This window comes from Halobacillus sp. A5, from assembly GCF_024189315.1.
Taxonomy (GTDB): domain Bacteria; phylum Bacillota; class Bacilli; order Bacillales; family Halobacillaceae; genus Halobacillus_A.
Genome location: NZ_JAIZEO010000003.1, coordinates 633,711 through 689,356, shown reverse-complemented (window position 1 = coordinate 689,356; position 55,646 = coordinate 633,711). Strand labels below are relative to the sequence as shown.

General features: G+C 40.0%; 67 protein-coding genes and 3 riboswitches (2 of these 70 cut by a window edge). Of the genes, 20 read left to right on the top strand and 47 right to left on the bottom strand.

What is annotated here, in order from left to right:
* The 7 genes from LF822_RS15250 to LF822_RS15220 all read right to left on the bottom strand — a co-directional run.
* Positions 1–733: the 5' portion of a hypothetical protein gene (locus LF822_RS15250; protein ID WP_253924917.1), read on the bottom strand. The gene continues 20 nt to the left of window position 1, outside the view; the window shows 733 of its 753 coding nt (coding positions 1–733); it begins with the start codon at positions 731–733; its stop codon lies beyond the left edge, outside the window.
* Positions 734–742: 9 nt separating this feature from the next.
* The gene (gene menC / locus LF822_RS15245) at positions 743–1,858 is read right to left on the bottom strand and encodes an o-succinylbenzoate synthase (RefSeq protein ID WP_253924916.1); all 1,116 of its coding nucleotides are present in this window, start codon (positions 1,856–1,858) and stop codon (positions 743–745) included.
* Positions 1,845–3,326, bottom strand: coding sequence for an o-succinylbenzoate--CoA ligase (locus LF822_RS15240; RefSeq protein ID WP_253924915.1), 1,482 nt, complete (start codon positions 3,324–3,326; stop codon positions 1,845–1,847). Before LF822_RS15240 ends, menC begins: the two co-directional genes overlap by 14 nt.
* An 81-nt stretch (positions 3,327–3,407) precedes the next feature.
* Complete coding sequence (menB, locus tag LF822_RS15235; protein WP_371925929.1) at positions 3,408–4,211, bottom strand: 1,4-dihydroxy-2-naphthoyl-CoA synthase; 804 nt, start codon at positions 4,209–4,211, stop codon at positions 3,408–3,410.
* 72 nt (positions 4,212–4,283) lie between these two features.
* Positions 4,284–5,078, bottom strand: a complete 795-nt coding sequence (gene menH, locus LF822_RS15230) for a 2-succinyl-6-hydroxy-2,4-cyclohexadiene-1-carboxylate synthase (protein WP_253924913.1) — start codon at positions 5,076–5,078, stop codon at positions 4,284–4,286.
* Positions 5,079–5,081: 3 nt separating this feature from the next.
* Positions 5,082–6,818 (bottom strand): 2-succinyl-5-enolpyruvyl-6-hydroxy-3-cyclohexene-1-carboxylic-acid synthase, encoded by a 1,737-nt coding sequence (gene menD, locus LF822_RS15225; protein WP_253924912.1) that lies wholly within the window; start codon positions 6,816–6,818, stop codon positions 5,082–5,084.
* Positions 6,818–8,209 (bottom strand): isochorismate synthase, encoded by a 1,392-nt coding sequence (locus LF822_RS15220; protein WP_253924911.1) that lies wholly within the window; start codon positions 8,207–8,209, stop codon positions 6,818–6,820. The genes menD and LF822_RS15220 overlap by 1 nt, the downstream gene beginning before the upstream one ends.
* A gap of 204 nt (positions 8,210–8,413) precedes the next feature.
* Between LF822_RS15220 and LF822_RS15215 the strand changes: the two genes are divergently transcribed.
* The 4 genes from LF822_RS15215 (at position 8,414) to LF822_RS15200 (ending at position 10,754) form a co-directional block, all read left to right on the top strand.
* Positions 8,414–9,361 (top strand): 1,4-dihydroxy-2-naphthoate polyprenyltransferase, encoded by a 948-nt coding sequence (locus LF822_RS15215; protein ID WP_253924910.1) that lies wholly within the window; start codon positions 8,414–8,416, stop codon positions 9,359–9,361.
* 73 nt (positions 9,362–9,434) lie between these two features.
* A complete protein-coding gene (locus tag LF822_RS15210) occupies positions 9,435–9,839 on the top strand; it encodes a PaaI family thioesterase (protein WP_253924909.1) in 405 nt (134 codons plus the stop codon).
* A 26-nt stretch (positions 9,840–9,865) separates the two neighbouring features.
* Positions 9,866–10,234 carry a TraR/DksA C4-type zinc finger protein gene (locus LF822_RS15205; RefSeq protein WP_253924908.1) on the top strand — a complete coding sequence of 123 codons (369 nt, stop codon included), beginning with the start codon at positions 9,866–9,868 and terminating at the stop codon, positions 10,232–10,234.
* Between the two features lie 31 nt (positions 10,235–10,265).
* Positions 10,266–10,754: a TspO/MBR family protein gene (locus LF822_RS15200; protein WP_253924907.1), complete on the top strand. Its 489-nt coding sequence runs from the start codon at positions 10,266–10,268 to the stop codon at positions 10,752–10,754.
* Positions 10,755–10,906: 152 nt separating this feature from the next.
* On the opposite strand, the gene LF822_RS15195 is transcribed toward LF822_RS15200, so the two are convergent.
* A complete protein-coding gene (locus tag LF822_RS15195; protein ID WP_253924906.1) occupies positions 10,907–11,965 on the bottom strand; it encodes a M20/M25/M40 family metallo-hydrolase in 1,059 nt (352 codons plus the stop codon).
* A 125-nt stretch (positions 11,966–12,090) separates the two neighbouring features.
* Here LF822_RS15195 and LF822_RS15190 point away from each other — a divergent pair, with 125 nt between their 5' ends.
* The gene (locus LF822_RS15190) at positions 12,091–12,654 is read left to right on the top strand and encodes a thioredoxin family protein (protein ID WP_253924905.1); all 564 of its coding nucleotides are present in this window, start codon (positions 12,091–12,093) and stop codon (positions 12,652–12,654) included.
* 83 nt (positions 12,655–12,737) lie between these two features.
* Positions 12,738–13,736: a potassium channel family protein gene (locus tag LF822_RS15185; RefSeq protein WP_253924904.1), complete on the top strand. Its 999-nt coding sequence runs from the start codon at positions 12,738–12,740 to the stop codon at positions 13,734–13,736.
* Here LF822_RS15185 and LF822_RS15180 read toward each other — a convergent pair.
* From LF822_RS15180 to LF822_RS15170, 3 genes are all read right to left on the bottom strand, one after another.
* A complete protein-coding gene (locus tag LF822_RS15180; protein ID WP_253924903.1) occupies positions 13,713–14,135 on the bottom strand; it encodes a YugN family protein in 423 nt (140 codons plus the stop codon). The genes LF822_RS15185 and LF822_RS15180 overlap by 24 nt on opposite strands.
* A gap of 87 nt (positions 14,136–14,222) precedes the next feature.
* Positions 14,223–15,569 (bottom strand): glucose-6-phosphate isomerase, encoded by a 1,347-nt coding sequence (locus tag LF822_RS15175; RefSeq protein ID WP_253924902.1) that lies wholly within the window; start codon positions 15,567–15,569, stop codon positions 14,223–14,225.
* A gap of 129 nt (positions 15,570–15,698) precedes the next feature.
* Positions 15,699–16,865 carry an iron-containing alcohol dehydrogenase gene (locus LF822_RS15170; protein WP_253924901.1) on the bottom strand — a complete coding sequence of 389 codons (1,167 nt, stop codon included), beginning with the start codon at positions 16,863–16,865 and terminating at the stop codon, positions 15,699–15,701.
* 148 nt (positions 16,866–17,013) lie between these two features.
* On the opposite strand from LF822_RS15170, the gene LF822_RS15165 reads away from it, so the two are divergent.
* Entirely contained in the window at positions 17,014–17,253 is a 240-nt protein-coding gene (locus LF822_RS15165; RefSeq protein ID WP_253924960.1) for a DUF378 domain-containing protein, read from the top strand.
* A gap of 29 nt (positions 17,254–17,282) precedes the next feature.
* Here LF822_RS15165 and yugI read toward each other — a convergent pair whose 3' ends face one another.
* Positions 17,283–17,675, bottom strand: a complete 393-nt coding sequence (yugI, locus tag LF822_RS15160) for a S1 domain-containing post-transcriptional regulator GSP13 (RefSeq protein ID WP_253924900.1) — start codon at positions 17,673–17,675, stop codon at positions 17,283–17,285.
* A gap of 151 nt (positions 17,676–17,826) precedes the next feature.
* On the opposite strand from yugI, the gene LF822_RS15155 reads away from it, so the two are divergent.
* Positions 17,827–18,201, top strand: coding sequence for a helix-turn-helix domain-containing protein (locus LF822_RS15155; RefSeq protein ID WP_253924899.1), 375 nt, complete (start codon positions 17,827–17,829; stop codon positions 18,199–18,201).
* Between the two features lie 165 nt (positions 18,202–18,366).
* The gene (locus LF822_RS15150) at positions 18,367–19,548 is read left to right on the top strand and encodes a MalY/PatB family protein (protein WP_253924898.1); all 1,182 of its coding nucleotides are present in this window, start codon (positions 18,367–18,369) and stop codon (positions 19,546–19,548) included.
* A gap of 22 nt (positions 19,549–19,570) precedes the next feature.
* Here the strand turns inward: LF822_RS15150 and LF822_RS15145 are convergent, their stop codons facing one another.
* Complete coding sequence (locus LF822_RS15145; protein ID WP_253924897.1) at positions 19,571–20,140, bottom strand: superoxide dismutase family protein; 570 nt, start codon at positions 20,138–20,140, stop codon at positions 19,571–19,573.
* 418 nt (positions 20,141–20,558) lie between these two features.
* Between LF822_RS15145 and kapB the strand changes: the two genes are divergently transcribed.
* Complete coding sequence (gene kapB / locus LF822_RS15135; RefSeq protein ID WP_253924895.1) at positions 20,559–20,942, top strand: kinase-associated lipoprotein KapB; 384 nt, start codon at positions 20,559–20,561, stop codon at positions 20,940–20,942.
* Positions 20,943–21,228: 286 nt separating this feature from the next.
* Here the strand turns inward: kapB and LF822_RS15130 are convergent, their stop codons facing one another.
* Positions 21,229–22,407, bottom strand: coding sequence for a cation:proton antiporter (locus tag LF822_RS15130; RefSeq protein WP_253924894.1), 1,179 nt, complete (start codon positions 22,405–22,407; stop codon positions 21,229–21,231).
* Between the two features lie 6 nt (positions 22,408–22,413).
* Positions 22,414–22,902: a cation:proton antiporter regulatory subunit gene (locus LF822_RS15125; RefSeq protein ID WP_253924893.1), complete on the bottom strand. Its 489-nt coding sequence runs from the start codon at positions 22,900–22,902 to the stop codon at positions 22,414–22,416.
* 189 nt (positions 22,903–23,091) lie between these two features.
* Between LF822_RS15125 and deoD the strand changes: the two genes are divergently transcribed.
* Positions 23,092–23,802, top strand: coding sequence for a purine-nucleoside phosphorylase (gene deoD / locus LF822_RS15120; RefSeq protein WP_253924892.1), 711 nt, complete (start codon positions 23,092–23,094; stop codon positions 23,800–23,802).
* A gap of 155 nt (positions 23,803–23,957) precedes the next feature.
* Complete coding sequence (locus LF822_RS15115) at positions 23,958–24,434, top strand: divergent PAP2 family protein (protein WP_253924891.1); 477 nt, start codon at positions 23,958–23,960, stop codon at positions 24,432–24,434.
* 35 nt (positions 24,435–24,469) lie between these two features.
* Here the strand turns inward: LF822_RS15115 and LF822_RS15110 are convergent, their stop codons facing one another.
* The 3 genes from LF822_RS15110 to LF822_RS15100 form a co-directional block, all read right to left on the bottom strand.
* Positions 24,470–25,099, bottom strand: coding sequence for a 3D domain-containing protein (locus LF822_RS15110; protein ID WP_256522104.1), 630 nt, complete (start codon positions 25,097–25,099; stop codon positions 24,470–24,472).
* Between the two features lie 68 nt (positions 25,100–25,167).
* Complete coding sequence (locus LF822_RS15105) at positions 25,168–25,485, bottom strand: YuiB family protein (RefSeq protein WP_253924890.1); 318 nt, start codon at positions 25,483–25,485, stop codon at positions 25,168–25,170.
* Between the two features lie 66 nt (positions 25,486–25,551).
* Complete coding sequence (locus tag LF822_RS15100) at positions 25,552–26,772, bottom strand: NAD(P)/FAD-dependent oxidoreductase (protein ID WP_253924889.1); 1,221 nt, start codon at positions 26,770–26,772, stop codon at positions 25,552–25,554.
* A gap of 290 nt (positions 26,773–27,062) precedes the next feature.
* Here LF822_RS15100 and LF822_RS15095 point away from each other — a divergent pair, with 290 nt between their 5' ends.
* Positions 27,063–28,055, top strand: a complete 993-nt coding sequence (locus tag LF822_RS15095) for an NAD(P)/FAD-dependent oxidoreductase (RefSeq protein WP_371925916.1) — start codon at positions 27,063–27,065, stop codon at positions 28,053–28,055.
* A gap of 46 nt (positions 28,056–28,101) precedes the next feature.
* Here LF822_RS15095 and LF822_RS15090 read toward each other — a convergent pair whose 3' ends face one another.
* From LF822_RS15090 to LF822_RS15080, 3 genes are all read right to left on the bottom strand, one after another.
* A complete protein-coding gene (locus LF822_RS15090) occupies positions 28,102–28,464 on the bottom strand; it encodes a HesB/IscA family protein (protein WP_253924887.1) in 363 nt (120 codons plus the stop codon).
* Between the two features lie 124 nt (positions 28,465–28,588).
* A complete protein-coding gene (locus tag LF822_RS15085; protein WP_253924886.1) occupies positions 28,589–28,825 on the bottom strand; it encodes a YuzB family protein in 237 nt (78 codons plus the stop codon).
* A gap of 88 nt (positions 28,826–28,913) precedes the next feature.
* Positions 28,914–29,240, bottom strand: coding sequence for a YuzD family protein (locus LF822_RS15080; RefSeq protein ID WP_253924885.1), 327 nt, complete (start codon positions 29,238–29,240; stop codon positions 28,914–28,916).
* A gap of 162 nt (positions 29,241–29,402) precedes the next feature.
* Between LF822_RS15080 and LF822_RS15075 the strand changes: the two genes are divergently transcribed.
* Complete coding sequence (locus tag LF822_RS15075) at positions 29,403–29,624, top strand: NifU family protein (protein ID WP_101843185.1); 222 nt, start codon at positions 29,403–29,405, stop codon at positions 29,622–29,624.
* A gap of 47 nt (positions 29,625–29,671) precedes the next feature.
* On the opposite strand, the gene LF822_RS15070 is transcribed toward LF822_RS15075, so the two are convergent.
* Complete coding sequence (locus LF822_RS15070; protein WP_253924884.1) at positions 29,672–30,640, bottom strand: 2-hydroxyacid dehydrogenase; 969 nt, start codon at positions 30,638–30,640, stop codon at positions 29,672–29,674.
* A 233-nt stretch (positions 30,641–30,873) separates the two neighbouring features.
* On the opposite strand from LF822_RS15070, the gene LF822_RS15065 reads away from it, so the two are divergent.
* Positions 30,874–31,380: a phosphatidylglycerophosphatase A family protein gene (locus LF822_RS15065; protein WP_253924883.1), complete on the top strand. Its 507-nt coding sequence runs from the start codon at positions 30,874–30,876 to the stop codon at positions 31,378–31,380.
* 529 nt (positions 31,381–31,909) lie between these two features.
* Here the strand turns inward: LF822_RS15065 and LF822_RS15060 are convergent.
* Positions 31,910–32,686 (bottom strand): TIGR01457 family HAD-type hydrolase, encoded by a 777-nt coding sequence (locus LF822_RS15060; protein WP_253924882.1) that lies wholly within the window; start codon positions 32,684–32,686, stop codon positions 31,910–31,912.
* Positions 32,673–33,140, bottom strand: a complete 468-nt coding sequence (locus LF822_RS15055) for a DUF86 domain-containing protein (protein ID WP_253924881.1) — start codon at positions 33,138–33,140, stop codon at positions 32,673–32,675. Before LF822_RS15055 ends, LF822_RS15060 begins: the two co-directional genes overlap by 14 nt.
* Before the next feature lie 53 nt (positions 33,141–33,193).
* Between LF822_RS15055 and LF822_RS15050 the strand changes: the two genes are divergently transcribed.
* On the top strand, positions 33,194–33,460 hold the full coding sequence (locus LF822_RS15050; protein ID WP_253924880.1) for an SAV0927 family protein: 267 nt from the start codon (positions 33,194–33,196) through the stop codon (positions 33,458–33,460).
* A gap of 76 nt (positions 33,461–33,536) precedes the next feature.
* Positions 33,537–33,827, top strand: a complete 291-nt coding sequence (locus LF822_RS15045; RefSeq protein WP_253924879.1) for a cytosolic protein — start codon at positions 33,537–33,539, stop codon at positions 33,825–33,827.
* Between the two features lie 34 nt (positions 33,828–33,861).
* On the opposite strand, the gene LF822_RS15040 is transcribed toward LF822_RS15045, so the two are convergent.
* The gene (locus LF822_RS15040; RefSeq protein WP_253924878.1) at positions 33,862–34,134 is read right to left on the bottom strand and encodes a YutD family protein; all 273 of its coding nucleotides are present in this window, start codon (positions 34,132–34,134) and stop codon (positions 33,862–33,864) included.
* Between the two features lie 130 nt (positions 34,135–34,264).
* Between LF822_RS15040 and LF822_RS15035 the strand changes: the two genes are divergently transcribed.
* Together LF822_RS15035 and LF822_RS15030 are read left to right on the top strand one after the other, a co-directional pair.
* Positions 34,265–34,852 (top strand): YhcN/YlaJ family sporulation lipoprotein, encoded by a 588-nt coding sequence (locus tag LF822_RS15035; protein WP_253924877.1) that lies wholly within the window; start codon positions 34,265–34,267, stop codon positions 34,850–34,852.
* A gap of 25 nt (positions 34,853–34,877) precedes the next feature.
* Positions 34,878–35,819 (top strand): M23 family metallopeptidase, encoded by a 942-nt coding sequence (locus LF822_RS15030; protein ID WP_253924876.1) that lies wholly within the window; start codon positions 34,878–34,880, stop codon positions 35,817–35,819.
* Positions 35,820–35,851: 32 nt separating this feature from the next.
* On the opposite strand, the gene LF822_RS15025 is transcribed toward LF822_RS15030, so the two are convergent.
* The 16 genes from LF822_RS15025 to LF822_RS14955 all read right to left on the bottom strand — a co-directional run bounded on the left by LF822_RS15025 (position 35,852) and on the right by LF822_RS14955 (position 51,773).
* On the bottom strand, positions 35,852–35,956 hold the full coding sequence (locus LF822_RS15025; protein ID WP_253924875.1) for a methionine/alanine import family NSS transporter small subunit: 105 nt from the start codon (positions 35,954–35,956) through the stop codon (positions 35,852–35,854).
* Between the two features lies 1 nt (position 35,957).
* On the bottom strand, positions 35,958–37,484 hold the full coding sequence (locus tag LF822_RS15020) for a sodium-dependent transporter (protein WP_253924874.1): 1,527 nt from the start codon (positions 37,482–37,484) through the stop codon (positions 35,958–35,960).
* 230 nt (positions 37,485–37,714) lie between these two features.
* Complete coding sequence (locus LF822_RS15015) at positions 37,715–39,262, bottom strand: Na+/H+ antiporter NhaC family protein (protein WP_253924873.1); 1,548 nt, start codon at positions 39,260–39,262, stop codon at positions 37,715–37,717.
* Positions 39,263–39,456: 194 nt separating this feature from the next.
* Positions 39,457–39,638, bottom strand: a riboswitch (Lysine riboswitch).
* 54 nt (positions 39,639–39,692) lie between these two features.
* Positions 39,693–40,466 (bottom strand): sporulation protein YunB, encoded by a 774-nt coding sequence (gene yunB, locus LF822_RS15010; RefSeq protein WP_253924872.1) that lies wholly within the window; start codon positions 40,464–40,466, stop codon positions 39,693–39,695.
* Between the two features lie 176 nt (positions 40,467–40,642).
* Entirely contained in the window at positions 40,643–42,031 is a 1,389-nt protein-coding gene (locus tag LF822_RS15005; RefSeq protein WP_253924871.1) for a bifunctional metallophosphatase/5'-nucleotidase, read from the bottom strand.
* Positions 42,032–42,042: 11 nt separating this feature from the next.
* Positions 42,043–42,855 (bottom strand): sulfite exporter TauE/SafE family protein, encoded by an 813-nt coding sequence (locus tag LF822_RS15000; protein ID WP_253924870.1) that lies wholly within the window; start codon positions 42,853–42,855, stop codon positions 42,043–42,045.
* Between the two features lie 129 nt (positions 42,856–42,984).
* On the bottom strand, positions 42,985–44,382 hold the full coding sequence (gene sufB, locus LF822_RS14995) for a Fe-S cluster assembly protein SufB (protein ID WP_253924869.1): 1,398 nt from the start codon (positions 44,380–44,382) through the stop codon (positions 42,985–42,987).
* Positions 44,383–44,414: 32 nt separating this feature from the next.
* The gene (gene sufU, locus LF822_RS14990; RefSeq protein WP_253924868.1) at positions 44,415–44,852 is read right to left on the bottom strand and encodes a Fe-S cluster assembly sulfur transfer protein SufU; all 438 of its coding nucleotides are present in this window, start codon (positions 44,850–44,852) and stop codon (positions 44,415–44,417) included.
* Positions 44,842–46,062: a cysteine desulfurase gene (locus tag LF822_RS14985; protein WP_253924867.1), complete on the bottom strand. Its 1,221-nt coding sequence runs from the start codon at positions 46,060–46,062 to the stop codon at positions 44,842–44,844. The genes sufU and LF822_RS14985 overlap by 11 nt, the downstream gene beginning before the upstream one ends.
* On the bottom strand, positions 46,062–47,369 hold the full coding sequence (gene sufD, locus LF822_RS14980) for a Fe-S cluster assembly protein SufD (protein WP_253924866.1): 1,308 nt from the start codon (positions 47,367–47,369) through the stop codon (positions 46,062–46,064). Before sufD ends, LF822_RS14985 begins: the two co-directional genes overlap by 1 nt.
* A gap of 19 nt (positions 47,370–47,388) precedes the next feature.
* A complete protein-coding gene (gene sufC, locus LF822_RS14975) occupies positions 47,389–48,174 on the bottom strand; it encodes a Fe-S cluster assembly ATPase SufC (RefSeq protein ID WP_253924865.1) in 786 nt (261 codons plus the stop codon).
* Between the two features lie 252 nt (positions 48,175–48,426).
* Positions 48,427–48,567 carry a YuzK family famiily protein gene (locus LF822_RS23250; RefSeq protein WP_483867092.1) on the bottom strand — a complete coding sequence of 47 codons (141 nt, stop codon included), beginning with the start codon at positions 48,565–48,567 and terminating at the stop codon, positions 48,427–48,429.
* A gap of 226 nt (positions 48,568–48,793) precedes the next feature.
* Positions 48,794–49,159, bottom strand: a complete 366-nt coding sequence (locus tag LF822_RS14970) for a carboxymuconolactone decarboxylase family protein (protein ID WP_253924864.1) — start codon at positions 49,157–49,159, stop codon at positions 48,794–48,796.
* A 68-nt stretch (positions 49,160–49,227) separates the two neighbouring features.
* Positions 49,228–50,061: a MetQ/NlpA family ABC transporter substrate-binding protein gene (locus LF822_RS14965; RefSeq protein ID WP_253924863.1), complete on the bottom strand. Its 834-nt coding sequence runs from the start codon at positions 50,059–50,061 to the stop codon at positions 49,228–49,230.
* Between the two features lie 25 nt (positions 50,062–50,086).
* Entirely contained in the window at positions 50,087–50,755 is a 669-nt protein-coding gene (locus LF822_RS14960; RefSeq protein WP_253924862.1) for a methionine ABC transporter permease, read from the bottom strand.
* Positions 50,748–51,773, bottom strand: coding sequence for a methionine ABC transporter ATP-binding protein (locus LF822_RS14955; RefSeq protein WP_253924861.1), 1,026 nt, complete (start codon positions 51,771–51,773; stop codon positions 50,748–50,750). The genes LF822_RS14960 and LF822_RS14955 overlap by 8 nt, the downstream gene beginning before the upstream one ends.
* A gap of 72 nt (positions 51,774–51,845) precedes the next feature.
* Positions 51,846–51,958, bottom strand: a riboswitch (SAM riboswitch).
* 150 nt (positions 51,959–52,108) lie between these two features.
* A riboswitch (SAM riboswitch) is annotated at positions 52,109–52,216 on the bottom strand.
* A 78-nt stretch (positions 52,217–52,294) separates the two neighbouring features.
* On the opposite strand from LF822_RS14955, the gene LF822_RS14950 reads away from it, so the two are divergent.
* On the top strand, positions 52,295–52,711 hold the full coding sequence (locus LF822_RS14950) for a TlpA family protein disulfide reductase (RefSeq protein WP_253924860.1): 417 nt from the start codon (positions 52,295–52,297) through the stop codon (positions 52,709–52,711).
* On the opposite strand, the gene LF822_RS14945 is transcribed toward LF822_RS14950, so the two are convergent.
* From LF822_RS14945 to LF822_RS14920, 6 genes are all read right to left on the bottom strand, one after another.
* The gene (locus LF822_RS14945; protein ID WP_253924859.1) at positions 52,704–53,021 is read right to left on the bottom strand and encodes a hypothetical protein; all 318 of its coding nucleotides are present in this window, start codon (positions 53,019–53,021) and stop codon (positions 52,704–52,706) included. The two genes, LF822_RS14950 and LF822_RS14945, sit on opposite strands and share 8 nt — an antisense overlap.
* 101 nt (positions 53,022–53,122) lie before the next feature.
* A complete protein-coding gene (locus LF822_RS14940; protein WP_253924858.1) occupies positions 53,123–53,434 on the bottom strand; it encodes a thioredoxin family protein in 312 nt (103 codons plus the stop codon).
* Positions 53,435–53,449: 15 nt separating this feature from the next.
* Positions 53,450–53,794 carry a toprim domain-containing protein gene (locus LF822_RS14935; protein ID WP_253924857.1) on the bottom strand — a complete coding sequence of 115 codons (345 nt, stop codon included), beginning with the start codon at positions 53,792–53,794 and terminating at the stop codon, positions 53,450–53,452.
* 120 nt (positions 53,795–53,914) lie between these two features.
* On the bottom strand, positions 53,915–54,298 hold the full coding sequence (gene gcvH / locus LF822_RS14930; RefSeq protein WP_253924856.1) for a glycine cleavage system protein GcvH: 384 nt from the start codon (positions 54,296–54,298) through the stop codon (positions 53,915–53,917).
* Positions 54,299–54,378: 80 nt separating this feature from the next.
* Positions 54,379–54,738: an arsenate reductase family protein gene (locus LF822_RS14925; RefSeq protein WP_253924958.1), complete on the bottom strand. Its 360-nt coding sequence runs from the start codon at positions 54,736–54,738 to the stop codon at positions 54,379–54,381.
* Positions 54,739–54,858: 120 nt separating this feature from the next.
* Positions 54,859–55,646: the 3' portion of an acyl-CoA dehydrogenase family protein gene (locus tag LF822_RS14920; protein ID WP_253924855.1), read on the bottom strand. It continues 994 nt past the right edge of the window; only the last 788 of its 1,782 coding nucleotides appear in the window; its start codon lies beyond the right edge, outside the window — the gene reads right to left on this strand; its stop codon occupies positions 54,859–54,861.

Genomic DNA, 55,646 nt, shown 5'->3' with positions numbered 1-55,646 from the left:
GGCAAACTTTACAGAAATTACTGTCACAATGAAGCTTATACGATAAGCAGCAGCACTTCCTTTGTCTCGCTCCAGTGTTCATAATGGGCTGATTTATGAAATACCCAAAAGGATTTTCTTTCGTACCAAATGCGCTTCCCGGCAGGTGTCCTATAATATATAGAAGGTCTTTCTGCATGCGTCTGGCTGTCACTGAATCATACCATTGAGGAAGCTCCCTTTCGTAAAAGCGAAACATATAAATGGCGATATTTTCCCACATCACATTCATTGAAAGCCGGGTTAACTGGTTAATATGCAGAAATAAAGGTCTGACCTGATTAGAAAAAAGTTTGCTAAGTTCAGCATTCATCCAGTCCTGCCGGTTGAATTTGCCAGGTTCACTTACTTTCTTTGATTTTAACTTTAACTTTGGAAACCATTTTTGTTCATCAGTAGTTTGCATCAACTCAATATTTTCTAAGTCCATCTGAGGCAGTTTATCAAATAAAGTCATAGCAGCCAGCGGGACATTAGCTATATAATAGCCATAGCGTTTAGAAAGAATGGAAGCTGACGTTATAAGGAAATTAGATTCCATATAAGCATAGATGCAGTCAATCGTCTGCTGGACGCCGGACTTCGTTTTTAAACGAGTCCCTTTAATTATTTCGTAAACCTCATCTTCATCGTCTAAAAAATATCTAAAGCGTTCGTGGAGAAAAAGTTCTTCCTCTTTACTTAGAAAACGCAACGCGTCACCTCAAATCAATGATTCATTAACCCTATACTGATAAAAATGAGTAGTAAAAGTCTTTAAAGCTTTGTTGTCCACATTAACACCAATCCCTGCTTCAACAGGGACCGTTACTTTTCCTTCGATGACCTCTAAATAAGGACTTATAATATCCTGCTCTAAATATCGGGTAGAGTGCGAAATGTCTCCTGGAATCGTAAAATTGCTCATAGATGCTAAAGCTAAATTGTGTGCTTTAGATATTCCGGTTTCAACCATTCCTCCACACCACACTGGAATATTATATTCTTTACAATAATCATGAATGCGTACTGCTTCCGTTAAACCGCCTACTCTGCTGATTTTTATATTGACTGTCCGGCAGCTTCCCATCGCTAAAGCCTGCACGGTATCCTGAAAGCTTGCAATTGATTCATCTAAGCATATAGGTGTCTGCATTTCTTGTTGAAGCTGTTGATGCGTATAAAAATCTCCAGCTCTAAATGGCTGTTCGATCATTATCAGCCCGTATTTGTCGAGCCGTTTAAGAGTTGGTAAATCTTCGGCCACATACATACCATTAGCATCAATCATAATCGGCAGTTCAGGGTAAAAGTCTCTAACTTTAGAAATCGTTTGCTCTTCCCTGCCTTTATCAATCTTCAGCTTAAACCGTTCATAACCCATTTCCAATAGCTGCTCAACTTCTGAAACTAGATCGCTTGATAAACTTAAGACAGCTCCAGCTTTAACGGTCTTTCTCCGGCCGCCGATTAATGTGGAGAGACTTACATTTAACTGTTTAGAATATAAGTCCCATAAAGCCCCTTCTACTCCAGCCTTCGCCATTTGATGCCCTCTAATAAATTCTGACGCGGCTGGAAAATCAGCAGGGTGGGAAAGCTTCTTGAAATCAATATAAGGGAGACAGATGTCTTTAATTATGTGCCAGGCTGTATGAATGGTTTCAGAAGTATAAAAGGGTAGAGAAAATGCAGTTACTTCTCCATAGCCTATGCGACCTTCAGCATCCTCTGCAGCTACAATAATCACTGTTCGATTCGTCAGCTTCCCACTATGGGTCTGAAATGGTAATTTTAAAGGAATAGTAACCTCGTACAACTTTATTTTATTTATCTCCATTGCGCCCTTCCTTATCAATTAAAGAATGTAAATTTCTTCTAACTATTTTATTTGAAGCATTTCTTGGTAGTTCTTCAATAAAATAAAATTCAACAGGGACTTTATATCCTGCTAAACGAGTCATACAATAAATTCTCAGCTCTTCAATGGTTACACTCCAATTATCTTTTCTCACTACAAATGCAGCAGGTACCTCTCCCCACTCAGAATGTTTCATTCCAGTTACAGCAGCTTCCTGGATGCCTTCCACTTCTTGAAGGACACTTTCAATTTCTGCTGGATACACGTTCTCTCCGCCAGTAATTATCATATCCTTTAGGCGATCGACTACAAATAAAAATCCGTCCTGATCCACATAACCCAGATCTCCTGTAGATAAATAGTCTTCTCTATGGGGCTCGTGGTGATAATATCCAATCGATACCATCGGGCCTTTCACGTGTATTTCTCCGATATCATAAGGGCTGCATTCTTTACCATCAGATACTATTTTAACGGACGCTGAAGAGAGAGCCTTGCCGGCAGAACCTAACTTACGCCAAGCATCCTGTGGGCGCAGCGTTGATATCTGCGAGCTTGTTTCGGTCATCCCGTATGTTTGAATTACAGGAATATTGAATTGAAAAGCCTTGTTAAGAAGTGGTTCAGGTGCTGGCCCACCCCCGAGCAATGCTCCTCTAAACGATACTGGGTATTCCCCTTTTTTATGCTCCAATATTCTCTGCAGCATTACTGTAACCACCGATATTAAGGAGATGTTTCGCTCTACAATTAAACGGTTCACTTTACTGGGGTCAAACTTCTCAAGTAAAACTACGGGCATCCCATAGATCACATTTTTCATTAAAAGGGAAAATCCCCCAACATGAAAAAGCGGCAAGCATACCAGCCACTTATCACTTTCAGATAAACCGAGATTCAACGCGGAAGCAACCGCACTGAACCAGTGATTGCCATACGTGTGAATTACTGCTTTAGGACTGCCGGTAGTTCCTGAGGTATACATCATAGTAAAACGGTCATTAAAATTTATAGTTTCCTTTAAATCATTGTTCTTTTCTGTTTGAGGCAATGCTTCTAAGGATACTATTTGCAGGTCCAAATCGCTCGAGTCAACGGTTTGTTTTCCTAGTTGAGCATAATGGTGATCGACTACAAAATAATCAGCCTCAGCATCCACAACTTGATAAGCCAGTTCACTTGGGGTCAACCTTGTGTTTAAACACACCACAATACCACCGACATAGCTGACGGCATGAATAAACACAGCGTAATTAAAGTGATTGTCTGCTAAAAAAGCAATGTGATCCCCTTTAGAAACACCTCTGTTTATAAGTCCTGAGGCCATCATCCGACTTTGACTCCTTAATTCCTCATAAGTTATCTTTTGGTCCTCTGAGGTTTCAACAGCAACTGCAGAAGGCTGCAGTTCATATTGTTTCTCTAACCAATGTGGAATCTCTGTCATACGTATTCCTTCTTTCCATAGCTTAATCGTTTCTTCTCAAAGAAAAGGCTCTCCCTCAGCGGGAAAGCCTTTCTAGTCGTATTATGGGAAACGAGGAAACTGTTTAAAGTCCGGCTTTCGTTTTTCTTTAAACGAGTCACGGCCTTCCTTCGCTTCATCAGTAGTATAATAAAGTAACGTCGCGTCTCCGCCCATTTGCTGAAGACCAGCCAGGCCATCCGTATCTGCATTAAAGGATGCCTTAAGAAAACGAAGTGCGGTTGGAGATTTTTCAAGCATTTCTCTTCCCCACTGAACCACCTCATCTTCAAGCTGTTCCAATGGAACCACTGTGTTAACAAGCCCCATGTCCTGCGCTTCTTTAGCACTGTACTGGCGGCACAAGTACCAAATTTCACGTGCTTTTTTGTGACCGACAATACGTGCCAGCAGACCAGCGCCATATCCCGCATCAAAGCTGCCTACCTTAGGTCCTGTTTGACCAAAGACAGCATTATCTGCGGCAATTGTTAAATCACAAACAATATGTAGCACGTGGCCGCCGCCAATTGCGTAACCTGAAACTTCAGCCACTACTGGTTTCGGGATTACACGGATTAAACGCTGTAAATCAAGGACATTCAATCGAGGAATATGGTCATCTCCTACATAGCCTCCATGACCTCTGACACTTTGGTCTCCACCTGAACAAAATGCATCATCTCCTGCACCGGCTAAGACAATGACTCCAATATTAGAATCATCACGAGCATAAGCGAAAGCATCGATCAGCTCCTGAACCGTCTTCGGTCTGAATGCATTACGAACTTCCGGACGGTTGATTGTAATTCTAGCGATTCCTTCATAAGTTTCATAAAGAATATCTTCATAGTTACGTTCTGAAATCCAATTATATTTCACAATAAAGCCTCCTAGATCAGTAAATTAGCACTCCTGCTTATTACATTACCAAAGTAATTATAGCATGAAATCTTCTACAATTTCATTGAAAGTTCCTGGATCCTCGACATGAATAGTGTGCCCAGCCCCTTTTACAACGAACAGCTCGCAAATTGGAAGAAGTTCACTCATCCTATTATTAATTTTAACAAACTTCTCATCATTTTCTCCAGTAATTAACAATACCCTCTTTTTTAAACTCGAAAGTTGCTGCCACCAGGAAGGCTGCTGTCCGGTTCCCATTCCTTCAAGTGATTGGGCAAGTCCGCGGACATTATGCCGGAGCCGTTCGTCTCTTAATATTAGGCGGTCATGTTCGGGCAGTTTCTTATGGGAGTCAAATAAAGGAATCCTTTCCCAATACTCTACAAATGTTTCAATCCCCTGATAGAGCAGCATCTCTATAAGTTTCTGGTCTGCAGACTTTCTGGCTGCTCTTTCTTGCTGAAGCTCCAAACCAGGCGATGAACTTTCAAGCACCAGTTTGTTTACATATTGGGGCTGCAGCATTGCAAATGAAAGAGCGGCTCTCCCCCCCATTGAATAGCCAAGTAGATTGACCTTCGAATAGGAAAAATGTTCAATCAGCTGCTTTAAATCCTGTGAGAATTCTTCCATGGAGATAACTCCTACCTCCCCGGTCCTTCCGTGCCCAGGCATTTCTATGGAAATAAGTCTGAAAGAGGACGAGAGGTCTGTTATAAGACGGTCGAAAGATTTAGTACTCCCTGTAAAACCGTGCAATAAAAATATTGGATCCCCTGTACCTGTATCTTCTACCCAATATTTTCTATGATCTGTTTTTAAAAACATGAATTAGTTTGACCACCCTTCTGCGAGGGCAGCCACTTCGTTCCACCTTTCCCGGTGAAAATCCACATGGTTCTCCCGATCTGTCATTACCTCTACCACCGAAAGTCCCAGTTCTTCATAGCTGGAGGCTAGTGCCTCTTTATATCCTTCCCAATCGATCACTCTACGGTGAGTTCCCCCATACATAGTAATTACTTTTTGGAAGTCCAGCCCCATCGGCGTCCCAAACAATTCTTCAAAATATTCGCTTTGTGAAGATTGAGGCAAGTAAGAAAAAATGCCGCCGCCATCATTGTTAATAACGACGATCGTAATATTAATGTTCTTCTGTTTAGCGATCAATAATCCATTTAAGTCATGAAAAAAAGATAGATCGCCAAGCATTAATGTGGTTTTTCTTCCGCTTGCAGCCGCTCCCAGAGCAGTGGATACAACTCCATCAATACCGTTCGCTCCCCGGTTTGCCATAATCGTAATATTTTTAGGCGAAGCCGCAAAGAAACTGTCAACTTCTCGAATCGGCATGCTGTTCCCCGCAAATAGAATTGATTCTTCAGGAATAGCTTCTGACAAATAGACAACTGCATGCCCTTCATTCAACGCTGCACCAGGCTGAGACAGCATAATTTTTTTAGTTTCAATGTTTAGGCTCTGCCAATTCGCTAACCACGGAGTATCACTGCCCTTATCCTCTAGTTCAGCGGCCAATTGCCTCACAAACTGTACGTTATCGGCAGCAACAAAAGTCGAAGGGACACCTGAAGGCTCCCGGTGACTTGCATATTCATCTATTACATAATGCTCGATGGCTTCTCCGTGTGTTTGAATCCATTGTAAGTATGCCTTGGAAACCGGCATAGCCCCTAATCTAATAATATAGTCCGGCTTCAGCTCATTTTTAAAAGCTTCAGAGCGCAGAAATGAATCATAGCTTTCAATGACATTCATTTTATCGTGTGCACCAGACCTTAATTGAGAGAGCGGGTCAGCCAGAACAGGCAGGGCCCCTTTTGAAGATAGTTCAGCAAGGTGTTGCGGGAGTTCTTTGTCAGTTTGAGGTCCACAAACAATTAAACCTTTACGATTGCTTAGAATTAGTTCTTTGAAATGGTCTGTTTGCTCTTTACTTAATACAAAAGACCCTTCTATTAAGTTAGGAAAAGGCCTATTATAATCGTCCCTCCATAACCCTTCTGTTGTAAAATCCGGAGTTAACGGCTCTCTTAAAGGGACATTAACATGAACCGGTCCCTGAAGCCCTGATATGCTTTCATTTACTGCCCTTAAAGCTTGTTTTCTGACATAAGGAACGAGTCGTTCTTCGGGCAGGGCTAAATCATGAAACCATTTTACATATCCTCCGAACATTTGAATTTGTTCAATGGACTGAGGAGCCCCTACGTCTCTCAGCTCATGAGGCCGATCGGCAGTAAGAACCAGCAAAGGAACCCTGCTATAGTATGCTTCCACTATAGCAGGGTAATAGTTGGCAGCAGCTGTTCCGGATGTACAAACTAATGCGACTGGCTGCTGCTTGTCTTTAGCTATTCCTAAAGCAAAGAAACCTGCAGATCGTTCGTCCAGGTTAACCCAGTGGTTAATTTCATTATGCTCTCGGAAAGTAACAGCCAGAGGTGTAGATCTTGAGCCGGGAGAAATCACTACGTCTTCGACTCCAGCATAGCTTAACTGGTCTACAAAGTGTGTTATATACTTAGTAAGCGTTGCAGTGTGTTCCATTAGTATCCTCCTAAAGCTGAAAGCATCGGTTTCAGTTTGACACCTGTCTCTTCAAATTCGGCTTCAGGATCAGAATCTTCTACAACACCACAGCCCGCAAACAACGATGCTTCATTTTTTTGAATTAAAGCAGATCGAATGGCTACCGCAAATTCTCCATTATTTTTTCCGTCAAACCACCCTAATGGACCAGCATACCAGCCGCGATTCAAAACTTCATGATCCCTGATATAGTCCACTGAAGTTTTCTGAGGAAGCCCCCCAAGTGCAGGAGTGGGATGCAGACGGGCGACTACATCTAATAAAGTATATCCTTTTTCCAGGGTAGCCGTAACAGGGGTATACAAGTGCTGTAAGTTTCTTAAAGGATATACCACCGGCTCCTGTGGAATTGAAACATTATAACAGCAGGCTTCCACAGCCTCGCGAATCATTTGAACAACAAAGTCATGCTCTTGTCTGTTCTTAGGATCATTCAGTAACGCTTCTCCGAGCTGCTCATCTTGTTCAGGGTAATGTCCTCTAGGAACCGTACCTGCCAGGCATGTAGAGATCAATTCCTGGTTATCAACTTTAGCGAGTCTTTCAGGTGTAGCCCCTACAAAGTAATCCCCACCGCTTTCAATGGCAAAAACATAGCTGTTTATTTGAGTTTCGCAAAGCTTTTCAATTACTGCAGCGAGTTGTACGTCATGACTAAATTTCACTCTCACCTCTCTGGCCAATACTACCTTTTCCAGTTTGTTATTTTTAATGTCGTCGGTAGCTTGTTTTACAATCTCCTTCCATTCTTCCGGTGCAACATCTAAACGGCCGATACGATCGGGAAGATTCAATTCTTCTCTCTCAGCTGTCAACAATTGTTCATGATCCGTTAAAATTTGATGCACAATCTGCTGCTTGTGATCTTCTTCCATTATAAGGATATTAGTGGTAAGAAAAGACTGGTTACCTTTATTTGTTAATAGATACATCGGGATCGTCATTTGGTTGTGGGGAAAATTAGCCCACGGGGCATTGTTATCCTGTTTTGTGTCGAAACTGAAGCCGCCAATTGAAACAAGACCCGTCCCTTTCTCATGTAGAATGTCGTACACGCTTGCCTTCTGCTGAACTTCATTCCAGACTGCCTCTATTTCATTAAAACGGTGGGAGTTAGAGGATAAGATTTTTTTGGTTGAGCCAACTCCAACCAGCGTAAACTCTTCGTCCGCACTCTGCCAGAATAAACGATGCTTGTCTACTTTATTTGCACGATCTAAAAAAGCAATACTATCTGTATAATCAATTTGGTTTACAATACTAATAAACTGCGGCTCTTTACTCAAATAAGCCTGTTTTATTGCTCCCTCTATGATCTCTTCGATCTGAGGTATTTTTGTATGAAGCATGAAAATTCCTCCCATCCCAATCAGGGACGCTGCATTTAATCGGTCTTAGCTAAGATTAAACAGACCCTACTCTATTTTATTCTCTTTCTCTTCAGGACTCAAGGAATCCCCATTTTTTCTAACATACTCTTACAATCATTGACACTTTAATACCGTTTCCCTAAACTTAAGTTGATATTATTTAATCCAAGGGAGATGACCCCCATGAACACGGTACCTAATCAAGATGTAAAAGCTTCCTTAAACGAGCGGGACGGCTTTCAAATATGGTGGCGGTTATTACGCCCCCATACATTGACTGCCGCTTTTGTACCTGTATTTATCGGTTCCATGCTGGCCGCTTTAGACGGAGCACTGCATATTGGATTATTTACGGCCATGCTGCTGGCCTCAATTTTAATACAAGCAGCTACTAATATGTTTAATGAATATTTCGACTATGTTCACGGACTTGATAATGAAAAGTCAGTCGGGATTGGAGGTGCCATAGTACGGGACGGGATTAGCCCCACTACTGTTAAGGTCTTAGCTTATAGTTTCCTTGGAGCGGCAACATTATTAGGTGTATATATATGCGCTTCTTCAAGCTGGTGGATCGCAGCAATCGGCATTATAAGTATGCTGTTTGGATATCTTTATACCGGCGGACCTTACCCTATTGCTTATACCCCTTATGGAGAAGTGACAGCCGGCATCTTCATGGGCACGATTATTATTGGCATAAGCTATTATATACAAACCCTGACTCTTGAATTAAATGTGTTAATTATTTCCTTACCTGTTGCCATATTTATCGGAGCGATTTTGCTGGCAAATAACATAAGGGACCGGGTGGGTGATGCCGAAAACGGTCGGAGAACCCTCGCTATTTTGTTTGGTCATGAGGGGGCAATCCATTTCTTAACTTCTATTTATGGGTTGGCCTATGGATTGACGGTGGTTCTTATCTCAATAGGAGTCTTACCCATTTGGTCGATTATTGCATTGCTGAGTTTAATAAAAGCAAAAGCTTCCGTAATGGGATTTAAAAACAAAAATACACCTTTAGAAATGATGCCTGCCATGAAAGCTACTGCACAAACAAACACGTTTTACGGGCTTCTTTTAGGTCTTTCTTTACTGCTGCATTTGTATATACCTCTAACGCTTTAAACAACTGGATGGTTATTAGACCATCCTTTTTCAATAGGTTTGACCTATCCTATGAGGGGAATAATAGAAAGGAATGATAAGTTTGAAACTATCTATGGAAAACACATTAATGGAAACGTTAGGTATAGAGGTAGTTGAAGCTGCCCCCGATCAAGTTACTTTAAAAATGCCGGTCGATAAACGTACGCAGCAGCCTATGGGCTATTTACATGGTGGAGCAACTGTGGCTTTGGCGGAATCCGCTGCAAGTATAGCGGGTTTTTTAAATATTGATCCGAATACTCATCAGGTCTTCGGAATAGAAATTAACGCCAACCATATTAAAAGTACGCGAACCGGATCTGTGTACGGCACAGCCAGACCATTTCACATTGGTAAGCGAACCATGGTCTGGGAAATTAAAGTTACAGATGAAGATAATGAACTTATTTCAATATCCCGCTGTACGGTGGGGGTAGTGCCTCTAAAAACCTCCTAACATATTGAAAGGAGTTTAATAATATTATGCTTAATGAAAAACAACTCGCTCATTTTAAACAACAGTTAGAGAAAATGAAGGAAGAAGCAGAAGATAACATTAATCAATATTTAAAAAAACAGGACCAATCCTCCAGTGACTACGAAGGAGAATTATCCAGCGTATCAGATCATCCTGGCGACCTAGGAACTGTTCAGCATGAACGCGAAAAGGAACAAACCTTATACGAACAGTCAAAAGAGAGGTTAATGGACATTAACGATGCCTTAGACAGGATTGAGAACGGAACCTATGGTATAAGTGAAAAATCAGGCGACCCTATTCCGTTAGAACGTTTGGAAGCCATGCCTGCTGCTAGATTTAATGTTAATGAGGCGGAAGAAGAACGGAAGTAATTCCGTTCTTCTTTTAGTATAGTTATATAGTATGAGAAAACTTTTTACAGCCGCTTTAAGCTTTATATTAATTTATATTTCTTTTTCTGTTGCAGGATTTTTGTTTCCAATAGACCAAAGCTGGTACAACCAATTAGATAAGCCCTGTTGGACACCAGCAGGGGGTTCAATCGGAATCATTTGGGGCGTTTTATTTGGGTTAATCTCACTTGCTCTTTCCATTATTGTATATAGATATGGATACAAGGAGATCCCCAAAAGCGTTTGGTTTGTTCTACTTATGAACTACGTATTTAATCAATTGTTCAGCTACTTTCAATTTATACAGAAAGACTTATTGCTGGCTTCTATAGATTGCGTGTTAGTTGCTGTAACCTCACTGTGGCTGACAATCCTTTTATTTAAAAAGAACCGGATAAGCGGTAGTCTGCTTATCCCCTATGTGGTTTGGAGCAGCTTTGCAACGGTACTGGCTTTTACAATTTATTCACTTAACCCTGGAATGACCGCTTTATTCTAAAGGCTGCTGGTGCTCTTTAGAGATGATGGGAAGGAACTATATAATTGAAATTCGAGTATAAATCCACAAAGGATTTATACTCTTTAATTAAAAATTATTTTAGTAATTTATTTAGTTAGTTTAGAAATCCAATATGAAATAGAGAATTATTTTTACTCGTCCAGAGGATTCAAGCTTTCATTCCCCGTCATATTTTCAATCATATTTACAAGCAAGTCGATTTCTTGATTGATATCAGAGAGACTCGCCGTTTCTACAGGTGAGTGCATATATCGTAAGGGAAGGGATACAAGACTGACAGGCACTCCTTCTCCTGTTAATCTCATACGATCTGCATCAGTGCCGGTCGCTCTTGATGTCAATTCAAATTGCACTTTCATATTCAGTTTTTGAGCACTGGACTCGAGCAGCTGATTAATTTTACGGTTAATAGGAGCACCTTTCGCCAGTACAGGACCGCCTTCAAGTTTAATATCGCCATACTTATTTTTGTTCACTCCAGGATAATCGGTGGCAAACGTCACATCACACGCAATCGCCATACTCGGCTTTACACCCGCAGCAGCAAAATAAGCTCCACCCATATTCGTTTCTTCGTTTACTGTACTGGCAGCATACACCCCTACGTTTAAGTTCTTTTGAGAAAGCCGGCGGAGCACTTCTCCAACGATAAACTGCCCTGTTCTGTTATCCAATCCTCTACCTGTAACATAGCGATTCATCAATATTTCAGGCTCACGATTATAGACAGCGAGATCGCCAATACGAACAAAAGCTTCTATCTCATCCTTAGACTTAGCTCCACAATCAATAAACAGCTCATCTAAATCAAAATCCCCTTTCAGCCCGCCGTGGTGCTGAGCATTTACACCAATTACACCATGGAGTGTTTTATTACTGCCCAGCACAGAAACCTTCATTCCTACGGCTGCTTTCGGGTTAATCCCTCCCATCTTATCGATGTATAAATAACCATCCTCATCAATACGGTTTATGACCAGTGCGATTTCGTCACAATGCCCTGCCAATAAAACCTTAAATTCTGCTTCGGGGTTTAATACGGCTATTGCATTTCCTGCGTGATCGGTTCGTATCTCATCTGCGTACGAATTCATTTCTTTAATCCAGCGTTTCTGGATTTCCATTTCCATACTTGAAGGGGACGGAGTGTTTAAAAGCTCCATTAACAAGTCTTGATTTTGCAATTTCATATGTATACCTCCAATCAGTTTCTCACTAAATTATAACACTTGGACTTATAAAATATAAAAGTGCGCTTAATTAATTCTTAAATAGGGAACAAGTATAAGGATGTCGTGATGAAGGAGGAATGACAATGGAATTAAATGATTGGTATGCTAAAGGTAAAAGTGCCCAAGAATATGTAGATTCTATGAAGCAGCATCAGGAGGGCTTTATTTATATTTATGAAAACTTTAGAATCCCAACAGAAGATGAGCCGCTTTTATCAAGTTTAAGAGGAAATAATTGGAGAGCAATCATATTAACAGAAGACTGGTGTGGAGACGCCATGCTCAATATACCTGTTTTTTTAAGAATTGCCGAAGCGGGAAGAATTCACACACATTTTCTCTCAAGAGATGAGAACCTTGAATTAATGGATCACTATCTGACCAATCAGCAGTCCCGGTCAATCCCCAAAATTATTATAATTGATCGAGAAGGAAAAGAAGTACTTCACTGGGGCCCCCGCGCGCCGGAGCTTCAGCAGTTTATTGATAACGCAACTTCATCCTTACCCGGAGAGGACCATCCTCAATTTAAAGAAAAACAGAAAGAGATGTTCCAATTCGTAACAAAAGCTTTTAGAGATAATGAAGATTTTAGAGATTATGTATTTAAAGATATGAAAAATAAACTGACGAGCTTCTCTCATTAATTGAGCCTCCCTCATTGGGAGGCTTTTTGAATGTTTGAATTTGTATCAATGCAGACATACTAGATAAAAAAGAGGTGCTTATCGTGCAGCACTGGATCCGTTATTATTTTCAACTTCCATTATTTTTAAGACTGCTTAGTACTGTGTTCGTATTTATGATTTTCTTTGGAATGCTCATTCATGCAATAGAGCCGAATAATTTCCCTACTGTATTTGACGGTATTTGGTGGGCATTTGTGACCGGAGCTACCGTTGGCTATGGTGATTATGTCCCCTTAAGTACACCGGGAAAGATTACAGCAATCTTTCTCATTCTAACGGGAGGTGGATTAGTAACTTTTTACATGGCCACCTTGTCAGCAGCGACCGTTAAACACGAACGTGATTTATCCAGTGGAAAAGTAGACTATAAGGGCAGCGGGCATATCGTATTAATCGGGTGGAATGAACGAACCCGGCAGCTGATTGAAATGATGACTGAAAATCATTGTCATGAATATATCGTACTTCTGGATCGTACCATGAAACGCCTTTATGAGAATCACTCATACGTTCATTTTATTAATGGGGACGCAACAACGGAGGAGACTCTCGAGAAGGCAAATGTAAAGGAAGCCAAACTGGCAGTGATCACAGCTGATCCCTCTAAAGCAGAACATGCCGCTGATCAATCAGTTATCCATCAAATCGTTTCCTTAAAAGGGCATAATTCGCAATTATTTATTATTGCAGAAGTATTGACTGAGCAGCAAAAAATTAATGCAGAGCGAGCAGGAGCAAACCGTGTCATCCGTTCTAATGATTTTATGAGCACCTTATTTTATCATGAACTCTACCATAATGATCCGATCGAGCCTTTTGAATTGTTATTAGCCTTATTAACATCCCGGCAGTTCCATGAAGAGCCTATCCCTGAAGGCTATAATCACAAGACAATGGAGGATGCAGTTCAATTTCACTTAAATAAAGGCTCAATTGTCATAGGCTACAGATATAATAAAGATGTACACTTTACATTGAAACCTTCCTTACCGCTCGAAAACGTACAAACTTTAATCTTATTGGTTACGCTGAGATCGTAATGCTTGTTCAGCATCCTTTAAAGCCTTTCTTCCCGCTTCAATGTATTCTTTAGGAAACTCCGCATCTCTGTCTTTAGGTTCCTGGAACTGATCAAAGGACGCTCTAATATTCCCTTCCCTTACATGGTCGTCCAGTCCATCTTGAAACTGGTGGTATAGAAGAAACGGGGCTTTTATTTTAACCATATTTGCCTCATCAGGAGAATCCAGGTACCCGCCCATGACTTCTATAGGAATCCTTAGAAAAAGGTATCCATTGTGATTATCAATTTTATAATCAAAATAGCCATGGTCGTAATCCCAGTTGTCAGCCATTTTAAAGCCTAAAGGTTCAAGCGCCTCTTCCATTTCGTGGTAAACGTAGAACTTATTCGTTAATTCCGATTCTATTGTAAACATAATTTCATCCCTCCTTCAGCCTTTAGTTTACCCAAAAAAACCACCTCCGATTAACCAATAACTGGAGGTGGTTTCACATTATTATTATTATAGACGCTGTTCTAATTCTTCTTTTTCTTTTTCAAAACCCGGCTTTCCTAAAAGAGCAAACATATTTTTCTTGTATGCTTCTACGCCCGGCTGATCGAAGGGATTAACCCCCAGCAGATAACCACTTAAAGCGCAGGCCTTCTCGAAAAAGTATACGAGGTATCCGAATGTATAAGCATTAAGTTCAGGAACATGAACGATTAAGTTCGGAACTTCCCCATCAGTGTGTGCGAGCATCGTACCCTGGTAAGCTTTTTCATTAACATAATCCACCGTCTGTCCCGCCAGGTAATTTAACCCGTCTAAGTTCTGTTCATCTTCTTCTATGGTGTAATCTGACTTAGCTTTTTCCACATGAAGAACCGTTTCAAACAAATCGCGGCGTCCATCCTGCACGTATTGGCCCAGGGAATGCAGGTCAGTTGAGAAGTTAGCGGAAGAAGGATAAATTCCTTTTTGGTCTTTCCCTTCACTTTCACCGAATAACTGTTTCCACCATTCAGAGAAATATTGAAGAGAAGGCTCATAATTAATCATCATTTCGATTGTTTTTCCTTTGCTGTATAAAACATTTCTAACAGCGGCATACTGATAAGCAGGATTCTCTGACAGTTTGTCCGTGTTAAGATCGTTCTGTGCTTTTTGAGCACCTTCCATCATATTTTCTATGTCTACTCCGCTGACAGCGATAGGTAGTAAACCTACAGCGGTAAGTACTGAGTACCGGCCTCCGACATCATCAGGTACAACAAAGGATTCATACCCTTGTTCATCAGCTAAAGTCTTAAGTGCTCCTTTTTCTTTATCTGTTGTTGCATAAATGCGTTTCTGAGCTTCTTCTTGTCCATATTTGTCTTCAAGAAATTTACGGAAAGCCCGGAAAGCAATGGCAGGCTCTGTAGTAGTTCCACTTTTCGAAATCACGTTAACTGAAACATCTTTGTCTTTAAGCAGGTCGAATAGATCGTTTAAATAAGGTGCACTAATGCTGTTACCTACAAAGAAGACCTGCGGCGTTTTACGCTGCTCTGAAGACAGTTCATTGTAGAAACTGTGATTTAACATTTCAATAGCGGCACGTGCCCCCAGATATGAACCGCCGATCCCAATGACAAGAAGAACATCAGAATCATTTTTTATTTTTTCTGCTGATTGCTGAATGCGTGAAAATTCTTCTCGGTCATAATTTTCAGGAAGATCCAGCCATCCAAGGTAATCACTTCCTGCACCTGTTTTCTCGTGTAAAGCGTTATGGGCCAGACTTACGGCATCCTGCACATATTCAAGCTCATGCTCACCAAAGAATGGAAGGGCTTTTTCATAGTCAAATCGCACATGTGTCATTGATCATTCCTCCAGGTTCATAAATTTACTAAGTCATTTTTACTTTATCGAAACCTACCTTTCAAATCAAGTAAGGTTGTAATTGTAAACGCATTCATTTAAAAAAGGACACTTATTGTGCCCTTTTCGTTATTTAGATAATTCTAAAATGGTTTTTACATCGTCATCTTCCAGTTTGTTGAAGTTTCCGAATGCTCCGCGTTTCATAGCACGATTGATGATCACATTAAATTGGTCGTCTCCAATATCATAATCAGCTAAGGTTTGAGGTGCTCCAAGAGAAGACCAGAATTTCTGCAGTTCCTTTATTCCCTCTTCAGCGGCTTCACGTGAAGATTTCCCTTCCTCGCTCACATGAAAAACTTTAACTGCAAGACGGGCAAATCGGTCCACATTGGTATCAAGGTTATGCTTCATCCAATTTGGGAACAATATTGCAAGTCCTCCTGCGTGAGGAATGTCATAAACCGCTGAAACAGCATGTTCAATATTGTGTGTTGCCCAGTCTCCGCGGTACCCCATTTGCAGCATACCATTTAATGCAATAGTGCCTGCATATAGAATTGTTTCGCGGTGTTCAAATGATTCTAAATCGTCAAGAAGCTTTGGTGCAGTATCAATAACGGTTCGAAGCACGCCTTCAATCATTTCATCCTGTATGGGCGATTGTGTATCATTGTGAAAGTATTGTTCCAATAAATGACTCATCATATCTACAATACCGTATATCGTCTGATCACGAGGAACGGAAATTGTATGCTGTGGATCTAAAATGGAAAAAGCCGGATACGTATAAGGCGCAAAGCCCCAGCCATACTTCTCATTAGTTTCCCAATTAGTTATAACTGCGCCGCCATTCATTTCTGAACCGGTAGCTGCTAATGTCAATACCGTACCGAATGGCAATGCACCCTCCGGAGTAGCCTGACGCGTTACTAGATCCCAGGCATCACCATCATATTTCGCACCTGCTGCAATTGTTTTTGTGCAGTCAATAACACTTCCGCCGCCTACGGCTAACAAGAAATCGATGCCCTCCTGCTTACAAATGTCGACTCCTCTTCTTACAGTAGTCAGCCTTGGGTTGGGCTCGACCCCAGGTAATTCAAATATTTCAACATTTAGTTGGTCTAGTTGATCTGTAACTATATCGTATACACCATTTCTTTTTATACTTCCGCCACCGTAAACAATCAGAACTTTCCTGGCAGCTCCGGGTATTTGTTCAGATAGTTGTTCTACTTGATCCTTACCGAAAATTAATTTCGTTGGATTGTGAAATGTAAATGAATCCATTTAACTTCTCCTTCCAGTTGTGAAAGTACTTCTTACATTATCACATTATCCCTTATTTCCAATTCATACTCAAAAGAAAAGCGTCATGTATAAAATTTCAATCAATGTTCAACCTATGCATGTAAAGCAAAAAAAAGGAGGGATAATGATGAGCTGGTTACAAAGAACAGCACTGTTTTTAATTATCGTCGGTGCAATTAACTGGGGGTTGATTGGACTATTCCAATATGACCTTGTAGCAGGATTGTTTGGGGGCGGTGAGCAAAGTGGAGCCTTCGCGCGTGTTATTTATACACTTGTAGGAATTAGTGGACTTATAGCGATTTCGATCTATTTCTCACGTGCCGCTGAATTTCATGATGCTACAGTTGACGCAACTGAAAAATAACAAAAACCCGGCATAGGCCGGGTTTTTAATTACTTGCGATATTTCTCACGGTCGTCAGACTGCTTGATCCAATCTTCTAGTTTATCTTTAAGAGTATTGAAACCTGCAGAGGCTTCTTCCTGTTGCTGTGGTTTAGCAGCTGTTTGTTTACGTGGACGGCGCTGTTCCTGTTTAGGCGCTTCCTGAGTAGCACGGATAGAAAGAGAATATTTATTCTTTTCTTCATCGATGTTCAAAATTTTAACTTGTACTTCGTCACCTTCCGTAAGGTGCTCGTTAATATCCTTCACGTAACCATGGGTTACTTCAGAAATGTGGACAAGCCCTTGAACTTTCTCATCTAAAGCAACAAATGCTCCGTATGGCTGAATACCAGTAACTTTACCTTCTAAAACCTGACCTTCTTGAAACTTATCTGACATGCTATACAACTCCTGATATAAATTATTCGTTTCTTTTCACGCAATTATTGATTTTACCATACCTTTTCTCTTTAAGCAAAGAGTTCATGAAATATACACTAATGAATCTTACGTTTATGATATAATTATTGAAATATGAGGAGGGATAAAAATGGCTGTTGGTGAAAATATCCAAAAATATCGCAACCTCAAAGAATTAACAAAAGAAAATCTTGCTTTAAAAGCTAGAATTGGTGTACAAACACTAGAATCATATGAAAACAATGAACGCATTCCTGAACTCGATACGCTATTAAAAATCTCAACTGTTCTTGATATTCCAGCTTCAGAACTAATGGAAGATGAAGAAGAACGTGTAATTGATGATGAGCTACATCAGCTCGTTCAGCAGGTCGGTGTTAAGAGGACAAAATTACTGCTGAGAAAAGCTTTAGACTTTTCTGAAGATGAAGTATTAAAGGCTATGAATCTACTTTATGATTTAAAAAATGAAAAAAATGAAAAAAATAGGTTTAAAGATCTTTAATTATGGCTATATTTATTAGCGTAAGACTTTCTCGTATTCCCCCTGTGTAGCAAAGCGAATTTATCGCTTTGCTTTTTTTTTGTGCCAATAAACGATCACATTGTTTTTTTCCTTCACAATTTTCCGATATGATTAACCTAGTAATGAACGAATGGAGTGGTAACAGTGAGTCAATTTTCTAATGTAATCCAGCGTAAAGGAACTCGTTCTGTTAAGTGGGATTATGCAGAGCAGCTCTATCAAGACAAAGATATATTACCAATGTGGGTGGCCGACATGGACTTTCAAGTTCCAGAGGCAGTAATTAGTGATCTGAAGGAGAGAGTGGATCACGGAATATTCGGCTATACGATGCCAGATGAAAATGTTAAACACACCATTATAGAGTGGCTTTCCAAAAGGCATCAATGGAAAATAAAAGAAGACTGGATAACTTACAGCCCTGGTGTCATCCCGAGCCTGCATATGACTATACAGGCACTGACGAATAAGGGAGACCATATTCTAATTCAGCCACCCGTCTATCCTCCCTTTTATAGTGTTATTAATGATCACGAACGTAAAGTCGTAAAAAATCCTTTAATTTATAATAAAGGAAGATATACAATTGATTTTGAGGATTTTGAAAAACAGATTATAGAAAACGAAGTAAAAATGTTTATTCTCTGTAACCCTCACAACCCTGTCGGAAGAGTGTGGAACGAGGAAGAACTGCTGAAAATGGGAGAGATCTGCTTAAATCATAATGTCATCATTGTTTCTGATGAAATTCATGCCGACCTTGTCCTGGACGAACATAAACACCTCCCGGTCGCTTCACTCACAGAGAAGTTAAATGAACAGACAGTGACATGTTTTTCTCCTACAAAGACATTTAATTTAGCTGGTCTGCAGGCTTCTTACTTAGTAACATCGAGCAAAGACAAACGTGAGAAAATAAAGTCGCATTTTGATAAGCAGGGAATGCATATGCTAAACACTCTGGGGTTGACCGCCATGGAAAGTGCTTATCTGCACGGTGAAGACTGGCTGGAAGGTCTGCTTGAAACCATTGAGGCAAACCGTGATTTCGTAATGGAGCAATTCGAAGAAAACACCAACCAAATTAAAGTACTGCCCCTGGAAGGAACATATTTGCTTTGGATGGATTGCCGTTCTTTGAATATGTCTCAGGCTGAACTAAAATCCTTTATGCAAAAGCAAGCGAAGGTCGGGCTGAACGATGGAGTTTCCTTTGGTGAAGAAGGAGAGGGGTTTATGAGAATGAACTTAGCTGCTCCACCCAATATTATTGCAGAAGGAGTAAACCGCATCCTAAACGCAATACGTGAAAAACCAAAAGCCTAGTCATTTGACCAGGCTTTTGGTTTTATTCATTATTTTCATCGCGTTCAGTAGGATCACTTGTCTCATCTTTATCCGCACCTGTTGTAATCTCAGCACAAGCGATGCGGTTTCCGGAATCTCCAGCAGGCTGACTCATTCCGTCATCAGCTTCACTCGTAATAACAATTGACGTGCCTTCATCTCTTAATAACGACGTCTGCCCATCTTTAAGTGTAGCCTCCTGGATCATTAGTTCCACTTCCACTTTTCCATCACCAGCCGCTTCAATATTTGGCAGGTCGCCGGTGTGCGCCCCGTTCTCATTCATCAGTCCGTGATCTACATTTTTAGGATTAAAATGATTTCCAGCACTTTTGAAGTCCGGCCCCCTGCATTCTGGTCTTTCATGTATATGAATACCGTGGGCACCTGAAGGCAGTCCCTCAGCCGTTACACTTACTTCAACCCCATCTGCCTTCTCAGTAAATTCAGCTTTACCAATACGGTCACCATCCTGATTATAAATTGGAGTTTCAAGCGGGGAACGATTATCATCATTACACCCAGTTAAAAAAACTATAAACAATACATTAAACCATAACAACGCCTTCATAACCCAACGTCCCTTCCACAGACAGTATTGTGGATAGGTTTTCCTTAAATAATAAACTTTATAACAAAAAAACAAGACTTAAGCCCCTCAGGGTAAGTCTTGTTTAAGAATAATCTTTAGAATGATTATTCATAGGTTCATTTGAATTGGAGAAGTTTTCAGTTTTTTTCTCTTCTTTGCGAGAAGCTTTAATTATAAAGTACATTGTAATTCCAGCTAAAATAATAAAAACTGCCAACATTAGGACAGCTGGAATATATTCGGACTTGTCCTCAGGAAAATACAAAAATTCCATCATAAGAAATCACAACCCTTCGCATGTTATTATAACAAATGAATAACTGCTCCGCAGATTTTTCAATATATATTCACAATTGCCAGGCTTAAATTACTATAGAATTAGAGAAGGAGGAATTATATGACTCAATTAATCCAGAGTGACATCGTCAGAGCTCATTACAAAACAGGTGTCTATATAGGCGAGTTTATCGAAGAGCGTCCTAACGCTTATTTAATAAAAGTCCTTGCTGTTGAAAAACACCCGATGCAGGGAGACCTGCATAATCCCGGGCAGACACAGGAAGTATTTTTCCATCAGAGAAATGCGTTAAGTTATCAGGAGAAAGCAAATATCCATAAGAAAGCCGTAGAAAAGCTGAGCATTCAGGAGGTTCCTGAATATACCGAATCTTTAAAAAAATCAGTAGAACAATTAAAGGAAAAATTAAGCCGGCGGGAAACAGAATTTAATCAACATGCCTTAAAACAACTGAAAGAACTGGAAAACCAATATTTTAAATGAGGTCGGGACAAAACTGAATAAAACATAAAATAATCCGAATGATTTTGTAGAAATCAATTCGGATTATTTAGGTTAAAGAGAATTCACACTATCACTCCGTCAAAATGCTTAGCTTTCCGCAGGCACGGCCTTAAGCTTCCTCAGAAAGCAAAGAACGCTTTCCTCCGGATCTTCGGCTCGTGCTGATCCCACAGGAGTCTCCGCATTTTGACTACGCTAATCATCTGCGTTTATACAAATGTTTGTTTTTTGACAACACCGCTTTACTTATGTCCCAGCCTCTTTCTTAATCACCCGGCACACGCAGATTCTTCTTTTTCTTAACTGGTTTTCCATATATCTTTGTTGTTATTCTGGGTGCTTTCTCAAACAAAAACATACCAATAAAAGCAGCAATTAATATATATAGACCACTGAACGCTTTTAGTGCTCCTGTGGCTGCACTTGCCATGACAACAGAAAATTCTCCCCTTGCGCATAAGGATAAGCCTGCTCGTAAAGAAGAACGCTTAGACAGCCCGTAAATTGGTCCTCCTGCGACCCCTAGAATTAACTTCGACACTATCGACCAGATCACTACAACTGCCAGTAAAAAGGCCATAGGTACTCCATTTCCAAGTTCTATGGTTGTACCAAAATAAACAAAGAAAGTAGGGAGCATCAGATCCCTAACTGGAATAATAGTTTGTTCGACTTTTTCAATTCTTCCTATTTCCGCAAGCATCATCCCAGCCAGAAACGCTCCAAGAACTTCAGAAAGCCCAAGAAAGAGGGCAAACCCACCATATGTTAATGCTATCCCTATAAGTACCGCTATTTTAAAATCTTCGTCTGAAATACGGTCAAGAAAACGTTCAAACTTTTTAAAAACTGTTTTACCCAGAAGAACAGCCAAGAGTGTCAATCCAATGATTTTCCCGACCAAATACACTGCAGATAAGCTTGTGAAATTTTCACCTGTACTGACAGCAAATAAAACAGCTACAACTATGGGAGCTACTAAATCTTCAAAAATTAAAATAGCAAGAATAAACTCTGTTTCCGAGTTAGCCATACGTCCTCTATCATCGAGCAATTTAGCAGTAATTGAAGAACTGGTAGCATATGCAATTCCCCCTACAAGAAAGCTCGAAAAAAGATCTAAATTAAATAATAGTGCAATACCGGTAGTTACACCTAAACTAAGAAAGACGTCCAATAAGCCGGCCGGCCAGACTTTCTTGGCAATACCTCCAAGACGCTTCACATTAAATTCTAGTCCAAGTAAAAAAAATAATAATACGATTCCTACTTCACTTGCAAAATGTAAAATTTCGTTATCAGCCAGAGCATCTGCTAAAATGATTCCCAGAAGGATATAAAGAATAACATTCGGTATTTTAATTTTCAGGCTCAAAAAACCAAGATAGAAAATAAATAGCAAAATGAGCCCTGCACCTAATAATTCAGGAAATTCTGTATGCAAGTTTGATCATTCCCCTCCATTACACAGAGCGATCATGCTGTCTATTTGGTCCTGCTTTCCAATGGACATAATGACATCTCCAGGCTGTAATTTAGTATCAGCCTCCGGAATGGCAATTGTCTCATCCCCTTTTATAATACCTATAATAGTTACCCCGGTTAAGTTCCGCACCTCAGACTCCTCAATGGTCTTGTAAACAATCGGCGAGCTTGGTTTCAATTCGATCCAGTCAATAACGATTTGATTCTTAAACATCTTAAGCTGATCAGCGTTAACAGGCTGATAAGTAGCTCCAAGAAGCTGCGCCCCAAGCTCACGCGTCTCATCGGAAGTCAAATCCATTGCAAAATCTGCTTCTTCACTATCCTGATCATCAAAAAAATATAATTCTCTCTTCCCCGTATGATGGACAATCAATACAAGCATGCTTTCTTCAGCTGTTTTCAAAGAAATTTTTTGTCCAATACCAGGAAGTTGAGAGATGGAAATATTCATCTTAACATTCCTTTCTGTGCCGCAATGAGTTCCTTTTCAGTCGTAAACTCTTATTATAAACCTGGCAGCGGTCTATTTATTAAGTTTATTCTATCAGTTGACAATTTGCCATTCCACTTGTTTATTTGTTTTCTACAAATTGTTATGGTAATTTTAAAAGTGCTAGATAACGATAAGGAGGTCAAACTAATGAGTGTACATATTGGAGCAAAACCTGGAGATATTGCAGATAAAATCTTACTGCCTGGAGACCCGTTAAGGGCGAAGTATATAGCTGAAAACTTCCTAGAAGACGCCGTTTGCTACAACGAAGTGCGCGGCATGTATGGCTACACAGGAACTTATAGAGGCGAACGTATTTCCGTTCAAGGTACTGGAATGGGTGTACCTTCCATTTCCATTTATATTAATGAATTAATGGAGAGTTATGATGTCCAAAAATTAATTCGTGTAGGCACATGTGGTGCTCTTCAAAAGGATGTAAAAGTCCGTGACGTTATATTAGCTTCTACGTCTACTACAGACTCTCAAATGAACCGCATGGTATTTGGCGGTATTGACTACGCCCCTACAGCTAATTTCAACTTACTAAAAAATGCTTATGAAGCAGGTATTAACAAGGGACTGAAGCTGCGCGTCGGAAATGTATTTACGAGCGACAGCTTTTATCGAGACCATGCTATGGACCTCTTCAACCTGCTCGCTAAGTACAATGTGCTTGCGGTTGAAATGGAAACCACAGCTCTATATACTTTAGCTGCTAAATACGGCCGTGAAGCCTTGTCTGTTTTAACTGTGAGCGATCACATCCTTACAGGGGAAGAAACTTCTTCTGAAGAACGTCAATCTACTTTTAATGAAATGATTGAAGTAGCCTTAGAAGCTGCTGTTCAAGAATAGAAAATAGAATGTCGAGAACCCCTCGACATTCTATTTTTTATTTTACACTAAAACTACACATACTTCCTATGCACGTGAAGGACAAATATTTTAGTTGTATGCTACAATCATTATACTACTTTCATATTCGTAGAGAGAGGATGTTGTATACAGAAATGGATTTACTTCAGAATTTTCCTTTATGGGCTTCTATCGCCGCTATTATATTTGCTCAAGTCATTAAAATCCCTATACAATTCATAGCATCCCGCGCCCTGAATCCTGGTCTCGCTTTTAGTACCGGCGGCATGCCCAGCAGCCATTCTGCAGCAGTAACCGCTCTTTCAACAGCTGTTGGTTTAGACCAGGGGTTTGATTCTTCTATGTTTGCCATCGCTGCTGTATTTACAATTATCGTCATGTTTGACTCCACAGGGGTGAGACGTCAGACAGGAGAGCAGGCAATCATGCTGAATATACTCCTTAATGATTTTCATCGTTTTGTTAATGAAGCAAGAGAATGGTCAAATAAAGAGCAATTTCAAAAGCGGGAAGAATTAAAAGAATTGTTGGGGCACAAGCCGATCGAAGTATTTTTCGGAGGATTAACTGGTATTTTACTTGCTACTTTCTTATACGCAATGTTTAAATAGGAAAATCCGGCTTTATTTTAAATAAAGACCGGATTTTATTCGTTTAAGATCGATTCTCTATACACTTCCAAAGTATCGTTGTCATTGTAATGAATGAGGTCTTCCTGCTGTAAAGTTCCGTCTCCCTTTTCAATTACATAAACCTCAAGGTCCTGCTTTCCCCAATTATTATAAACAGCGTCTACCGAAGGATAATATAAATCAAGCCTGTTCCCTTTAATCGCAGATCCCGTGTCCGCAACGACACCATATCCATAGCCAGGTATGAAGAGAACAGTACCTATAGGAAAAACTTCAGGGTCTGCAGCAATTGTAGAATATAAATCCCGGGTAACTTCTACCCCGGAATAAGTGATACCATACGCAGGATGGTCTTCATTTTTACCAGTTGATTCATATCCTGCGGTGTACCCTGTAGCTGTAACTTTATGTGAAGGATACTGATTCAAGTCTAATACATCTTTTAAACCTGGATCGACTGCCGATTGTGCAGCTGCTGCCTGTTCAATGGAAGTATGATAGTTTACCCGCTCTTTTTCCCTTTCTTTACTTGCAAACCACTCATTTAGATCTTTAATTGATACATTTGAGATGCTGTACCACGTACTATAAGCAGCCGCAATAAACAGAAGACACAAAGTGAGCCTCTTTAAAATTAAAAACATGATGAATCACCTCTCGATGTTCATCATGTCCAATGGATCTACTTCCTATTCAACTTCTAGCTCAGTGGTTAAAACATTTGATAGCCATTCTTTCTAAGCCACCTAATTACTAAACCCGCGGCAATGGTACCTATAAACCCACTTGATAAAATAACTATATCCACAGCTTTTAAATTTGCCAGCAATCCAAGTACAGTAGTAAAGGCTTCTGAGGGATTGGTAAAGTATAAGCTGGATTTGAAATTATCGACAATAAGTAAAACGATTACGGGATAGGTGAAAGCCATGATCCAGGAAGAACGCAAAATCATATTTAATAAAAATCCAATACCAAAAAAGAGCACAAAAAACAGAAGCATGGAAACAGCAAATTGTACAATATTCAAGAGAAGATCCCCCTACTTTTAAAAAAGCAAAGACAGACCAGCTGTCTTTGCTTTTCTCATCTTCCTTTATTTAAAGAAATTCAGCTTTCCTTTTTTCAGTAGTAAACTAGGACCGCCTAGTTTAAGAAGATATCTGTTATCAATGACTTTTTTCATTGCCGTTGCAGACCACCCAAACAACTTCTTATCATCAAATACTACTCCAATGGCGTCATTATGTCCTAAAGAAGCGACTGTACCTTTCAAATCTGGTTTAAACGGTTCGATGTGGTCGTCCCCTTTCACCAGTTTTGTAAGGTTCGCTGCTGTATTTTCAGCCATTTGAATAGCGATCTGGGCTGTCGGCGGGTAAGGGCGCTCTGTTTCTTCGTTAAAGATAAGAGCACAATCCCCTACGATAAATACTTCAGGGTACTGCTTGCTTCTTAAATCCGGCTCAACCGGCATACGGCCGCGGTTTGCTTCGAATCCTGATTCTTCAACAAGAGAGTTACCTCTCACCCCTGCAGCCCATACAACTGTGTTTGTTGCAATCTCTTCACGCTGCTCATCTTTTTCAAATACCAGCTTGTTTTCAGTAACTTCTTTAATCATAGCACCAATTTTGAATTCTACACCTCTTGCTTCAAGAGAGTTCATCGCATACTCTACAAGTTCAGGATCAAACCCTGGAAGTGCTGTTGGTGCCGCTTCAACGTTAATGATACGAACTTTTTCACGGGGGATGTCATATTCTTTGCACAGTTCAGGTATGCGATTAGCAAGCTCACCTACAAACTCTATACCAGTGAATCCGGCACCGCCGACAACAATGTTCAAACGCTCTTCTTTAGGAGCGGCCTCATTATTATATTTTGCAAAGTTATATTCAATGTGCTGGCGAAGCAGACGGGCACTATTAATACTGTTAATCGTATAGGCATGTTCTTTAAGACCTGGAATTCCAAATGTTGCCGCTTCAAACCCAAGACCAATAACTAAATAATCATAAGAAAGCTCTCCGTTTTCAAGGACAACCTTCTTCTCTTCAGGAAGAATACTGGCCACTGTATCCTGAACAAAATTAACCTGACTCGTATTCACAACATCTTTAATATTGATGCGCGTACGATCATGATGAAGCGTTCCAGCTGCATTCTCATGAAGCCAAGTTGTCTGATAATGATAGCTGTGCTTATTTACTAGAGTAATATTGGCTTCATTAGGTCCAAGGCTCTTCTGTAATTTCACTGCTGTCATAATTCCGCCGTAACCAGCACCAAGAATGACAATATTAGGGTTTTTCATCCTTATCACTTCCATCTCTATTTAATTTGTTTCCTTGTGACTCGTTTCACACAATCCTGCATAAAAAAAGAGCCTGTCGTTTCGTATATATTTCTGTCACAAAATCGTTAAATGTTTTCTAGTGTCAATATTAGACGTTTTTTTTTATATTTTCAACCCTTTGTCGTTTTATCCGAAAAGTTTAAATTTTTAAACAATTAGAAAGCGCTTTCCCTTTATCTTCTCTCCTCATCGTACGCTTTTTTATGATAGAATAGAAAAAGTGTAATTTGAATTTTAATAGGGGGACAATGATTATGAGCGATAAAGTTTACGACATTACGGTTATTGGCGGCGGTCCCACCGGATTATTCACAGCTTTCTATGGTGGTATGCGCCAGGCCAGTGTTAAAATTATTGAAAGCTTACCTCACCTGGGTGGTCAGCTATCAGCTCTCTACCCTGAAAAATATATATTTGACGTTGCGGGTTTTCCAAGAGTAGGGGCTCAGGAGTTAGTGGACAATTTAAAAGAACAGGCATTAGCATTTGAACCTGCGGTATCATTAGAGCAGGAAGTTCAAACCATTGAAAGACTGGAGGACAACTCCTTTAAGCTGACAACTAACAAAGAAGTACACTATACTAAGACGATAGTGGTTACAGCCGGAAATGGAGCGTTTCAACCGAGACGCTTAAAAATTGCGGATACAGAGAAATTCGAAAATACGAACCTTCATTACTATGTAGACGACATGAATAAATTTGCCGACAAAAATGTAATGATCTGCGGAGGCGGAGATTCTGCAGTAGACTGGGCATTAATGCTGGAACCTATCGCCAAACAGGTTCATCTTGTCCATAGACGTGACAAGTTTAGAGCCCATGAACACAGCGTTGAACAATTAAATAACTCTAAGGTTAATTTACTAACGCCCTACACTCCTGAGACGATGACGGGAGATCACCGGATCAACCAAGTTGAACTTCATAAAGTAAAAGGTGATGAAATAAAAACAATTGATGTAGATGAAGTTATCGTTAATTATGGATTTATTTCTTCTCTGGGGCCAATTAAAGAATGGGAACTAGAAATTGAAAAGAACAGTATTGTAGTTAATTCGAAAATGGAAACCAACATTAAGGGGATTTACGCCGCTGGAGATATCTGTACGTATCCTGGGAAAGTAAAATTAATTGCTTCCGGATTTGGAGAAGGTCCAACAGCAGTAAATAACGCTAAAGCTTATATGGATCCAGATGCCCGGGTGCAGCCTAAGCATTCCACCAGCATGTTTTCCTAAAATAAAACTCCTCCATCCTGGAGTCAGGATGGAGGAGTTTTTTTCTTTAACAGTTTGGATCCGGCGTTCCTTCATTGGTAGCTGTTTTAAAAGAAGATCCGCAGCCGCACGATACAATGGCATTCGGATTATCGATCGTAAACCCGCCGCCCATCATATTTTGTTTAAAGTCGATTTTTGTACCTTCAATGATCGGAATATCCTGCGTTCGAATGACCACTGGAATTCCATTGTGTTCTTCTATCGTATCTAATTCTTCATTAATGTCATCTTCAAAACCCATGGCATACGACAATCCACTGCATCCGCCGCCTTTCACACCGAAACGAAGGCTGACGTTTGTAGATTCTTCTTCTTTTACCATCTGCTGAATCTGGTGATTGGCCGCATCTGTAATATTAAGAATCATGATAAGACTCTCCTTTCATTCGTTACTAAAAGTATACTAACTGTCATTCTTTTTATCAAATAAATAGACTATACTAAATAAACCTATGCAGCTGCCGCTGCATAGGTGAAAAGCCGATCTGCGCTTAAAACAGGGGGTTCTCCTCCAGGTGTTGATATATATTAGAAACAAGCTCATCAGCAGTATCAGCCATTACTCGTTCTCCGTTTACTAAAGCAAACAAACCTTGTGAACAAATGCCGCAGTGACTTAAACAGCCGTATTCCACGACATCTAAATCTGGATCTTTCTCAAGCTCTTCCATTGCTACATCAGAGCCGCTGATTAAATTGTTCACACAAAACTCAATTAATGGATTCATCCTCTCACCTCTTTAACCCGGATGAAACCCCAGTTCATACATAATAATATCATTTTTCAACATATATTGGTAAGGTTAACAAAGAATATTACGCTAAAGGGCGAATACCATTTTTTTCTAAGCTGGTATAAACGTCTTTTAATCTTGGATTACCTTCTCCCGCAATTTCGCCATTAACAAGAACTAAAGGATAAAATAAGTCATCCTCCATAATCTGGTTTACATAATCTTGATCAGACGAATCGTGTGGAGCTTTAAATATATCAACATATCGATAAGATAAATGTTCTTCCGGGTATTTTCTTCGAATTGCAGCCTGCAGCCATTCATACGTTTCCTTAGACCCTGGTGCATTTACACAGCTTGCGCACTTTTGCTCCGCTCCATAAACAGTAATTTGCACTTTATCTTTCACATGGAATCCCCCTGTTACCTTCTTTATTGATACATCAAGTTTACAAAACTTCAAAAAAAAGTTAAAATGAAAATGGTTCTCAATTTAAAATTTAGTGAGACATGAATAGATTTTTTAATAAATTCGATTTATAATAAGAATAACGAAAGGGGAAGATTGAACATGGAAGCTCAAGTTCAAGAAGTACTTAATAAACTTCGCCCATTTTTACTTCGTGACGGCGGGGACGTAGAACTTGTTGACGTTGAAGATGGCATTGTACGCCTGCGCCTTATGGGAGCATGTGGTAACTGCCCAAGTTCTACTATTACTCTTAAAGCAGGCATTGAACGTGCTCTAGCTCAAGAAGTGCCTGGGATTTACGAAGTAGAACAGGTTTTCTAAAATAGGTCTTACAGCCAATCCGTACACGTATATTGTGTACGGATTTTTTATGAATAAACGGGAGTTAATGCTCCGTTTCCAAGTAAATGACCTTCCAAATTTTTCAAACTTAATTCGATCATTGCTTCTCTCGTCTCGGTACTTGCAGAGCCAATGTGAGGCAGGCAGACGACATTGTCCATTGCAAGCAGTGGATGAGCCGAAGAAATCGGTTCTTCTTCAAACACATCTAATCCAGCTCCACGAATTTCCCCCGCTCGCAATGCCTCCAGCAAATGCTGTTCATTTACGACAGGACCTCTTGAGGCATTAACAAAGATCGCACTGTCCTTCATTTCCTTAAAAGCCTGATTATTAAATAAGTGTTTTGTTTGATCTGTTAAAGGTACAAGACATATAACGTAATCAGAGGATGCAATTAACTCTGACCACTCTTCATAGCGTATATTTAATTTCTTCTCCACCTCTTCCTTCCTTGATCTATTATAGTAAACGACGTCCATATCAAACCCTAATGCACGTTTAGCTACGGCCTCTCCTATTCGGCCCATACCAATGATACCCAACTTTTTATGATGGACATCTGAACCAGCCAGCAGAAAAGGAGACCATGGCCCCCACTCTCCGCCCTTTACGTAATCAACCGCTTCAACTATACGTCTTGCGGCAGTCAATAATAAAGTGAAAGTTAAATCAGCTGTCGTGTCTGTTAAAACCTCCGGTGTATTTGTAACTGTAACATTATACTTTTTAGCTGCCTCTACGTCTATATTGTCATATCCTACAGCCATATTGGCTACAATTCTTAAGTCTTCAGCAGAGTTTATCAGCTCTTCATCTACTTGATCCGTCAGCATAGTTAATAAGCCTTGCGCTTTCACAGCCTCATCCTCTAATACCTTCCGTGGAACAGGCTGGTCTTCACTCTCCCACATTTTAATATCAAATTGCTCCCTGAATTCTTCTATAAGGTTCTCGGGAAGTTTTCTTGTTATGAAAATATATGGTTTCTCCATGCTTTCACCTCTCTGCTTTTAATTATAGAATTCGACTAAACATAATCGTTGAAACTTAGCTGACTAGCGGCATATAAAAACATCATCCAATTATTAATATATCTTAATTATAAAGCTTTGTAAGCGGATAACACAATTTTAGAAAACTGTAATACACTTCTGGTATAATACTATTATCGCTTTTCATCTTGTAAGAAGTTTAAGTGTTGACGTACTTAAGGGAGGGCATCAGAGTGAGAGACGAAAATCGTAAAGTTAGTACGCTTGAAAAGAAAGCCAGAGACTGGCTGATAGAAAGAGGCGTGACCATAGATGATATGGCCGAATTAGTTCATTACTTACAATCTAAATATCATCCTGACTTAACAATGGAAGACTGCCGGTTTAATGTTCATCAAGTTCTGAAGAAACGAGAAGTACAAAATGCTATTATCACTGGTATCCAGCTCGATGTGTTAGCCGAGAAAAATAACCTTGAAGAGCCTCTTCAATCCACAATAGCAGCAGACGAAGGCCTTTATGGAGTTGATGAAATCATAGCGTTTTCGATTGTAAATGTGTACGGTTCTATAGGCTTTACAAACTATGGGTACATTGACAAACAGAAACCTGGCATACTACAAAAACTTAATGATAAGTCCTCCGGGCAATGTCACACATTTTTAGACGATATTGTAGGAGCTATAGCTGCTGCTGCGTCAAGCCGATTAGCTCACAGCGCTGTAGGTGACGAATATTAATTGGTAAGCCACGCAATTTCCTGCGTGGTTTTTTTTCATCATTGAAACCATTCCTTCATAACCTCGTGAATAATTGTAAGATAATAACAACAAATGAATGGATCGGAAAATGTAGCGAATGTAAAAAAAGAAATACTCGCACGTACACCCGGCTACTTAAGCTTCGATACAAGTCCATTCGTTTATACAGTAATAATTGCATTCACTGGGGATATTACTGTGAACAGGAAAAGACTGGAGTGGTCTGTAACTTATTTATTGGCATCCACCTATTGTTCACAACAATATTTTTTGGTCCTTACTTATTATAGCGTATAAAGGAGCAAGACACAGTCCACAGAGAGAATGTTCACGACCAGGCAGAGTCTGATGCTCCCCTGCAGGTAAATGAGTTATTTCCGGGCCCCAATGCCGAAACTGAGTGTTCTGGATATATACCAGGAGCTCATAAATGAATACGGAGTCAGCTTGTTTTTTACCTCACTATTCACAACTTAACCATTTTAAAAAAATTCACAAGGTAAAGCTATTAGAGCACCTTGTGGATTTTCCACTCTTCCAGGCTTCCCACTAAATAGGTGGGCTGTTGATGGTTTTCTTTAATGCTTACATACGAACTTACCCCTGTTTCCACCATTAACGTATCTACATTTGCACGTAAGCCTGCTAATATATCAGTTTGATAATTATCGCCCACCATTAAAATTTCCTCTTTAGGAACACCAAGCTTTTGAATCGCCTGCTCCATAATAATCGGCTCTGGTTTCCCTATATAAACAGGCTCTACCCCGGTACTGACGGCCACAACTGATGTTAAAGCTCCATTCCCGGGCACAAGCCCCCTTTCGGTCGGAATCGCTTTATCTTTATTCGTACTAATAAACGAGGCACCATTTCTTATTTGCAGGCACGCTTCTGCTAACTTTTCATACGTGATAAATCGGTCTATCCCCATTACGACGTAATCAGCGGAGTGGGTAACAATTTCAATGTTTTCTTTTGCTAACGCGTCAAAGAGCCCTTGTTCTCCGATCACATAGGCTTTTGAATCAGGATTTTTTGTATGAATATACCTTGCAGTAGCCATACTTGAAGTAAAGATCTGTTCTTTCTCTGCTTTTATTTGCATATCCGTTAGTTTGGAAGCAACTTCCTCGGGGTTGGAAGAAGAATTATTCGTTATAAATAAATGAGGAATGGAAAAGCGGTTTAATTCATCTATAAATTCTGCAGCACCGGCGATTCGTTCATTCCCTCTGTACATTGTGCCGTCCAAGTCAATTAGATATGCTTTATAGTTTTTCATCTTTTTCTTTATTCACTCCATCTTTTGTAAAGGCAGATACTGGACCAAGTTCCTCGTCTAAATATTCTCTTATAAGACGCGGAAATTGCTGAAGGATATCATAAACTTTCTCCCATACGGTCATAATCTCTTGATGATTCACTGTCGTGTATTGCTGGACGACAGATTTTCTTAGTCTTATGAATTCTTTATAGTTATTCATTTGGCTCATTGGCAGTACTTTTTCATCAGTGAGGATGTCAATAATATCTTCATAGCTCCCCGGATCACGCATAATAAATCCATCGATCATTTGATTCCCTGTGTCGATAATGGCTTCGATAACTACATGTGTGATGCGTTCTAACAGTAAACAATCTGCAAGTGTCTCAGTGGAATGCTTTGGCTGCTCTCCTACTATTTGTTCCATGTATTGTAAGATATTTTCAATATGCTGGCGGTTAACAAAGTACATTAAATTTCCTCCTATCACTTTATAAAATATTTGAACGAAAAGGAGTATTTAGAATGAGTGAAATTAAAGTTATTACAGATCAGCAAGAACAGGCTTTTACCCGTTTTATAAATTTCTCTGCTAGTGGAAGACGGTTTGAATTCGCCTTCTTAAAAGCTGATTACTTAAAAGAAGATACTTTAGTTGTTGACTTGCTGGGCAACCATAATTTTTCTCTGAATCATAGAACTTTACATGAAAAAGGGCACCTGGAGCAAGTATTTCATATCAGTGAGATGCAGGCCGATGAACTAAGGAACTGCCTGGATCAATATTTATAGTTCTTTTGAATAAACCTTTCTTCCCAGGTGACAATATGAACACTATTCAATCTCTTGGAAAGGAGGTTATTTATTCATGAGTAAGAAGGACAAAAAACGTTACTCAGACTTCGCTAATGTGGAAGCGCAGAGAAATTTTTTAGTACCTGAACAGCTTCCCGAAGGACCATACGGGTCACCTAGAAATAAAGACAAACCTGTTTCTAACGAGAAGAGTGCACCATGGACAGATGAACAGCGCTATTACAGTGCATTTAATTATGAGTATAAATCGCTGCATCAAGACCTGCCCAGGCGGATGCCTGGAGCACACCCTACCCACGATGAAAAAGATAAGGACATTAAACCATCTGAAGAAGAGCATTAATAATAAACCGACGTGCATTTCACACGTCGGCTTATTAATCGACTCGTTTTAATACAAAGTAAGAACAGCCAAAATTACAGTATTCATATAAATAATCTTCTAAGGTACTGATTTTTGTATCAAATGATGCCTTGTTGTTTTGATCATCATAGAATCCTTTTAAACGTAATTGACCATAACCCCAATCTCCAACGATAAAGTCATATTTGCTTAGTATATCACTAAAGCGGGCCTCAAGATCTTCCTCCTGAAACCCTTCTCTATGATCCTCAATCAATTCATAATTTTTTCCATACAGTTCGATCAATTCAATCACCTCTAACTAGTACTTAGTGTACCATATTTCCAATTGTTCAAGGAAATAGAACAGAAAAAATTGTATCAATATTGATTTTCCGTCCAAGCTAAAAGAAAAGAACGAACAAAGGATGAGAATCATGAAGATCTATCAAATGGTGATGATGTTAATAATTCCCTTTGCTTTACTCACAGGATGTAACACAGATAAAAAAGAAGGTATGGAACTGGAAAACCAAAAAGATAATGATCACTCGATCGAAGGCAACGCTATGGACAATTACAATGAACCCTCAAACAATGGGCAGGTAGGATATGTTCGCTTTCAGAAAGATCAACTGGATCAGGAGGCAGAGGCCAACCATAAAATCAAAGTGAACCGCGAACAAATAGCTGATATGATCACAAGAATGATCCTTCGTTATAAAGAGTTTGAAGATGTTGCGACGCTTGTAGCTGATGATGAAATACTTGTCGCCTATCAAGCTCCCGAAGATAAAAGTCGTGATGAAGCAGCAGATATGGTAAAGAAAACGGCTTACTCCCTCGTTCCCAGCTTTTATCATATATATGTATCCGATAACCCTGCAGCTTTTGGAGATATACAGAGCCTGAGTAACTCCACGGTATACGACGAGAATTATAGTGAAGGGGTAGAACGCATCGTTGAAAAGATGAAAGAATCTCCTCAAGGAAATATTAATAGTGAAAATATAAAAGAAAATTAATTTAGGCGATAGGAGGACGGAGAACATGCGGAAGGTGTTTAGTTTATTTTTTGTATTTATTGTGTTTTGTTCTATACCTGCCCCTCCATCTAGTGCATCTATTGAGCAGGAAGATATAGAACGCACTTCCATATATAAAAAAACCGCTGCCGTTACCGGGATTCCCTGGACGTATCTGGCTGCTGTAGATCAATACGAGCGACAAATACACGATAATCCTCCTAAAGGAAGGGTAACTGCTTTCCGTCCGGATCCTTTATTTTGGAATGGCATTGATACGGAACCTTCTTTTTTCCCTCAAGGATGGGGAGATACAGGAGATGGGAATAAGAAAGTGGATATGACAAACGACGAAGACATTATGTGGAGCCTGGGAAAATATCTTCAGTCATACGGTACTTCAGAAGAGGATATACGAATTGCCTTATGGAATTACTATAAACGGGATTTAACTGTACAGACAATCATGAATACAGCAGAAGTTTTTGAAAAGTTTCAAACTGTTACTTTAACAGACAGAGATTTTCCGCTCCCCATTACAGCGAATTTCACATATCACAATACGTGGGGAGACGCCCGAGGATTTGGAGGGCGCCGCGTTCATGAAGGAACGGATATTTTTGCAGATTACGGGGTACCCGTGCACTCCACTACTTATGGAGTAATTGAAATGAAAGGTTGGAATGAGTTCGGAGGCTGGAGAATTGGCATCAGGGATATATATAATATTTACCATTACTACGCTCATTTAAGTGGATTTGAAGATGACAAAAAAGTGGGTGACGTGGTCAAGCCAGGAGATGTAATCGGTTCAGTTGGATCAACGGGATATGGACCACCAGGAACATCTGGAAAGTTCCCCCCTCATTTACACTATGGCATGTATCAGGATAATGGAAAAAACGAATGGTCATTTGACCCTTACCCTTACTTAAAAAGATGGGAACGGATGGTTAGGAATAATTAAGCGCCGCACAAAGTGCGACGCTATTTTCATAATTATGATTGTTTTGACTTCCTTACTGCGTTCATGATACTCGCAGCAAGTCCTCCCCATATCACGACGATTCCAATAACCATCATAGCAATTGCACCTGCTGTCATATCACTCTACCTCCTTGTGTTGTTCTTCAAGTGCTTTGGAGTCCCAGCGTTTTATAGTCATTAAGAAACCAACTACCAATGCGAATGCTGCGACAGCCCATCCACCGAATAAGATAAAAGTATCTCCATACCCTTCATAGTTACCGGTTTCCGTATCAAACTCACCAAGTATATTCTGTTTGAAAAGATCGAACATCATATATCCCAGCACGATTGGTGTAATAAATCCGAGGCAGATCTTCCACCAACCGCCAAGGTGCAAATCAGAAATTCCATTTGCGTGAGTCTGGAAATCATTAAGACTACGAACAAACCATGCGATAACGACAACTTCAACTAACCCGACGAAGGCTACCCCGAACTGATTAATGAAGTAATCGGCAGCGTCTAAGAAGTATAAACCACCCTGTGTTGCAAAAAGAAGAGAAATAACAGCAGCGACTCCGCCTCCTAATCCAACTGCTGCTTTTCTAGACAAACCAAATTTCTCACTCAGTCCTGCAACATATGTCTCAGAAATAGAAATTAATGAAGACAATCCTGCCAGAACTAAAGAAACGAAGAATAAGAAACCAAACAGCCCATTTAAAGCAGGGAATTCATTAATAATCTGCGGGAAGACAACAAAGGCAAGCCCCACGCCTCCACTTACGACTTCCTCTACAGGGACGTTAACTTGAGATGCCATAAAACCTAATGCAGCGAATACACCGATACCAGCCAGAAGCTCAAAGCTGGAGTTACTAAAACCGGTAATAAAAGCGTTATTCGTGATATCTGATTTCTTTGGAAGATAGCTGGAATATGTGATCATAATCGCAAATGCAATGGAAAGACTAAAGAAAATCTGTCCATAAGCTGCGACCCAAACACTTCCAGAGGTAATGGATTCAAAATTCGGCTCAAAGAAGCTTTGCAGACCTTCCGCCGCACCAGGCAGCGTGACTGCCCGTATTACGATGATTAAGAACAAAACTACCAGAGCAGGAATAAAAATCCTATTTGCCACTTCTATTCCCTTCTTCACACCTTTAAATAAAATCCCCAGTGTGATGACCCAAACAGCTATAAGCGGGATTAAGACACCAGGTACTAAGCTTCCTGCTTGACCAGGATCTACGGATAAATTCAAATACTCACTAAACAAGAAGCCTTCCGTGTCTTCTCCCCAGGATAGGTTAAAGGCAAAAATACTATACGAAATTGCCCAGGCAATAATGACGGCGTAATACGTTGAAATCACAAATGCAACGAGAACAGCCCACCATCCAAGCCATTCTGTCTTCTTATTCATACGGAAAAATGAAAGCGGTGCTGACCCACGGTACTTATGACCTAGAGTAAATTCCATGACCAGTAACGGGATACCAGCTGTTAAAAGAGCAAATAAATACGGAATGAAGAATGCGCCACCACCATTTTCGTAGGCGACTGAAGGGAATCGCCAGATGTTACCAAGTCCTATTGCAGACCCGACAGCGGCCAGAATAAACCCGGCTCTTGTCCCCCATTGTGCACGATTTTCCATGTGATAGACCTCCCTTAAAACTATTCTCTTCCTTTTATATTATGAGCTTGTATAGAAGAGAATGTTTCAAATTTTTTACTTTATTCAGAATATTTCTGTTTTATTATAACCGCATGGTATAGGGTTGTCAAAGTAATATTATAAAATTATTAAATTTCCATTAAATTCAAAAAAAAGAACAAAGAAGTACTTTAGTCGCACTTCTTTGTTCTGTTATTTCACTTTTAAATTTAAGTCCGGCGATTGAGTAAATGAATCGAAATACCCACTACAAAAACGACGGCCAGTGTTAATAGTAACGGAAGCATTACCTGGCCGGTCAGCCCTAACAATAAATAACCTATAGACGCTCCCAATGCGGCAATCAACGCATAAGGAAGTTGAGTTAAGACGTGATCGATGTGGTTTGCCCCCGCACCTGTTGAAGAAAGAATGGTAGTATCAGATATAGGAGAACAATGATCTCCAAACACCGATCCAGCCAACACTGCAGCCAGTGCAGGCAGGACAAGATTAACGTCAGTTACTGCAGCAATTTCTCCTGCAATTGGAAGCATAATTCCAAATGTTCCCCAGGATGTTCCTGTGGACAAAGCCATAAATCCAGAAACGATAAATAATAAAAACGGTAAATAAGCAGTATCTATAGATGATTGTGTCACCCGTTCAGCCAAATATTCTCCTGTCTCAAGCTGCCCGATAACATCACCAATCATCCAGGCAAAAACGAGAATATAAATAGCGGGCAGCATTGCTTTAATACCTTCAAAGGTTACATGACTGAGTCCCGATTTAGGCTTCGGCTGTTTTATATACAATACTGCAGCCAATAAAACAGAAGCCAGACCGCCGATAAATAATGAAATGTTGACGTCGGTATTCTCAAAGATATCTAAAATATTTGTTGACCCATCTCCATTTTGAATTCCTGTAACAATCATAGCCGCTATTGTACCAACAATTAAAGCCACAATAGGCAGAACAAGATGCGCAATTGTGCCATTGTTATGTTCTTTAAATTCATCATTTAAATCTCCGGGAACATTTCCTTTATCAGGATTCGTAACTTCTCCTGTTTCTAATGCCCGATTTTCATGCTTCCTCATAGAACCAATATCAAGCTTTAAGAAAATAGTTAAAAAGACGAGCAATAATGCGGCAAACACATAAAAGTTTGCTGGGATCATTAAAATAAATGCTTCTAATGCCTGATAATTTTCAATTCCATTGTCTGCGAGAATATACCCGATTGTTCCTATTATATAAGCTCCCCAGCTGGAAATAGGCGAAATCACCGTAATAGGCGCAGAAGTAGAATCAATATAATAAGCAAGCTGCGCCCGGGAAATTTTATGACGATCTGTAACTGGACGAGCAACCTGCCCGACGGCCAGTGCATTAAAGTAGTCATCTATAAATATCAAGATACCTAATAAAGCCGGGACCAGTTTCGCTCCCTTTCTCGTCTTAATTCTCTCTATAGCCCAGCGGCCAAATGCACGACTTCCTCCTGAAGCGGTCATAAAGGCAGTGGTGATACCTAAAAGCACCAGAAATGTTAGTAAATACAAATTACCGGTATTAAGTTCACCTTCACTGTAAAAGATCGTAGAGAACGTTTCCCAGATGAGTACGAAACCTTCCCCTAAATTAAATTGTGTCAGCATAAATACACCGACAATTATACCAACACCCAAAGATAAAATAACTTTTCTTGTGGCAATCACAAGAATCAGCATAAGCAGGGCTGGAATAAGTGAATAAATTGTTCCTTCCATAATGTGGTTCCCCTCCGTTATTCTTTTAATGAAAACGGGGTGTGTGGAAAGCTACTTTTATTAAAATGAGGGATGAAAAAGTGGAGCACATCTATTCGTGCTATCGCTCTTGCAGCAGATAAAAAAGCATACAAAAAGACAATGATAGAAAATAACCTATCATTGCCTTAACAGCAATTTGATTATCCTCCATTTCGATCAGTAGCGCACCATGCACCCAAATTGATTGCATGACAGTATATCTCTTCTTCAGACATATACCAGATTAGTTAAGCTGACGACTTAAATAATCTTCGGCAAGTCTCCCCTTTCTTCATGTGATCTTAGCTGTCCACTCCCACTGAATACTAATGAAGCCTGCACCTCTACCTCACCGATCTGATAAGGTCACGCATATTTAATTCTTTCACATTTTAACAGGTGAATGTTGTTATTGCAAGGGATCCATAGGATATGAAAAATTTGGCGGCTCGCCTGTTTCTCCTGTTTCATTAAAGAATTGAGGCACTTCTCCCATAATAGTACTTGAATCAATAGGAATGTCGTTTTCTACTACAGTGGTTTCTGTAGAAAAAGGAATCACCACACGTAAACTTACTGTAAAACTGATTGATAGCTGGAAATGAGCTGAATTAATGCCGTACTCCGTGATCTCATTTTTGAATTCAGACTGAACATCCCCAATAACTCGAAGCTGAACAGGAACTTTGGGACCTAAGTTTGACAGGATAGAGTTGTTTGTAGCTAAACCCACTGGGATTTCAATAAGAGTGGCCGGCTCCTCCCCCATCTCTTCTGTACTCTCTTCATTTGGAAAAATATCAGCATCGAGAGAAGTATCTTCAAGTGGAAGTTCATTTAGCTCCATCCGTTTCAAGAAGTTCTGCACCCGTAAAGTAGTATTTCTCAGTGTTCTATTGACAACTACAGAATTCCAGCCCATGTATACAACATTACCTTCATTGTCTTTCTCCATTCTAATTAAATCTTCAAATTGCAACTCTTCCGAAATCTGTTTACTAACCGCCTCGTTAATAGCATCCCTCGCTAATTGCTGGGCTTTAGTCTCAGCTATTTCTTCTAATGTAGGGGTTATGCCGCGATCAATGATAATTAAACAAATTCCAGTAAAAAGAATAAAGAAGATCAAAGTCCAGAGGATACGTTTACCAAATGAAGGTGGATTCGCCTTGATTTTCCCCATAAAACAACCCCTCCTGCCCTATCTATATGATAAGCCGGAGGGGTTTAAAACTAACTTAACGAAGTTATAAGACAGCCTGTGATTTTTCTCATCTTACACAAAAAATCCGTTTTCTAATTTTAAGGAGATATTGAAGCATTGATTTATTTATACGGGTACCAAATTGGTATTTAATCTTATATTTTTTTTATAGCCTGTGCTAATAAGTCCCGCAATAGCTCAGGCATGAAATATTTTTTGTTTTTGGCATAGGCTATCTCAGGAAACAAGCGGCCAAAAGTGAACGTATCAGCTGTACCGAGACTATACACTTTTTCACGGTCAATCGGACTCCCTTTTATCGTCACTTCCCGGACTCTTTCTTCTCCATCTTCTCCAATAGACGTGCTAATTTCAATCCCTGTAAATATCATTCTGCCTATTATTTCGCCTCGAAAGCCTAAACCCTTCAATCGAATTTCAGTAAGTTTTTTTGTATGGCCCACACGAATAATCTCCAGCAGCTCGTCTCCTGTAACCTCTACTTTACACGGGTTCATCGGGTGCGGGCAGATTCGGTGTATATCTTCGTGCGTCACATCACCGGTATTCAGGTGATCCAGAAGAACACCTGCGTTAAGCATAGCTACATCTGAACTTGTCCACTCCTGCAGTTCTTCCGTTAACCGTCTCATAAGCAATGTATCTTTAAACCATGCAACCTGTAAAGATCGATCAAGACTAGTCACATTAGTTTGTAAGTGCTGCAGTGCCTTATTCTTCATCTCCTCAACATCAGCTGAGACAGTATAGTCTTTGGTTAAATTTTCTGTTGTCACAGCATAAGCTTCCTTTGCGGACAATTGCCTGTTTTCATGATCCCATTCTAAGAAAGCTTCACCAAGATGTGTGCCATGTTTTCCAACAGCCGTTAATAAAGTATTTCCATAATGCTCCCCATTTTGAAACAGATGGTGGGTATGTCCGCCAATAATAAGGTCTACTTCCGGATAATTCCTGGCTATCTCTTCATCGTCATGAATTCCTAAATGGGAAAGTACCACAATAATATCCGCACTCTCACACATTTCATCATAGTATTTATCTAATGCCTCGTAAGGAGAATAGATGTCCCATCCCAGCAGACGGTAAAACGTTTCGAAGGGTGCAGTTAAACCTATAACAGCAACCCTGGTGCCTAGAGCCGTCTCTTTTATAGTATAAGGAAGCAGCCAGTCAGGCTGTGGTCCATTTACAGAACTTAAATTTGCACATATCACCTTAAACTTGGCTTCATTATACAATTCATACAAGTCATCATAAGAAAGTGTAATTCCCTCATTATTTCCAAGCGTGGCCAAGTCGTAACCAGCTGCGTTTAATAGTTCAACATTCCCTTTTCCCATTAATCCTTCTGTAATAGGGTGAAATCGATCAGCATGATCTCCATTATCGAGCAGCCAGAACGTCTCTTTCTTTCTAATATGCTTTTTCTTTTTTTGATTAAAATAACCTACAATCTGCGGCCAATTCTCGAAATGGCTATGTAAGTCGCTCGTATAATAAAGAAAAATCTTTTCCTTCATTCTCATTCTCCTTATCCTACGCCTTGCCAGATTAGTCGTATCCCAATTAATATGAGCAGCACTCTTAAGAACCATTCTACAGATTGACTGTTTAAGTTACGATTGACAGTTGCTCCTACTGTCCCTCCAATGTAGGCTCCTGGAATAAAGAGCAAGGTCTGTGCCCAATCAACGTTTCCGAGGAAGATGTGGGCCGATGAGCTGGTAATACTGGCAAAAAAAATCATAAACATAGATGTGGCGGTAGCTATGTGAGGGGGAATTTTAAAGAGTAAGATCAGCGCCGGTACAATTAAGGAGCCGCCTCCAATACCAAGCAGTCCCGAGAGTACACCGACTAGAAATGCGAAAGCTACACTCATAACAACTGGTACGCGATAAAAGAAAGTTTGTCCATTTATCTTCTTCTCTCGAGGAATCCCTCCTGTGAAAGGAGTTCTCTCACTATCTCTAGGCAGAAAGAAGACTAAGGAGACGCCGATCATTACAATTCCAAACAATAAAGCAAATACATCCGTCTGGAAAAACTGATTCAGCCATGAGCCAAATAAACCTCCAGGAATGCTGCCACTCATTAAAAGAAAACCAACCTTCAAGTCTACACGGTTATGTTTCAAGTAGGATACAGCGGAGGAAAAACCTGTAAAGATCATTACTACTAGTGAAATGCCCACAATGGTCTGGGGTGTTACCCATTGAAAGGATTCAAGCTGGCCCCCTAAAAACAAAAGGACAGGTACAAGAATTACTCCTCCTCCTAATCCCGCTATACTGCCAATAAAAGCAGTGATAAATCCGATAAATAACGAAAGTGCAATTAACATATTCAGCCTTCTATCTATATATAAGATATTATTATACTATCACGTTTACTATGCGGAATTCATCTCAGGTTTTTCTACTCATAAAAAAGACGCGCAAGCGGATCTCCACTTGCACGTCTTTTAATCGTCTTAACCGATGGAACCTTCCATTTCGAATTTAATGAGGCGGTTCATTTCGACCGCATATTCCATAGGAAGTTCTTTAGTAAATGGTTCAATAAAGCCCATTACAATCATTTCAGTAGCTTCTTCTTCTGATAAACCACGGCTCATCAAGTAGAATAACTGTTCTTCTGAAACTTTTGATACCTTCGCTTCGTGCTCTAATGAAATGTTTTCGTTCATTATTTCATTATAAGGAATTGTATCAGAAGTGGACTCATTGTCCATAATCAGTGTGTCACACTCAATATTTGAACGGGCACCTTCTGCTTTTCTGCCGAATTGAACAATCCCGCGATACGTTACTTTACCTCCATGTTTTGAGATGGACTTAGAAACGATCGTTGAGGATGTGTTAGGAGCAAGATGGTGCATTTTCGCCCCGGCATCCTGGTGCTGTCCTTTTCCAGCAAGTGCAATGGAAAGTGTCATCCCGCGGGCACCTTCGCCTTTAAGGATAACTGAAGGATATTTCATTGTGAGCTTGGAACCTAAGTTACCGTCCACCCATTCCATAGTAGCATTCTCGTCTGCTACGGCACGTTTCGTAACCAGGTTATACACATTGTTAGCCCAGTTCTGAATCGTTGTATAACGACAGTACGCGTTCTTTTTAATGAAGATCTCAACTACAGCACTGTGAAGTGAACTTGAAGAATAAGTTGGTGCTGTACATCCTTCAACATAGTGCACAGAAGAACCTTCATCCACGATGATTAACGTACGTTCAAACTGACCCATGTTTTCAGAGTTAATTCTGAAATATGCCTGCAGAGGGGTTTCAACTTTCGTATCTTTTGGTACGTAAATGAAAGATCCACCTGACCAAACTGCAGAGTTCAAAGCAGAGAACTTATTATCAGATGCTGGAATTACTTTCGCAAAATATTCCTTGAACAGATCTTCATTTTCTTTCAGGGCAGTATCTGTATCTTTAAATACTACACCGAGATCTTCGAGGTCTTTCTCCATGTTGTGGTAGACCACTTCAGATTCGTACTGTGCAGAAACCCCGGCAAGGTACTTCTGTTCTGCTTCAGGAATACCTAATCGGTCAAAAGTATTTTTGATCTCTTCAGGTACTTCATCCCAGGAGCGCTCAGAACGCTCTGATGGTTTTACATAATACGTAATTTCATCAAAGTCTAATTCTGAAAGGTCACCGCCCCATTGAGGCATAGGCATTTTATAGAATTGTTCTAAAGCTTTCAAGCGGAAGTCAAGCATCCACTTTGGCTCTTCTTTATAATCAGAGATCTGTTTAACGACTTCAGCTGTTAAACCTTTTTGAGTACGGAAAATAGAGACATCTTTTTCGTGAAACCCATATTGGTACTCTCCAACTTCTGGCGCTTTTTTAGCCATTGTTAAATACCTCCTTTTGGTATATCAAGCAATTATGCATTATCTTCGACACCTTTTTCCATTGCCTTCCATGCTAATGTGGCACATTTTATTCGGGCAGGAAACTTGGCAACACCCTGGAGGGCTTCGATATCCCCTAAGTCAAGGTTATCATCATCTACCTCATTACCCAACATCATTTCAGAAAAAATGTGTGACATCTTAAGAGCATCATCTACTGACCTTCCTTTAATCGCCTGTGTCATCATAGATGCGGATGACATGCTGATTGAGCATCCTTCTCCATCGAATTTCGCATCCTGTACGACATCGTCTTCCACCTGCAGCTGCAGCTGAATTCGATCGCCGCACGTAGGATTATTCATATCAACAGTCAAATGGTCACCTTCTACAGAGCCGCGGTTGCGCGGATTCTTATAGTGATCCATGATAACTTGACGGTATAGCGTATCCAGATTATTAAAAGACATCGCCAAAATACTCCTTTGTTGTTTGTAATCCTTGAACGAGGCGATCTATATCTTCTTCTGTGTTATACAGGTAGAAGCTCGCTCTGGCTGTCGCTGTGACTTCAAGCCATTTCATAAGCGGCTGGGCACAGTGATGGCCGGCGCGTACTGCTATTCCTTCAGCATCGAGTACTGTAGCCACATCGTGTGGGTGTACATCAGAAATATTAAAAGTCACTAAGCTCGCACGCTCTGTGGGACCATAAATGGTCAGGCCGTCAATCTGGCTCATTTTTTCCAGGGCGTATTGAGCCAGCTTGTGCTCATGAGCTTCAATTTCTTCTAAGCCGACGTCATTTAAGAAGTCAATAGCTGCACCAAGACCTACGGCACCAGCAATTATAGGAGTGCCACCTTCAAACTTCCAGGGCAGTTCTTTCCATGTGGAGTCGTAAAGGTTAACGAAATCAATCATTTCTCCCCCAAATTCTACCGGCTCCATATCTTTTAACAGCGAGCGTTTACCGTGAAGAACCCCGATCCCTGTAGGTCCGCACATCTTGTGACCCGAAAATGCATAAAAATCACAGTCCATGTCTTGAACATCAATTCTCATATGGGGTGCACTTTGTGCCCCATCTACAAGCATAACTGCATCATGGTTATGAGCAATTTCAGCAAGTTCTTTAATCGGATTAATTGTTCCTAACACATTGGAAACATGCATGACGGCCACAATCTTAGTCCGATCTGTGATGGTTTGTTCCGCATCTTTTATCGATATCGTGCCATCAGACTGTAACGGCATATACTTCAAAGCAGCTCCTGTTTCTTTTGCAAGCTGCTGCCAGGGAATAATATTACTATGGTGCTCCATAGGAGTGATAACTATTTCGTCACCTTCTGTTAAATTAGCACGTCCATAGCTCGCAGCAACTGTATTAATAGAAGTCGTAGTTCCTCTTGTGAAAATAACTTCCTGAGTACTTGCCGCATTAATAAAACGTCTAACTTTTTCACGGGCGCCTTCATATTCGTCAGTTGCTTTCGTTCCTAAAGTATGGACACCTCTATGCACATTGGAGTTGTATCCACGATAATACTCATCCAGCTTTTCAATGACCTGTTTTGGCTTTTGAGAAGTTGCAGATGAATCCAAATATACAAGTGGATGGCCGTTTACTTCCTGATGGAGAATTGGGAAAGCATCACGAACAGCTTTTACATCCATTAATATACTTTCCTTTCAATCAGCTGACGAAGCTGCTGCTTAACAGCTTCAATTGGAAGCTGGTTTACGACAGGTGCTAAAAAGCCGTGAATGATTAAACGCTCCGCTTCAAACTTAGAAATTCCGCGGCTCATTAAATAGAAAAGCTGCATAGGGTCTACACGTCCAACAGAAGCAGCGTGGCCCGCTGTTACGTCGTCTTCGTCAATTAACAGAATCGGGTTGGCATCACCTCGGGCATCTTTGCTCAACATCAGTACACGGGACTCTTGTTCCGCGTTTGACTTGGATGCTCCGTGTTCAATTTTACCAATTCCGTTAAAAATACCGCTGGATTTGTCTTTCATTACACCATGCTGAAGAATATAGCCATCTGAGCCTTTTCCGAAGTGGGTAATGTTTGCGGTGAAGTTTTGTTTTTGCGCGCCGCGGCCGATAGTTACAGTCTTAGCTTGAGATTGGGAATTATCACCGATAAGGTGGGTAATATTTTCTGAGACTGTGTTCCCTTCATTCATTAAGCCAAGAGCCCATTCGATTACAGCATCACGGTCTGTTACACCACGGCGGTTTGCATATACGGTTGTCCCTGCTTCAAAATTATCTACTGCACCAAATGATACCTTGGCGCCTGCTTTCGCGAACACTTCAGTAATTGTATTAGCAGAAGTCTTCTCTTCTTTATTATCTGACGTATAGTTTTCAACATACGTAACAGAACTATTCTCCTCTGCAACCACCAGTACGTGATTAACTAAAGCTGCTTCCGGATCTTCCTGCCAGAAAATGGTTTGAAGAGGTTCTTTAATCGTTACATTTTTAGGAACGTACAGGAAAATCCCGCCGTTCATCAATGCCGCATGTAATGCTGTAAGCCTGTGCTCATCCACATGAACAGCTTCCGTCATATAATATTTCTCAACTAAATCGCTGTGATCGCGGATCGCTGTTTGAATATCAGTGAAAATAACCCCCTGCTCTTCTAAGCTTGAATCAAGATTAGAGAAGGCAACAGAGTGGTTTCTCTGCAGGATTAAGTTCTGCTGCTCTTTATCCTGATCTAACAGGTTGAGCATTTGCTCAGGAAGGTCCTGAATGGAGTTAATTGCTTCACCTTCTACATGGTGTTTGAATTCAGTAAAGTTCCAGTCTTTAATATTTGTTTTATCAGGCTTAGGCATTTCTAAAGATTCTGCTTTATCCAGCGCATTAAGACGAAGACTCGTCATCCAGTCTGGTTCATTTAAGCCTTGAGAGAAATTTGAAACATAATCTTTATCGTATGGTAGTGAGACTTTTACAGTCATTGTATCCCTCCTATCTCTGTTACGCTTTTTGACTGATCGTTTCGTCTTCGATGCCAAGCTCCTGCTTAATCCAGTCATAACCTTCTGCTTCCAGGCGTTCAGCTAATTCAGGCCCGCCGGATTTCACTACGCGTCCCTGCATCATGACGTGAACTTTATCAGGAGTAATATAATTTAATAGACGTTGATAGTGAGTAATTGTTAAGCAGCCAAAGTTTTCACTGCGCATTTCGTTAATACCTTTAGCAACCACTTTTAATGCATCAATATCAAGTCCAGAGTCAATCTCGTCAAGAATAGCAATAGCCGGTTGAATCATCATTAGCTGCAGAATCTCATTGCGTTTCTTCTCACCGCCTGAGAATCCTTCGTTCAGATAACGCTGCGCCATATTTTTGTCCATATCAAGAGTATCCATTGCTGCATCCATTTCTTTAATAAATTTCATTAAAGAAATCTCGTCGCCTTCTTCTCTATGGGCATTTATAGATGAACGTAAGAAATCAGAATTCGTTACGCCGCTAATTTCACTTGGGTACTGCATTGCAAGGAAAAGACCAGCCTGCGCGCGCTCATCAACTTCCATTTCAAGCACATCCTCGCCATCAAGCAGAACCTGTCCCTGAGTAACTTCAAATTTAGGGTGACCCATAATTGCTGAAGCTAAAGTTGACTTACCTGTTCCGTTAGGTCCCATAACTGCGTGGAATTCTCCACCTTTTACAGTAAGGTTTACACCTTTTAAGATTTCCTGACCTTCGATTTCTACGTGAAGATCTTTAATTTCAAGAGTTGATCCTGCCATAAATAATACCTCCAGTATCTATTTTATTTCTTGCTCTGGTTGAATTGGATCAAAAACCATTCTCAATTTATTCTCATTACAATCTTATATCATTTCGAAACTGATATCAACTGATTTCCTATGGTTCGACACCAGTCAACAATTGTAAAAATGCAAAGAATGACCAACCTTTTTTCTTCTTTATAATAATAACAAAATTATCAAGAATAAAAAAATCGGATAACTTCAAGTTATCCGATTCCTTTTATCTAATTATTTATAAATTTGACGACCTACTTCTGAAACAAATTTCTGACTGCGTTTGAATTCTTTTTCCCGTTCTTTTTCAACCTTCATCATCTGGTCTAAGCTATTTGCATATTCAGCATAACTCATATTATGTGTCTGGTGCATAGCCTTTTCCATATCCGGAGTGTAATTCAAAGCTAAATTGTCAGTAATAATAAATCAATCCTTTCAGATTTTTTACACAATTCACTTTACCATAGATTGGCATTTGCTCCAAACCTTTTATACAGCTTTTCTGTAAGTTTATACAGTTTTCACACCTATTGTAAGCGGTTGTATCTAAATAATTAATCTATTTACTTTCATTTTCTTTAATTTCCTATCTATTTAATCAATGGTGATTCAAATCTGTAATGGATTCTTGTACCAAGGTGACAGCCTGACTGAGCGCCGCCCCTCCTCCAAAAGCGGCTGCTACTCCGCAGGCCTCCATTAACTCTTCTTCTGTGGCGCCTTGATCTATACAGCCTTTTGTATGATACACAATGCAATATTCATCCTGAGCAACAACACTTATACTCAATGCAATCAGCTGTTTATGCTTTTTAGAAAGTTCTCCATCTCTAAAGCATGCCTCTGAAAATTCACTAAATGCATGGGACACGTGCGGCATTTTTTCTGAAAAGACACCCATGCCATGCTTATATTCCTGCAGGTAAGCCTCAGCCAAATTTATATCCTGGTTTTCTATTTCCATGATTCGTCTCCTCCATTAAAAAATCCGTAATGTGGTTAGTATCAACCACATTACGGAAATCATTCACCTTATTCATCCACTGGAACGACAGCGCCCTCATATTCTTCTTCGATAAATGTTTGAATATCATCAGAACGAAGAACCTCGACAAGTGTATTCAACGCTTCGTTATCTTCGTCATCACTTTGTGCTGCAATAACATTTACATAAGGCGAATCTGTTCCTTCTAAAATTAGAGCATCCTCACTCGGATTTAATTCTGCTTCAATGGCATAGTTTGTATTGATCGCGACCAGAACATTATCTTCGCGTTCATAGTTCTCAGGCAGTAAAGCAGCATCAATGCCGGCATCAAACTCCAGGTTCTTAGGATTTTCCGCCACGTCATCTACAGTGGCTTCTACTTTATCCACATCTTCATCTAATGTAATTAATCCTTCTTCTTCAAGAAGAGAAAGTATACGCCCATGGTCAGCTGTAGAGTTACTCATTAATACTGTCGTACCATCTTTAACATCATCCAGGCTTTTAAAATCTTTTGAATATATTCCCATTGGTTCAATGTGAATACCGCCTAAGTTAGCGAAATCATAGCCATTTTGTTCTTCCTGCTCTTCAAGGTAAGGAATGTGCTGGAAGTAGTTTGCGTCAATTTCCCCTTCATCTAAATCTCTGTTAGGTAACACGTAGTCTTGATATTCTTCTACATTTAATGTAATACCTTCTTCTTCAAGCAGCGGCTGAGCTTCCTGAAGGATTTCTGCGTGAGGAGTACTTGAAGCTCCCACTGTAATCTCAGATTGATCTCCATCGCCTGATGAATCTTCCTCTTCAGATGAACCACAGGCTGTCAACACTAGTACTAAAGCTGCAAAAATTAAACTTGACCAAAATTTCTTCACAACGATTACCCCTTTTATAATATTTTTATCTTTTATCCAATTTACGAGAAACAAAGTCTCCAATAAATTGGAAAATAAACACAATAATAACGATTAGGATTGTACAAAATGCAACTACGTCAAAATCTCTGCGCTGAAATCCATAGAAATAAGCGAAGTCTCCAAGTCCACCTGCACCTATGACACCAGCAACAGCAGTATAGCTTATCAAAGCAATCGCGGTTACCGTAATGCCTGAGATTAAAGCCGGCATGGATTCTGGAAGCAGAACTTTAAATATAATGGTCCGGTACTTGGACCCCATTGCCTTGGCTGCTTCAATTACTCCTTTGTCCACTTCTTTAAGGGCAATCTCAACTAACCTGGCATAAAACGGTGCTCCACCTATAATTAAAGCCGGTAATGCAGCCCCCGGTCCTCGAATGGTTCCCATTAAAAAATCGGTGAAAGGAAAAAGTAATAAGATCAATATAATAAATGGAATCGCTCTAAATACATTGACTACTGAGGCTGTGACCCAGTTTAGTAATTTATTGTCCCATAAGCCGCCCGGGCCGGATAAATATAACAACAGTCCTAGAAGCAGACCTAAAATAAATGTTCCAGCAACAGAGACACTTGTCATATATAGTGTTTCATTTGTTGCTTCAATCATGTCTTCAACCTTTACATTTGGAAAAAGTTCCTCAAGCATTTGGATCCACCTCCACCTCTACAGAAGTTGTGCGAATGTAGTCAATCGCTTGATTCACGACCAGTTTATCCCCAACCAGTTGAACGAGCATCGTTCCATATGCACCTTTTTGGGTTTGAGTAATTTTTCCATGAAGAATATTTATATCGACATTGAACTTCCTTGATAAATCGCTAATCAATGCCTGGTTTGTGTTCTCCCCCACAAAATGCAGTTGAATAACCTCGCCCGATTGATAGTTCTCTTGTATAAGATGTAAGGACTCTTCACGATCCGGGTCTCCCATTACCTGGTCGACAAATCGTTTCGTTACTTTTTCTTTTGGATGAAGGAACACATCAAGTACATCGCCCTCCTCTACAACTTTTCCTTTCTCCATAACTGCTACTCGATGACAAATCTTTCTTATTACATGCATCTCATGAGTAATAAGTACAATTGTCAATCCTAACTTCTCATTGATGTCAACAAGAAGATCCAATATTGAATCTGTTGTTTCTGGATCCAACGCAGAGGTAGCTTCATCACAAAGAAGAACTTTAGGATTATTTGCCAGAGCTCTAGCGATACCTACCCGTTGTTTCTGACCTCCACTTAATTGGGAAGGGTAAGAATTCCCCCGCCCGCTTAAGCCTACTAATTCGATCAGCTCATTAACTCGCTCTTCTCTTGTTTTTTTTGAAGCACCCGCGATTTCTAAAGGAAATGCAATGTTATCAAAAACTGTTCTCGACCAAAGTAGATTAAAGTGCTGAAAAATCATTCCAATTTCCTGCCGCGCTAATCTTAGTTCATTCTTTTTCAACCCTGTTAAATCCTGATTATTCAGTTCAATCTCACCGCTGCTAGGCTCTTCCAGACGGTTAAGTAAACGAATGAAGGTGCTTTTTCCAGCGCCGCTGTACCCTATTACGCCATAGATCTCACCTTTGCCAATTGATAAATTTAATTCATCAACTGCGCGAACGTCCTGATCCTTTGTATGAAACACCTTAGTTAAATTTTTTATTGAAATCATGTCATTCCCCTCCTAACTAAAAAACGCTTCTCTGCATAAGAACAGAAAAGCGTGTACACTTCATTATCTGTTCTCTCATCTGTCAAAGATTAAATCTTTGCAGGATTTGGCACCTGTTCAAGCGTAACTTACTTGACGGTTGCCGGGCATCAACGGGCCAGTCCCTCCGCCTCTCTCGATAAGAGGTGATTGTTTATTTTAGTCTGTTAATGTACTAAATGATTTAAATACCAAAGAGGATTTTAGCACCCTCCAGCACACTTGTCAACTACAACATTAAGAAATTTGCCCATAAAAAAACTCTTCATTCTAAGAAGAGTCATGTCCGATCCTTCTTCTCATCTTTCAAAGCATGCTATGCTTTGCTGGAAGGAGCACCGTATTTATGCAAACCGGTTGCTGGGCTTCATTGGGCCAGTACCCTCCGCCTCTCTGGATAAGTGAAGATGTAGCTATGAAATTATAATTTATGTTAGCATGGTTATTTAGAAACGTCAATTCTCAAGGAGCGGACTTAACTAATGAAGAATGCGTATAACTTTAATTTGCCGGAGATTAGATCTGGTACATTTTATCAACTGAAAGAATTTATAGGTAAGGTAGTCATTTTAACTTTCTGGACTTCCTGGTGTCCTGACTGCCAAAGAGATCTACCTAAGAAAGAACACCTTTTTCAAACTTTAGATTCTAGTAAGGTTGTAATGATTACGATAAATGTAAAAGGTAGAGAACGTGAATTTGATGAAGCCGTCCGCTTTCATAATAAGCACATAAATCAACTGACTTTAGTTGACGATAATGTGGAAACATACAGGAAATATGATGCTCAGGGTGTACCGGCTACGGTAATTATTGACCAGGACGGGAGGATAGTAAAACAATTAAGTGATCAATCAGAATTCATAGAAATTGTAGAAGCACTCGGCAGGATCATCTAGCCAGGAGAAAGAGTGATTCCACGTATAAAAGATCTCGCAGCTTTCCTTTCACGTCAACCCTGCCAGAGTCAAGTGAGGTAATCTTTTGATCTCCATCCAACACCTCTTTAATCGTTTCTGAAGTTCCTTTAATGTAAACCTGCCTGTGAAATTCGTAGTCATGATCAATCTTTATTTCGTTTGAATTAACGGTTAGAGGGATCACCTCATCATTTTCATGAATGAAAATAACAATAGGTCGTTCTTTCCAAAGAGGGAGCAAGTCATGTCTTTCATTAACACTATTCATCCAATTTAAAATAGCTTCCATAAAAAACCCTCCTCTAATGTTGTAATAAATAATTCAACATTAGAGGAGGGTTTACCTGCAGTATTTAACTAAAATCGTTCGTCATTTCCCGGGAAATCACGCTATATTCGAACATATTCTCTTGTTTTCTCATACATGTATGAAACCGAGTGAAATGCATAAACTTTCTCAACAATTTCACCACGCTTAGTAATTAGTAAACAAGGTACACTCTCTATTTTATAGGTCTGCATAAATTTTGGGTGTAAAGAAGCATTCATTTCAAAAAATACAGTTCTTTCAAGTGTATGTTCAACGGTTTCTAAAATAGTCCTGGCCAGATGACAGGTTCCACAAAAAGGCGTATAAATATAAATTAAAGCCAGATCTTTATTTAAAATACTGCCGCACTCTGTTGATTCAATTACTTGCAAAACAGTCCTCCTGCACTACGTAAGATAGATTGATTTCACTTTAAAGTGATGACTTAATAGTGCCCGCGCTAATTCATACTCAGGTGTAGCGGCTACTTCCCTGAACATTTTATCGATATATATATGCTCTGCATGCGGCAGCTCTGCCGTCAATTGCTTTCTCAATTTATTACCTGAATCGTCTTCATCCACTAATATAAAGACGGGACGATGATCAAGGTTATAATCCATAATTAGTTCTTCCATACGTTCTATTCCCAGCGTTCCATGTGTGCATAGAATTTCTACCGGCGAATGAAGCACTTTATTAATTTGTTTTTTGTCCGTAATACCCTCAACAATTAATATTTTATCATCCATCACATTCACCTCTATACAGAAACAGACCATGCTGAAAAGCACGGCCTGCAACTTGTAATAAGAGCATACAAGTCATGTACCTATGTAAAAAGATAACTACATGACTGTAACGATCGTCTATTAGTCTTCATCGATCATTTCTTTGTACTCGTCAGCTGACATTAATTCGTCCAGCTCAGAAGAGTCGCTCGGTTCAACAACAATCATCCATGCTTTTTCATAAGGAGATTCGTTTACGAACTCAGGGCTGTCCTCCAGCTCTTCGTTTACTTCTACCACTTTTCCACTAACAGGGGCATATAGCTCGGAAACTGTCTTAACTGATTCAACACTGCCAAACGGCTCATCTGCTTCTACTTTGTCGCCTTCTTCAGGCAATTCCACAAAAACAATATCACCAAGTTCAGACTGTGCAAAATCGGTAATACCCACTCGGACTTTTTCTCCCTCTTTTTTAACCCATTCGTGTTCTTCAGAATAAAGAAATTCATTCGGTAAACTCATTCTTAGCCCTCCAGATTAAAATTAATATAAACAACAATTATAAACATAAAAGCTTTACGCTTTTATTTCCAATGTTATGCTCACTTCTGCCAATTGTTTTGAAACTCTTCTTCCTTAAACCCTACTGTTACATGATTTCCATCCGTAACAATCGGTCTTTTAATCAGCATACCCTCAGAAGCGAGCCATTTAACCATGTCCTGATCAGCTGCATCTTTCAGTTTATCCTTCATGTTTAATTCTCTATACTTTTTTCCACTAGTATTAAAGAATTTCTGCGCGGATAAACCACTGCTTTCGATTAAAGCCGACAGCTCATCTTCACTGGGTGTGTTCTCTACAATATGTACCGGTGTATACGAAACATCATGATCATCAAGCCACTTCTTTGCTTTCTTACAAGTGCCGCAGGCCGGATACCAGTAAAAGGTTAATGACATGTTTATCATACCCTCCCCCTTCGTATTGATTCTTATTTTACCATATCCATGGCGGTCAAATCATGGATAAACTCATTTCACAAAAAAACCAGCTGCAGATTGAAGCAGCTGGCATTAGAATTATACTACATATTTTTGGCTGTTAATCAGAGTTTCAGCGGCTTTTCGCTTTTTAGCTATGACATTAGTAGGTGTATGACGGGTGAGCTTTCTCAAAGCTCCCAGCATCATTCGAAGCGAATCACCTGACTCTGCGGCAATTAACGTTTCTTTTGCATGGCCTTCAATTCGATTAAAAGCTTCCTGGACATAAATTTGAGTATAAAGGAGTTTCTGAGAATTTTTCTCTACTCCTTCTTTAAGGATTGCCTTTTCAGTTCGTAAAACAGCAGATTCCATATTATATATTTCGCCCGTTATATCAGCTATATTGACAAGCAGCTCCTGTTCTCCTTCAAGTTTTTCACCGTATTTTTGTGCAGCAAGACCTGCCGCCAGAAGTGCGATCTTTTTCGCATTTCTCAGCAAGTACTTTTCTTGTTCCAGAGCTTCATCGCCTGGTTCTTCCGGCATCAACGCCATTAACTCTTCTTGAAGATCTTGAGCTTTTTGAAGTAATGGCAGTTCACCTTTCATCGCTTTCTTAAGCAATGTTCCAGGAACGATCATTCTATTAATTTCATTTGTCCCTTCAAAAATTCGATTAATTCTAGAATCACGGTAAATTCTTTCAACTTCGTACTCCTGCATAAATCCATAGCCCCCATGGATTTGTACAGCCTCATCCGCTGCAAAATCCAGTAACTCTGTACCAAATACTTTATTTAAAGAACATTCAATTGCATATTCAGCAATGACTTTCGCCACTTCTTTCCCATCACTCAACTGTTCTTGCGTCAGTTTCCCCA

What these genes read in the sequence shown, in the direction of transcription:
- LF822_RS15045 (WP_253924879.1), top strand. Translation starts at nt 33,537, where the DNA reads ATGAGTAAGAAGGACAAAAAACGTTACTCAGACTTCGCTAATGTGGAA.
- LF822_RS15110 (WP_256522104.1), bottom strand. Translation starts at nt 25,099, where the DNA reads ATGTTTTTAATTTTAAAGAGGCTCACTTTGTGTCTTCTGTTTATTGCG.
- LF822_RS14950 (WP_253924860.1), top strand. Translation starts at nt 52,295, where the DNA reads ATGAAGAATGCGTATAACTTTAATTTGCCGGAGATTAGATCTGGTACA.
- sufB (WP_253924869.1), bottom strand. Translation starts at nt 44,382, where the DNA reads ATGGCTAAAAAAGCGCCAGAAGTTGGAGAGTACCAATATGGGTTTCAC.
- LF822_RS15030 (WP_253924876.1), top strand. Translation starts at nt 34,878, where the DNA reads ATGCGGAAGGTGTTTAGTTTATTTTTTGTATTTATTGTGTTTTGTTCT.
- LF822_RS15180 (WP_253924903.1), bottom strand. Translation starts at nt 14,135, where the DNA reads ATGTTTACAATAGAATCGGAATTAACGAATAAGTTCTACGTTTACCAC.
- LF822_RS15210 (WP_253924909.1), top strand. Translation starts at nt 9,435, where the DNA reads ATGATAAGTTTGAAACTATCTATGGAAAACACATTAATGGAAACGTTA.
- LF822_RS14955 (WP_253924861.1), bottom strand. Translation starts at nt 51,773, where the DNA reads ATGATTTCAATAAAAAATTTAACTAAGGTGTTTCATACAAAGGATCAG.
- LF822_RS23250 (WP_483867092.1), bottom strand. Translation starts at nt 48,567, where the DNA reads ATGCACCAGACACATAATATGAGTTATGCTGAATATGCAAATAGCTTA.
- LF822_RS15165 (WP_253924960.1), top strand. Translation starts at nt 17,014, where the DNA reads ATGAGCTGGTTACAAAGAACAGCACTGTTTTTAATTATCGTCGGTGCA.
- LF822_RS14960 (WP_253924862.1), bottom strand. Translation starts at nt 50,755, where the DNA reads ATGCTTGAGGAACTTTTTCCAAATGTAAAGGTTGAAGACATGATTGAA.
- LF822_RS15220 (WP_253924911.1), bottom strand. Translation starts at nt 8,209, where the DNA reads ATGCTTCATACAAAAATACCTCAGATCGAAGAGATCATAGAGGGAGCA.
- LF822_RS15035 (WP_253924877.1), top strand. Translation starts at nt 34,265, where the DNA reads ATGAAGATCTATCAAATGGTGATGATGTTAATAATTCCCTTTGCTTTA.
- deoD (WP_253924892.1), top strand. Translation starts at nt 23,092, where the DNA reads ATGAGTGTACATATTGGAGCAAAACCTGGAGATATTGCAGATAAAATC.
- menC (WP_253924916.1), bottom strand. Translation starts at nt 1,858, where the DNA reads ATGGAGATAAATAAAATAAAGTTGTACGAGGTTACTATTCCTTTAAAA.
- LF822_RS15170 (WP_253924901.1), bottom strand. Translation starts at nt 16,865, where the DNA reads ATGGATTCATTTACATTTCACAATCCAACGAAATTAATTTTCGGTAAG.
- LF822_RS15240 (WP_253924915.1), bottom strand. Translation starts at nt 3,326, where the DNA reads ATGACAGAGATTCCACATTGGTTAGAGAAACAATATGAACTGCAGCCT.
- LF822_RS15190 (WP_253924905.1), top strand. Translation starts at nt 12,091, where the DNA reads ATGGAATTAAATGATTGGTATGCTAAAGGTAAAAGTGCCCAAGAATAT.
- LF822_RS15085 (WP_253924886.1), bottom strand. Translation starts at nt 28,825, where the DNA reads ATGAATCCATTAATTGAGTTTTGTGTGAACAATTTAATCAGCGGCTCT.
- LF822_RS15145 (WP_253924897.1), bottom strand. Translation starts at nt 20,140, where the DNA reads ATGAAGGCGTTGTTATGGTTTAATGTATTGTTTATAGTTTTTTTAACT.
- LF822_RS15195 (WP_253924906.1), bottom strand. Translation starts at nt 11,965, where the DNA reads ATGAAATTGCAAAATCAAGACTTGTTAATGGAGCTTTTAAACACTCCG.
- LF822_RS15090 (WP_253924887.1), bottom strand. Translation starts at nt 28,464, where the DNA reads ATGATTCTTAATATTACAGATGCGGCCAATCACCAGATTCAGCAGATG.
- LF822_RS15175 (WP_253924902.1), bottom strand. Translation starts at nt 15,569, where the DNA reads ATGACACATGTGCGATTTGACTATGAAAAAGCCCTTCCATTCTTTGGT.
- LF822_RS15215 (WP_253924910.1), top strand. Translation starts at nt 8,414, where the DNA reads ATGAACACGGTACCTAATCAAGATGTAAAAGCTTCCTTAAACGAGCGG.
- LF822_RS15075 (WP_101843185.1), top strand. Translation starts at nt 29,403, where the DNA reads ATGGAAGCTCAAGTTCAAGAAGTACTTAATAAACTTCGCCCATTTTTA.
- LF822_RS15020 (WP_253924874.1), bottom strand. Translation starts at nt 37,484, where the DNA reads ATGGAAAATCGTGCACAATGGGGGACAAGAGCCGGGTTTATTCTGGCC.
- yunB (WP_253924872.1), bottom strand. Translation starts at nt 40,466, where the DNA reads ATGGGGAAAATCAAGGCGAATCCACCTTCATTTGGTAAACGTATCCTC.
- LF822_RS14970 (WP_253924864.1), bottom strand. Translation starts at nt 49,159, where the DNA reads ATGGAAATAGAAAACCAGGATATAAATTTGGCTGAGGCTTACCTGCAG.
- LF822_RS15005 (WP_253924871.1), bottom strand. Translation starts at nt 42,031, where the DNA reads ATGAAGGAAAAGATTTTTCTTTATTATACGAGCGACTTACATAGCCAT.
- sufD (WP_253924866.1), bottom strand. Translation starts at nt 47,369, where the DNA reads ATGACTGTAAAAGTCTCACTACCATACGATAAAGATTATGTTTCAAAT.
- LF822_RS14935 (WP_253924857.1), bottom strand. Translation starts at nt 53,794, where the DNA reads ATGGATGATAAAATATTAATTGTTGAGGGTATTACGGACAAAAAACAA.
- sufC (WP_253924865.1), bottom strand. Translation starts at nt 48,174, where the DNA reads ATGGCAGGATCAACTCTTGAAATTAAAGATCTTCACGTAGAAATCGAA.
- LF822_RS15060 (WP_253924882.1), bottom strand. Translation starts at nt 32,686, where the DNA reads ATGAAAAACTATAAAGCATATCTAATTGACTTGGACGGCACAATGTAC.
- sufU (WP_253924868.1), bottom strand. Translation starts at nt 44,852, where the DNA reads ATGTCTTTTAATAATCTGGATACGCTATACCGTCAAGTTATCATGGAT.
- LF822_RS15055 (WP_253924881.1), bottom strand. Translation starts at nt 33,140, where the DNA reads ATGTACTTTGTTAACCGCCAGCATATTGAAAATATCTTACAATACATG.
- menD (WP_253924912.1), bottom strand. Translation starts at nt 6,818, where the DNA reads ATGGAACACACTGCAACGCTTACTAAGTATATAACACACTTTGTAGAC.
- LF822_RS15155 (WP_253924899.1), top strand. Translation starts at nt 17,827, where the DNA reads ATGGCTGTTGGTGAAAATATCCAAAAATATCGCAACCTCAAAGAATTA.
- LF822_RS15070 (WP_253924884.1), bottom strand. Translation starts at nt 30,640, where the DNA reads ATGGAGAAACCATATATTTTCATAACAAGAAAACTTCCCGAGAACCTT.
- LF822_RS15095 (WP_371925916.1), top strand. Translation starts at nt 27,063, where the DNA reads ATGATTATGAGCGATAAAGTTTACGACATTACGGTTATTGGCGGCGGT.
- LF822_RS15050 (WP_253924880.1), top strand. Translation starts at nt 33,194, where the DNA reads ATGAGTGAAATTAAAGTTATTACAGATCAGCAAGAACAGGCTTTTACC.
- kapB (WP_253924895.1), top strand. Translation starts at nt 20,559, where the DNA reads ATGACTCAATTAATCCAGAGTGACATCGTCAGAGCTCATTACAAAACA.
- LF822_RS15115 (WP_253924891.1), top strand. Translation starts at nt 23,958, where the DNA reads ATGGATTTACTTCAGAATTTTCCTTTATGGGCTTCTATCGCCGCTATT.
- LF822_RS14925 (WP_253924958.1), bottom strand. Translation starts at nt 54,738, where the DNA reads ATGTCATTAACCTTTTACTGGTATCCGGCCTGCGGCACTTGTAAGAAA.
- LF822_RS14985 (WP_253924867.1), bottom strand. Translation starts at nt 46,062, where the DNA reads ATGGATGTAAAAGCTGTTCGTGATGCTTTCCCAATTCTCCATCAGGAA.
- LF822_RS15015 (WP_253924873.1), bottom strand. Translation starts at nt 39,262, where the DNA reads ATGGAAGGAACAATTTATTCACTTATTCCAGCCCTGCTTATGCTGATT.
- LF822_RS15000 (WP_253924870.1), bottom strand. Translation starts at nt 42,855, where the DNA reads ATGTTAATTGCACTTTCGTTATTTATCGGATTTATCACTGCTTTTATT.
- yugI (WP_253924900.1), bottom strand. Translation starts at nt 17,675, where the DNA reads ATGTCAGATAAGTTTCAAGAAGGTCAGGTTTTAGAAGGTAAAGTTACT.
- LF822_RS15125 (WP_253924893.1), bottom strand. Translation starts at nt 22,902, where the DNA reads ATGAATATTTCCATCTCTCAACTTCCTGGTATTGGACAAAAAATTTCT.
- LF822_RS15025 (WP_253924875.1), bottom strand. Translation starts at nt 35,956, where the DNA reads ATGACAGCAGGTGCAATTGCTATGATGGTTATTGGAATCGTCGTGATA.
- LF822_RS15200 (WP_253924907.1), top strand. Translation starts at nt 10,266, where the DNA reads ATGAGAAAACTTTTTACAGCCGCTTTAAGCTTTATATTAATTTATATT.
- LF822_RS15205 (WP_253924908.1), top strand. Translation starts at nt 9,866, where the DNA reads ATGCTTAATGAAAAACAACTCGCTCATTTTAAACAACAGTTAGAGAAA.
- LF822_RS15100 (WP_253924889.1), bottom strand. Translation starts at nt 26,772, where the DNA reads ATGAAAAACCCTAATATTGTCATTCTTGGTGCTGGTTACGGCGGAATT.
- LF822_RS14945 (WP_253924859.1), bottom strand. Translation starts at nt 53,021, where the DNA reads ATGGAAGCTATTTTAAATTGGATGAATAGTGTTAATGAAAGACATGAC.
- menH (WP_253924913.1), bottom strand. Translation starts at nt 5,078, where the DNA reads ATGTTTTTAAAAACAGATCATAGAAAATATTGGGTAGAAGATACAGGT.
- gcvH (WP_253924856.1), bottom strand. Translation starts at nt 54,298, where the DNA reads ATGAGTTTACCGAATGAATTTCTTTATTCTGAAGAACACGAATGGGTT.